This is a genomic window from Nonomuraea bangladeshensis (assembly GCF_039529455.1).
GTDB lineage: Bacteria > Actinomycetota > Actinomycetes > Streptosporangiales > Streptosporangiaceae > Nonomuraea > Nonomuraea bangladeshensis.
The window spans coordinates 55,754-110,168 of the sequence record NZ_BAAAMV010000012.1 but is presented as its reverse complement, the minus strand read 5'-3'; the positions used below and the strand labels follow the sequence as shown (position 1 = coordinate 110,168).

Below are 54,415 nucleotides of genomic sequence, written 5' to 3'. Positions count from 1 at the left end.
GAAATCCCCATGACGGGCGGCGAAGGTAACGTGCGGGTGTGCTCTCAGCCGCGTCCCAGCCCGAGCGCGGCGGCGGCCTCCTCCAGGGCTTCCAGGTGTCCCTCGACCGGGCCGAGGCCCGCCCCCATCGTGTTGATCGAGAGGTGCGTCGCGCCCGCCTCCCGCCAACGCCCGGCGAGGTCGACCAGCGCCTCGGCGTCGCCCGTCCACCCCGCCCGGCCCTCCATGCCGAGCCCGGACGGGTCGCGGCCGGCCTGCGTGGCGGCCTCCTCGACCATGGCCTTGGCCTGGTCGAGCTCCGGCCCCGGGGACATCTGGGGGAACCAGCCGTCGGCCAGCCGCCCGGCCCGCCGGTAGGCCGGGGGCGACTGCGCGCCGAACCAGACGGGGATCGGCCGCTGCACCGGCAGCGGCGCGAGCCCGGCGGCGCTCACCCGGTGGTGCTCGCCCTCGAAGGTGACCGTCTGCTCGCACCAGAGCCTGCGCATCAGCGCGACCTGCTCCTCGATCCGCTTGCCGCGGGTGCCGAAGTCCGCGCCGAGCGCTTCGTACTCGACGTGGTTCCAGCCCAGCCCCACGCCCATGCGGAAGCGTCCGCCGGTCAGCAGGTCGACCTCGGCGGCCTGCTTGGCGGCCAGCACCGCCTGCCGCTGCGGCAGGATGATGATGCCGGTGACCAGCTCCAGCGACGTCAGCGCGGCCAGGTAGCCGAACATCACCATCGGCTCGTGGAAGGTCGTGTGCACGTCATAGGGGCCGCTCCAGCCCTGGTGCACGGCCGGGTCGGCGCCCACGACGTGGTCGTAGGCGAGCACGTGGCGAAAGCCCAGCTCCTCGACGCGCCGGCCGTAGGCGCGTACGGCGCCCGGGTCCGCGCCGATCTCGGACTGCGGGAAGACGACACCGATCTGCATGTGTGGCTCCTGTCATCGTGATCTTCCCTCCCATCATCGCGGGCCCGCCGCGCCCGGCCCGCGACCGCCGCGCTGCCCGGCGCGCCCGGTTTGGACGTGAGGGCCCCGGGCAGCGGAGCCGGATGCACCTGCCCGCCGCCCGCGGCCCCCTCACCGCCGAGCTCTTCGAACGCCTCGCCGGGCCGCCCGCCGACCTGGACCCGCCGCCGGCGACCCCCGGCCCCTGCGCCACGGCCCTGGCGGACGGCGACCTGCAGCTCGCCCTGTTCGCCTGCTACGAGCTGCACTACCGAGGCTTCGCCGGGGTGGACGACCGCTGGGAGTGGCAGCCGTCGCTCCTGGGCTTCCGGCGCGAGCTCGAACGCCGCCTGGAGGACGCGCTCGCGGACGCCGTGCCACGTCCCGAGCCGGTGCCGCCCCAGCAGGTACGCCGCGCGCTCAAGGAACTGGTCGCCCACGACGAGCAGCAGGGGCCGGGCCTGGCGGCGTACCTCCAGCGCGAGGCCGACCTCGACCGGTTCCGCGAGTTCGTCGTCCACCGCTCGATCTACCACCTGAAGGAGGCCGACCCGCACACCTGGGGCATCCCGCGCCTGCACGGCCGGCCCAAGGCCGCGCTGGTCGAGGTCCAGTCCGACGAGTACGGCGGCGGCAGGGCCGAGCGCATGCACGCCGAGCTGTTCCGCACCACGATGACCGCCCTGGGCCTGGACGCCTCCTACGGCGCCTACCTGGGCCGGGTGCCGGGCGTCACGCTGGCCGTCTCCAACGTCATGTCGCTGTTCGGGCTGCACCGCCGGCTGCGCGGCGCGCTGGCCGGGCACCTCGCCGCCATGGAGATGACCTCGTCGCTGCCCAACCGCCGCTACGCCACGGCCCTGCGCAGGCTCGGCGGGGACGCCGAGGCCACCCGCTTCTACGACGAGCACGTCCAGGCCGACGCCGTGCACGAGCAGATCGCCGCGCACGACCTGTGCACGGGCCTGGCGACGCAGGAGCCGTCGCTGACCGGCGACATCCTGTACGGCGCGGCGTGCGCCCTGGCCGTCGAGCGGCTGTGGGCGGAGCACGTGCTGGGCCGCTGGGAGCAGGGCGCGACCTCGCTGGAGGACGAGACGGTCGCGGCCTGAGATCTCCTGGTTAACCTACTAAATCAGTAGGTCTTGACGGGTTTAGTACTCCGTGGTGTCCTGAAATCGGCCGACCGCCGGAGAGGGGCACCCCCATGAGCACCCGAGAAGAACCTCCTGAGAGCCGTAGCGCGTTCAACGAGGACTGGGCGGCGACCCTCCTCGGCCTGGCGCTGCTCGTCCTCGTCCTCGCCGGCGTCATCCCGCCCGGCCTGGTGCCGTGATGACCGCCGGGACCGCCGTCACGACCCGCACGTGGCAGTGGAGCGCGCTCGGCGTGCTCGCCGTCCTGCTGCTCGGGGCCGCCACCCGCTTCCTGGAGCAGAACGTCCCGTCCTGGTTCGCCGGCTCGGGCCTGGCCAAGGCCGTCGAGTTCCCCGTGTACGCCATCGTCCTCGGCCTGCTCGGCAACGCGGTGCTCACCGCGGCCGGGCTGCGGGAGCGGCTGTCGGGCGGGTTCCGCACCGAGTTCTTCATCAAGACCGGGCTCGTGCTGCTCGGCGCGTCGATCAACCTCAAGGTGATCGTGACCGCGGCCGGGCCGGCGATCGTGCAGGCCCTGGTGCTGATCAGCACGGTGTTCCTGTTCACCTGGTGGCTGGGCGGCAGGCTGGGGCTGGACGACCGGCTGCGGGCGCTGCTGTCGTCCGCCGTGTCGATCTGCGGAGTCAGCGCCGCCATCGCCGCGGCCGGTGCCGTGCAGGCCAAGCGTGAGCAGCTCGCCTACAGCGCCAGCCTGGTGATCGCCTTCGCGCTGCCGTCGATCTTCGTCCTGCCCGCGCTGGCCACCCTGCTCGGGCTGAGCCCGGAGGTCGCGGGCGCGTGGATCGGCGGCAACATCGACACCACGGCCGCGGTGACCGCCGCGGGCGCGCTCGCCGGTGAGGACGCGCTGGCCATCGCCACCATCGTCAAGGTCACCCAGAACGCGCTCATCGGCGTCGTCGTGGTGGCGCTGACGGCCTGGTTCGCCTTCCGCGTGGAGCGGCGGCCGGACGCGCCCCGGCCCGGCGCGGGGGAGCTGTGGCGGCGCTTCCCGAAGTTCGTGCTCGGCTTCGTGGCCGCCTCCGTGCTGGCCACGTGGTACCTCACCGCGGTCACCGCCGCCCACGGCAAGGAGGTGATCGGGGTGGCGAACGACCTGCGCACCTGGTTCCTCATCCTCGCCTTCGTGAGCATCGGCCTGGAGTTCCGGGTCGCCTCGCTGCGGGAGGCGGGCTGGCGGCCGGTCGTGGTGTTCGCGGCGGCGACCGTGGTCAACGTGGTGGTCGCGCTGGCGCTCGCCCTGGCGCTGTTCTCGGGCTTCGCCGTGTCCTGAAGGCGGTGAAGCCGCAGCTTGCGCGGCACGGGCCGGATCCTCTACCGTATTCCCCACTAAACCAGTCGCTTATAGGGAATAGGGGTTGGGCCGGTGTTCCGTGGCGTCGGGCTCCGGGTCGCGAGCGTGATCCTGCTCGGGGCGATCTGGTGGGCGGTCGCGGCCGCCCACCTCTGGCCGGAGGTGTTCGTGCCGTCGCCCGGCTCGGTGTGGCAGCAGTTCCTGCTCACCTCCTCCACCCACGACGGGCAGCGCGGCTACGGCGGCTACCTGCTCTCGGAGCATCTGCTGACCAGCCTGCGCAGGATCGCGCTCGGCAGCCTCTACGGCATCGCGGGCGGCGTCGCGCTCGGCCTGGTCGTCGGGCTCGTGCCCACGGTGCGGGCGCTGCTCAACCCGCTCATCACGTTCGTGCGGACGCTGCCGCCGCTGGCCTACTTCAGCCTGCTCATCATCTGGCTCGGCATCGACGAGCCGCCGAAGGTCGCGCTGCTGTTCGTGGCCGCGCTGCCGCCCGTGGCCGTGGCCACCGCCGACGCCGTACGCGGCGTGCACGCCGACTACCTGTACGCGGCCCGCTCGCTCGGCGCCCGCCGCTGGCAGCTCCCGTACCGGGTGGTGCTCCCCAGCGCGCTCCCCGAGGTGATCACCGGCGTCCGGGTGGCCGTCGGGGTCGCCTACACCACGGTCGTGGCCGCCGAGACCGTCAACGGCGTCCCCGGCATCGGCGGCATGATCCGCGACGCGCAGCGCTACAACCAGACCGACGTCGTCGTGCTCGGCCTGCTCGTCATCGGCGCCTCCGGGCTGCTCATCGACACGCTCCTGCAATCCACCGAGCGCCTGCTCGTGCCCTGGCGCGGCAAGGCCTGAAACCCCCGGAGGCACCAGCCCATGAAACTCCGCCTCGTCCCCGCCCTGGCGCTCGCCCTCTGCCTGGCCGCCTGCTCGACCGGCACCGGCGCGAGCCCTGCCGCCGACGCCGCCGCCAACGCCGACGGCAGCCCCAAGGAGCTGCGCATCGGCTACCAGCTCATCCCGAACGGCGACCTCATCGTCAAGGACCAGCGCTGGCTGGAGAACGAGCTGCCGGGCACCAAGGTGACCTGGATCAAGTTCGACTCCGGCGGCGACGTCAACACCGCGATGGTGGCGGGGAGCATCGACATCGGCCTGGCCGGCAGCAGCCCGGTCACCCGCGGGCTGTCCGCGCCGCTGAACATCCCGTACCAGGTGCCGTGGATCTTCGACGTCATCGGCGAGAACGAGGCGCTGGTCGCCCGCGAGGCGACCTCCGTCGACGGGCTGAAGGGCAAGAAGATCGCCACCCCGTTCGCCTCGACCGCCCACTACAGCCTGCTCGCCGCGCTCCAGCGGGGCGGGCTCGCCGAGTCCGACGTCACCGTCGTCGACCTGGAGCCGCCGGACATCCAGGCCGCCTGGACGCGCGGCGACATCGACGCCGCCTACGTCTGGACGCCGGTGCTCGGCGAGCTCCGCAAGACCGGGAAGACGCTGGTGACCAGCAAGGAGCTGGCCGCGGAAGGCAAGCTGACCGCCGACCTCGCCGTGGTGCGCACCCAGTTCGCGACCTCCTACCCCGAGACCCTGCGGACCTGGCTGCGCCAGCAGGACCGGGCCGTCAAACTGGTGCGCTCCGACAAGCAGGCCGCGGCCGCCGCGGTCGGCCGCCAGCTCAACCTCGCCCCGGACGAGGCCGCCGCGCAGCTCGACGAGCTGGTCCTGCTCGACGGCAAGGAGCAGGCCGGGCCCGACTACCTCGGCACGCCGGACGCGCCGGGCAAGCTCGCCGAGAACCTGCGCGACGCGGCCACGTTCCTCAAGGCGCAGAACAAGCTGCCGGCGGTGCCCGAGCTCACGGTCTTCCAGAAGGGCCTGGCCACAAAGGACCTGCGCGATGCGTTCAGCGGATGAGCTGACCGGCGGGTCGCGTACCGCGGCCGGCGTGCGGCTCGACGGCGTCTCGCTCACCTACCGCCCGCGCTCCCGCTGGTCGCGCGCCCAGCCCGTCGAGGCGCTGCGCGACATCACGGCCGGGTTCGACGCGGGCGAGTTCGTGGCCGTCGTCGGGCCGTCCGGCTGCGGCAAGAGCACGCTGCTGCGGCTGGTCGCCGGGTTCGCGGCCCCGACCGCCGGGCGGATCGAGGTGGGCGGCACGCCGGTGACCGGCCCTGGCCCCGACCGGGGCGTGGTGTTCCAGCAGCCGCGCCTGTTCCCCTGGCTGAACGTGCGGCGCAACGTCGAGTTCGGGCTGCGGACGGCGGGCGTGCCGGGGCCGGAGCGGCGGGCGCGGGCGGCCGGGCTGCTGGAGCTCGTCGGGCTCGGCGACGTGGCGGAGCGGCGGCCGTACGAGCTGTCGGGCGGCATGCAGCAGCGGGCCGCCATCGCCCGCGCGCTGGCCCCCGGCCCGGCGATCCTGCTCATGGACGAGCCGTTCGCCGCGCTGGACGCGCTCACCAGGGAACGCCTCCAGGAGGAGCTGCGCCGGCTCTGGCAGGCCACGGGCACGACCGTGCTGTTCGTCACGCACAGCGTGGACGAGGCCGTCTACCTGGGCACCCGCCTGATCGTGATGAGCAGGCGGCCCGGCCGCGTCCTGCTCGACCAGCGCTCGGCCCTTCCCCACGCGCCCGACCCGCACACCCACCCGGACTTCCCGGCGGTGCGCGAGAGCGTGGCGCTGGCCGTGCGCCGGGCCGCGGCCGATGATGACGGCGACGACATGAAACAGGCGAGGTAGTCCGATGCTCCGTTTCCACTGGTTCCTGCCGACGACCGGCGACGGCCACGACGTCCGCTCGGCCATCACCACGACCGACGCCTTCCGCCCCGCCGACCGCGCGGCGAGCCTCGCGTACCTCACGCAGGTGGGCCGGGCCGCCGAGCAGGCCGGGTTCGAGGCCGCGCTCACCCCCGTCGGCGCGGGCTGCCCCGACCCGTGGATCGTCTGCGCCGCGCTCGCCCAGCACACCGAACGGCTGAAGCTGCTCGTCGCCTTCCGCACCGGGTACGCGCTGCCGACGCTGCTCGCCCAGCAGGCGCAGTCGTTCCAGGAGATCTCCGGCGGGCGGCTGCTGCTCAACGTCGTCACCGGCGGCGACCCCGTCGAGCAGCGCGCCTACGGCGACTTCCTCGACCACGACGCCCGGTACGCGAGGACCGGCGAGTTCCTGCACGTGCTGCGCCGCTCCTGGGCGGGCACGCCCTTCGACCACCACGGCGAGCACTACCAGGTCGAGCGCGGCGGGCTGGCCCGGCCGCTCGACCCGGCCCCCACGCTCTACTTCGGCGGCGCCTCGCCGGCGGCCGAGCAGGTCGCCGCCCGGCACGCCGACGTCGTGCTCATGTGGGGCGAGCCCCCGTACGCCGTCGCCGAGCGGGTCGCCCGGCTGCGGGCGCTGGCCGGGCCGCTCGGCCGCGAGCTCCGCTACGGGCTGCGCGTGCACGTCATCGCCCGTGACACCGCCGCCGAGGCGTGGACGGTGGCCGACCGGCTGCTCGCCGGCATGGACCCGGCCCGCGTCGAGGCGGCCCAGCGCCGCTTCGCCCGCTACGACTCCGTCGGGCAGCGCCGGATGGTGGACCTGCACGCGGGCTCCACCCGCGACCTGGAGATCCATCCCGGGCTGTGGGCCGGGGTGGGGCTGGTCCGTGAGGGGGCGGGCACGGCGCTGGTCGGCTCCTACGCCGAGGTCGCCGCGCTGCTGGGGGAGTACGCCGAGGCGGGGGTGTCGGAGTTCGTGCTGTCGGGCTGGCCGCATCTGGAGGAGGCCTACCGGGTGGGCGAGTACGTGCTCCCACGCCTCGCCCCGGTCCCGTCGCCGTGACCTGCTACCTCACGCCGCCCGCCACCAGTACGACGGCCGCCGCAACGTGCCCTGCACCCGCCCGTCGCCCTTGAGCAGGTCCAGCAGCGCCTGGCTGAACTCCGTACGAACGGCGCACGCGCAGCCGCGCCCGGCGAGCACGGCCGCCGCCAGGTCGCGCGTGCGCAGCTCCCGCCCGTCGGCGAGCGCGGCCAGCACCTCCGGCATCGTCGCCGCGGCGGGCGCACCGCCCTCGCCGCAGTCGTGCGCGCCGGGCTGTTCCGACAGGTACGCGTCCAGGCGTGTCAGGAACTCCTCGGACGAGGACGTCACGTCCTCCGCGCCCGTCCGCGGCGGTGTTCGCGACGGCTCGTGCTGGTCGAGCCGCCTGCGCTGACGTCTGATGCGATTACCCTTTCCCATGATCCAGGGACAGTAGCCGCTCGCCGCCGGCCGGAGCGCGCGGCAACGCCCGGCCGATCGGCAAGTTTGCGTCAAACGCCGGCTCACGCCGCCGTGCGCCGGCTCGCCTCGTGGGTGTCGCGGGTCAGGTCGACCAGCACGTCCACGTCGGCGACGATCACGACCGCGTAGGAGATCGCGGGGGACAGGACGGCGGGCCCGGCCAGCTCCTCCAGCGACAGCGCCTGGTGCCGCTGGGCGGGCACGACCGTGCGGTACGGTCCGAGCGGCGGCCGGCCCTCCGCGCAGAAGGTCAGCTCGACGCCGGCGTGGCGCGGCCCGACGTTGAACAGGTGCAGCCGGTCCCCGGGCGCCCAGCCCTCGGTGACCGCCATCCGCTCGGCTCCGACTAACGTCCTCATGCGCGACTCCCGTGTCTGGTGACTCCGTTTGCCGCTACCCAGACAGACCGGTCTCTATCAGGCGTCCTTGTGGGGCAGGGGACAGACATGGACACCGAACCGGGACGGGGGCGCGACGACGGCGGCTCCCCGCTCGGGCGCATCATCCGGAGCGGGGCGGCGGCGCTCGCCAGCATCCACCGGCAGGGACTCGGGCGCTGGCTGCAGCTGGAGCGCGAGGAGCTCATCCAGACGATCAAGGTGACGGTCGCGTGCATGTTCGGCTGGTGGCTGGCCGCGTACGTGCTGAAGGTCGATCTGCCGGTGCTCGTGCCCATCGGCGTGCTGCTGACGATCTCCGCCACCGCGTACGACACCGTGGTACGCGGCGTGCAGCAGGTCGGCGCGGTCTTCGTCGGCATGGCGGCGGCCTCGGCGCTGATCTGGCTGATGGGCGTCAACGCCCTCACCCTGGGCGTGCTCGTGCTGGCGGGCCTCGTGCTGACCCGCCTGCTCAACCTGCCGGAACGCAACGTGCAGATCCCGATCACGGCGCTGCTGGTGCTCGCGCTGGGCAAGACCTACGGCTTCGCCCGGCTCGGCGACGTGCTGCTCGGCGCGGCCATCGGCATCGCCGCGAACCTGCTGATCCTGCCGCCGCGCTTCGTCGACAACGCGATGCGCGAGCTCGGCGACCTGTCCGGCGAGCTGTCGGAGCTGGCCCAGGACATGGCCGACGGCCTGCGCTCCGACTGGGGCAAGGACGCGGCCGACGACTGGCTGGAGCGGGCCAGGGACCTGTCGCGGCGCCTGGAGCAGGCCGAGGAGGCGAGCGACCAGGCCGAGGAGTCGGTACGCCTGTCGCTGCGCCGCCGCCGCTACGACCGCAGGCTGCGGCAGGTGGCCGAGGCCGCGACCTGCCTGGACCACGCCTGCCACCAGTTGAGAGGCGTGGCCAGGGGGCTGGCGGACCTCGTGTCGGGCGTGCGCGGGCTGCCGGCGCAGGAGGCGGCCGAGGTTCCCCGCCCCCTGGCCGAGGAGCTGGACGCGCTGTCACGGCTGTTCGGCACGTTCGGGCGGCTGCAGCTCGGCCGCGGACGCGAGGAGGACCTGCGGGAGCTGCGCGCCGCCCTGCGCGAGGGCGAGCGGCAGCAGCACGTGTCGCAGTCGATGTTCGGCCGGACGCGCGACGACCGGCTGCGGACGCTGCAGGGAGCGCTGCTGGAGGACTGCGCCCGCATCCGGCACGAGTTCGACCCCGACCACGGCCCGCACCGCGACGCCTTCCCCTGGCCGGCGGCGAAGGCGTCCGGCGACGGCTCAGCCTAGGTCGGGGTGGGGGACGTACCTGTCGGGGCGCAGCCGGGCGAGCGCGGCCTCGTCGGCCATGAAGGTGTCGTGGTCGGCGATGTGCCAGCCCGCGCCCAGCAGCAGCGGCACGAGGGGATGCGGGCCGGGGACGGCGATCCGCCCGGTCCGCGCGCCGGTGGCGGCCAGGGCGCCGAGCACCGCGTCCGCGCAGTCGCCTGAGGTGTCGCCGCCCGCCGGGCCGATCAGGGTGTCGTCGCCCGAGCGGCGCGCGAAGGCGTAGCCGTCACCGTCGGTGACGTGCAGGGTGACGTTGGGCTGGGCCGCGTACCAGGAGAGGGTGCCGGGGCGGGCGCCCCCGGAGGCGCGGGCGTCGGCGTCGGCGACCTCCGCCGGCAGGGCCGCGCGGACGGGCGGCGCGGGCAGCGGCGCGGCGGGCCCGGTCAGGTAGAGCAGCGGGGTCCAGGGACGCAACCCGTGCCGGACGTAGAGGGCCAGGGCGCGGGGGTCGGAGCTGGCGAAGGTGACCTTCGGCCCGTCGCCGGCCAGCAACTCGGCCAGCAGGGCCCGGCCGACGCCGCCGGACTGCCGGTCGGGCAGCACGAACAGGTCGCCGAGGTGGGTGAGATCCGCCCGGCGTAGCGTCCCGCCGAACCCGGCGGCGTCCTCGGCGGGAGTGCGCGCGATCAGGAGGGCGCCGAACGCGCGCTCGGCGTCCAGGAAGTCGGCCCCCTGCGGCCAGCCGGTCAGCAGCCCGAACCGGCGGGCGATGCGCCGCACGGCGGGCATGTCGGCGTCCGTGGCGGCACGCACGGCGTTCACCGGCGGGCGCCGGGGGAGAGGGCCACGTCCGCGCCGCTCGTCACGGGCGCGGCCGGGACGTCGTCGCGCACCTGCGCGGCGGTGATGGCGACGGTGGTGACGATGTCGGCGACCGTCGCGCCTCTGGACAGGTCGTTGACCGGTTTGCGGAGGTTCTGCAGCACCGGGCCCACCGCGACCGCGCCGGCGCTGCGCTGCACCGCCTTGTAGAGGTTGTTGCCGGTGTTGAGGTCGGGCACCACGAAGACGGTGGCGCGGCCGGCCACCTCGCTGCCGGGCATCTTGGCGTGGGCGACGGCGGGATCGACGGCGGCGTCGTACTGGATGGGGCCCTCCACCGGCAGGTCGGGGCGGCTCCTGCGGACCAGCTCGGTCGCCTCCCGCACCTTGTCGACGTCCGCGCCCGCGCCCGAGGCGCCCGTCGAGTACGACAGCATCGCGATCCGCGGCTCCACGCCGAACTGCGCGGCCGTACGGGCCGAGGCGATCGCGATGTCGGCGAGCTGGGCCGCGTCAGGGTCGGGGTTGACCGCGCAGTCGCCGTACACCAGCACCCGGTCGGCCAGGCACATGAAGAACACGCTGGAGACCAGCCCGAGGCGCAGCAGCTCGAACGCCGGCCGGATGGTGTGCGCGGTGGTGTGCGCGGCCCCCGACACCATGCCGTCGGCCAGGCCGAGGTGCACCATGAGCGTGCCGAAGTAGGACACGTCGGTGACGGTGTCGCGGGCCAGCTCGACGGTGACGCCCTTGTGGGCGCGGAGCGCGGCGTACTCGCGGGCGAAGCGCTCGCGCAGCTCGGGGTCGAACGGGCTGATCACGGTCGCCCCGTCCAGGTCCAGTCCGAGCTGGGCGGCCTGCGCCGCGATGCGCTCGCGGTCGCCGAGCAGGGTCAGCTCGGCCACGCCGCGGCGCAGCAGCACCTCGGCGGCGCGCAGGATGCGCGGCTCCTCGCCCTCGGGCAGCACGATGCGGCGGCGGCGGGCCCGCGCCCGGTCCAGCAGCTCGTACTCGAACATGAGCGGCGTGACGACGTCGGTCCTGGCGATGGCCAGCCGGTCCAGCAGCACCTGGCCGTCGACGTGCTCGGCGAACAGCCGCAGCGCCGTGTCGATCTTCCCCTCGGCGGCGGGCGTGAAGCGGCCCTCCACGGCCGACAGGCGGGTCGCGGTGTCGAAGGTGTCGCGGTCGGTCGCGATCACCGGCAGGGGGATGACCATGCCGCGCAGCAGCCGCTCGACCGGCGCGGGCAGCTCCGTGCCCCCCGTCATGATCACCGCGGACAGCGAGGGGAAGCCCGGCGAGGTGTGGGCGGCGATCAGGCCGGGCAGCAGCGCGGCGGCCCGGTCGGACGGGATGATCAGCGCGGTGCCCTCGGTGTAGCGGTCGAGGATGTTGGGCAGCGACATCGCGCCCACCGTGAGCCCGCTCGCCTCGCGGCCGAGCCCTTCGCGGTCACCGAGGAAGAACGCGCCGTCGCACGCCTGCAGCAGGTCGGCGACGGTGGGGGCGCGCAGGGACGGGGCCTCCGGCAGCACGAACACGGGCGTCGGATGCTCCAGCGCGGCCCGCAGCCCCGCCGGCTCCGAGGCGCGCGTGACGACGACGGCGAGCTCGTGGGCGTGGTGGTGGACGAGCTGCCGCGTCGACAGCTCCACGGCGGCGGCCACCTCGGCGGCCGTACGGTTCCTCGCGCTGACCACGTTGAGCACGGGCGTGCCCAGGTCGGCGGCCAGCCGGGCGTTGAACTCGAACTCGGTCGGCGCGCCCACGTCGGTGTAGTCGGTGCCGACGACCACCACGGCCTCGCAGCGCCCGGCCAGCTCGCGGTAGCGGGCCACGATGTCGCCGGCGGCGCGGTCGGCGTCGGCGTGCACGTCGTCGTAGGTGACGCCGGCGCAGGCGTCGTAGGGGAGGCCGAGCTGGAAGCGGCTGCGGACGGTGTTGATGAGGTTGTCCTCGCGGCCGGCCCGCACCACCGGCCGGAACACGCCCACCGCCCCCACCTGCCGGGACAGCAGCTCGACCATGCCGAGGGCGACCGTGCCCTTGTTGCTCTCCGCCTCGCCCGCCGCGACGTACACCGCACGTGTCATGCGCCCATTCTGTCCCGCCGCCTGACCGGACGTTTAACCGGTGGCGTCCGTCCGGCTCCGTGCCTAGGGTCGCGGCATGAACGAGGAGTTCGAGGACCCGCGGCTGGCCGCCGTGTACGACCCGCTCGACCCCGACCGCTCCGACCTCGACGTCTACGCGGCGATCGCGGCCGAGCTGGGCGCTCGCAGTGTGCTGGACGTCGGCTGCGGCACCGGGACGTTCGCGCTGATGCTGGCCGCGCGCGGCCTGGAGGTGACCGGCGTCGATCCGGCGGCGGCGTCGCTGGCCGTCGCCCGCGCCAAGCCGGGCGCCGAGCGGGTGCGCTGGATCCACGGCGACGCCCGCGCGCTGCCGCCGATGGCCGCGGACCTGGCCACGATGACCGCGAACGTCGCCCAGGCCATCGTCGAGCCGGACGACTGGGCCGCCACCCTCGACGGTGCGCGCCGGGCGTTGCGGCCGGGCGGGCGGCTGGTGTTCGAGACGCGGGTGCCGGCCCGCCGGGCGTGGCTGGCGTGGAACCGCGCGGAGTCGTACCGGGTGACCGACGTCGAGGGCGTGGGCCGGGTCGAGCAGTGGTTCGACCTGCTCGACGTCAGCGGACCGCTGGTCACCTTCCGTGGGACGTGGGTGTTCGCCGCCGACGGCGCGGTGCTGACGTCGGAGGCCACGCTGCGGTTCCGGGAGCGGGAGGAGGTCGAACAGGACCTGGACGCCCACGGGTACGTCGTGGAGGAGGTCCGCGACGCCCCGGACCGGCCGGGCCGCGAGTACGTGTTCCTGGCCCGCGTCCGGTGACCGATCGTGACGGCGGAGGTGACAGAAACCTGCCTTGACGTCACTCTGCGTGACGAGCGAGGGTGGGAGGTGTCAACGCCCGCCCGCAGGGGCCTGCCGGGTCTCTTCCCTGGTGCTCAACCCGGCCGGCCCCTGCCCTCGCCGCCGCGTCAGCTCGCCTGACCGGTCGGCATGATGGTGACCTGCTGGAGGTTCGCCCGGGGCGGCAGGCTCGCGAGGAACCCGATCGTACGCGCGACGTCCTGCGGCGTCAGCCACTCCATCGCCTGCTTCGACCCCTCCAGCCAGGCCAGCGCCCCTTCGTCGGTGACGTGGTCCTGCAGCTCGGTGCCGACGATGCCGGGCTCGATCGCCGACACCCGCACGTTCTTCGGCCCGAGCTCGGTGCGCAGGTGCCGGGACAGGTGGGTGACGTACGCCTTGGTCGCCGAGTACACGGCGAAGTTCGGGAAGATGTTCTGCGCCGCGATCGACGAGGTGTTGACCAGGTCGGCCACGCCGCGTTCCGCGGCCGCCTTGACCAGTTGCGGGACGAACGCCCCGATGACGTTCATCAGTCCCGTGATGTTGAGGTCGATCTGGTGCCGCCACTGGTCGGTCGCCAGCTCCTCGACGGGCGCGGGCAGCATGACGCCCGCGTTGTTGAACAGCAGGTCGGCGCCGCCGAGCTCGTCGGCGACGCGGTCGGCGGCGGCGCGCACCGCCGCCTCGTCGGTGACGTCGGCGGCGAGGGCCAGGGCTCGGCCGCCGGCCTGGGTGACGCGGGCGACCAGGGCGTCCAGGCGCTCCGCGCGCCGGGCCAGGACGACGACGTGCGCGCCGAGCTCGGCCAGGTGCTCGGCGGTGGCCTCGCCGATGCCGCTGGAGGCTCCGGTGACGACCGCGACGCGGCCCGCGAGGGGACGGGCGGAAGTGTGCGTGGTCATGAGGTGGTCCTTTCCGGGTTCCGTTGCGGAGTTCCGCCCCTTCAGCACATCACCCCGCGACCCCTCGACAGGGGGTCCGGACACGCCCTGACCAGGCAGGTTCTCAAAAGGCTGGTACTGACAGGGCCACCCTCGCCGCGGGCCGCCGGGTCCCGTCCGGCCACAATGGAAGGCATGGACCGTAGCCGCGAGCTCGCCGACTTCCTGCGTTCCCGGCGTGCCAGGATCACTCCCGACCGTACGGGGCTGCCCGCCGACGGGCGTGCCCGCCGGGTGCCCGGGTTGCGCCGCGACGAGGTCGCCCGGCTGGCCGGGGTCAGCACCGAGTACTACACGCGCCTCGAACAGGGCCGCGCCGGCAACCCGTCGCCCGAGGTCGTCGAGGCGCTCGCGCGGGCGCTCGAACTCGACCTCGCCGAGCGCGAGCACCTCACCGACCTGCTCGCCCGGCCCGCCCGGCGGGCGCCGGTCAGCCCGCAGCGCGTCCGGCCGGGGCTCCACCTGATGTTGCGGACGCTCGACCACGTGCCCGCGTTCGTCGTCGGGCGGCGTACGGACATCCTGGCCGCCAACCGCCTGGCCCGGACCGTCCTGACGGACTTCGACGCCCTGCCCGTTCCGCAGCGTAATCTCGCCCGTTACTACCTGCTGGATCCCGCCGCCAGGGAGCGCACGGGGGACTGGGAGCAGATCGCCGCCGAGACCGTGGCCATGCTGCGGCTCGAAGCCGGCCGTTACCCCGGTGACCGCCGGCTCGCCGACCTGGTGGGGGAGTTGACGTTGCGCTGCCCGGAGTTCAGCACGTGGTGGAACGACCATCGGGTGCTGCGGCGCACGCACGGCTCCAAGCGCTACCACCACCCGCTGGTCGGTGAGCTGCACTTCTCGTACGAGTCCCTGCAGCCTCCGGGGGACCCCGACCAGACGTTGTGCGTGTACAACGTGGAGCCGGGGTCCCCGACCGAGGAGGCCCTGCGCCTGCTCGCCGACTGGACGGCCCCGTCCGTGACCGGCAGTTATGAATCTACATTGTAAAGGCGTCGGGGCTGCACAAAACCCTCAAGATCAACAATGGAACGGGCTTCGCCCGTACACCTTCAATGACAAAAAGCGGCTTCACCGTCGTGTCACTGGCTGCCTGAGCAGGGTCTTGGGCTCGGGGTCGGTGAAGTCGGTCAGGTAGATCTCGTGGTGCAGGCCGTTGCGCACCAGGCCGTGCTCGGCCATGAAGGCGTCCATCACGTCGAGCGACACCTTCTCCTCGCTGTAGGGGCCCTCGTGGAGCAGCTCCACGCACTCGCCCTCGGTGAAGACGACCACCTGGACGCGGTCGACGGCGGCGCCGGACGCGCGGGCCTGCTCGCGGGCCGTCTCGACCGTCCCCGGCTCGGGTACGCCGGGCAGCGGCAGCAGCAGGTGCCACCGCCACTGGTCGCGGGGCACGTCCAGGGGCGGCAGGGTGGTGTCCTCCACCCACCAGCGGCCTTCGAGGGGGCCGGCGGGGCCGCCCATGGCGGCGGCCACGGCGTGCAGGGCGCTGATGGCGGAGAGGTGTTCGGTGCCGCCGGGTTCGCCCATGCCGGTGACGTTGAGGCAGGTGGTGGGGCCGTGGTGGACCAGTTGCGGTGTCATGGGGTGCCTCCTGGGGCTTCGTGGGGTGGCCGGGCGGGGTGGTTGCCCGGGTCGGAGCCCTCAGCATGGGGTCTCCCGGTGTGGGAGAGTCCAGTCGTTCAGGGGGCTGGGTCGCGGCGGCGTGTCGTGCGCAGGATCAGGGTCGTCAGGGCGAGCAGGAGGCCGAGTGCGAGGGCGAGCGGTCCTGGGCCGAGTTCGGCTATCCAGCCGGCGATGGTGGTCTGTGCTGCGGTCGCCGCGTTCACGATCGGGTCGTCGGTGTTCTGGCCTGCGAAGACGCGTAGTTCGTACCAGCCGTAGTAGAGGACGTACAGGCCTGCGAGGGTGAGTAGGGCGCCGCTGGCTCTGGAGACGTAGGGGAGCAGTCGTCGCAGCCGGGTCACGAGGGTGGCGCGGGCGAGTGCGACCGTCAGCGACAGGATGGCGATGATCAGGCCCATGCCGAGCGCGTAGGCGGTGAAGGCCGCGGCTCCGCCGCCTATGCCTTGTCCGGACAGTGCGGCGGAGGTGACGGCGAGGAACGGTCCGGCTGTGCATGACAGGGAGGCGAGGGCGTACGACAGGCCGTAGCCGTAGAGCGACAGGGGTGCGGTGGTGGGGCGGCCGGTGGCGAGCCCTGGGAGGCGGAGCACGAGTTCGCGGCCGGAGAGCAGCCATAGGCCCAGTCCGGCCAGAATCGCGCCGATGGCCAGGGTCGCCCATGGCAGGTGGCTGCCCACTGATACCGCCAGTATGGTCACGACCAGTCCGAACAGGCCGAAGACGGTGACGAATCCGGCGGTCATCGCGGTGGCCAGGATGAGGGCGCGGCGGATGGGGCGGGTTTCTTGGTCGTTGATCAGGAGGGTGAGGTAGGCCGGGAGCATGGCGAAGCCGCATGGGTTGAAGGCGGCCACCATGCCGGCGGTGAGTGCCAGGGCGAGTGGTGTCTGGGTGGGGGAGGTCATGGCGGCTACTGGGCGGTCAGTGTGCGGAGGTGCTTCTCCAGTCCGTTCTGGCCGAGTGGTCCGGATGCTTTTTCGAGTGTGCCGTCCGGTTTCATGAATACGAAGGTGGACTGTTCGGTGACTCCGAGTTTCGTCCATACGGCGCCTTTGGCGTCGGACAGGTGGACGAGGTCGCTGGTGCCTGTGCGCTGGACGAACTCTTTCATCGCGGCTTCGGTGTCCAGGCCGGCGATTCCGATGAATGTGACGTCTTTGTGCTGGGTGGCCGCCGCTTTGACGGCGGGGGCGTCGGAGAGGCATTTGGGGCACCATGGGGCCCAGAACCAGAAGGCGATGGGTTTGCCCGCGAGGCTTTCCCCTTGGAAGGTTTTGCCGTCGAGTGTCCGGGTGGTGAAGCGGAGTGCGGCGGGTGCCGTGGCCTTGCGTGTCTCCTCGTTGCTGCCGGTGGGTGCGGCCGGCGCGGATGCTGAGGTGTCGGTGGCCTGGTGTTCCGGCTGGTCGGGGGGCGTGGTGCCGCATGCGGCGGTCAGCAGGGTGAGCGTGGTCATCGCGGCGGCGGCGCTTCGCAGGGTGCTCATGGCGACCACCGTAGATGTGCTGGGCTGGGTCACTTCTTACGAGATGGTGATGGTCGCGGTGGTTCAGGTGGGTTGCGGGTCGCCGGCCCTGCCGAGAGCCTGGCTCTGGCCGCCGCCGGGGCGTACCCGTGGAGGTCGCGACTTGGATTCGGCGGGTCCTGTCACGGCCTGCTCATCCATGTCGACAGGACCTCGGTGTCCTGGTCGCGGGTGGCGGGTACGCCGGTTGCAAACCTTTCCGTGGGGGTGCGGGTTGCGCTCCTACGCTGTGGGACATGGTGATGATCGATGGTCTGGCGTGCGAGGAGGCCGGTGAGGGGCCGGCGCTGGTGCTGATTCACGCGGGCATCGCTGACCGGCGCATGTGGAGGCATCAGCGTGAGGTGTTGTCCGCTGGTCATCGGGTGATCAGTTATGACTGGCGGGGGTACGGCGAGTCGGCTGATCCGGTGGGTGGGGTCGTTCATCACGAGGATCTGCTGCGGGTGATGGACGGGCTCGGCGTGGAGCGGGCGGTGCTGGTGGGTGACTCGATGGGCGGTTCCTACGCGGTGGAGGCGGCGTTGGTGGCGCCGGGCCGGGTGGCGGGGCTGGTGCTGATCGCTTCGGGGTTGTCGGGTCATGTGTGGCCGGAGGAGATGGTGGCGCAGGCGCGGGAGCGGGTGCACAGCACGGTTCCTGCTGATCGGCTGGCTCGTTACTGGGACGGCACGGCGGAGAAGGTGCTTCCTGAGGATCTGGACGCCTTCGCCCGGGCGCATGCGCTGTGGCAGGTCGCGGGGCCGGATCGGGGGGCGGATGATCTGGATCCGCGGGTGTGGGAGCTGGCGCTGGCGATGATGCGCCGGGTGTTCGAGCGTTCCTGGAGTTGTCCGCCGGTGCCGGAGCGGCATCTGTCGGCGAAGGACCGGCTGGGTGAGGTCGGCTGTCCCGCTCTGGTGATCAACGGGTTGGAGGATGTGCCGGGGATTCAGGCGGTGTCGGGGTTGCTGGCGGAGGGGATCAGGGGTGCGGGGCGGCTCGATCTGCCGGGGACGGGGCATCTGCCGCCGTTGGAGCGGCCTGCGGAGGTCAATGCCGCGCTGATCGGTTTTCTGGCGGGTCTGGGGTGGTGACGGGTCAGTGGCGGTCGCGAAGCGATGGGGTCAGGTCAGGACGCAGCGGGTGCCGGTGTAGATCGTGGGCATGCACTTGTTGCAGTGGACGCACAGGGAGCGGGTCGCGGGGTCGGTTCGGAGGCGGTTGACGAGGTCGGGTTCGCGCAGCAGGGCGCGGGCCATGGCGACGAACGGGAAGCCCTCGGCCATGGCCAGGTTCATGGTGGCGCGCTGGCTGATGCCGCCCAGGAGGATCAGGGGTGTTTTGAGTGCGGCGCGGAAGTGGCGGGCGGAGTCGAGCAGGTAGGCCTCCTGGTAGGGGTAGGCGCGGATGAAGCGTTCGCCGGCGAGTTTGATGGCGAGGCGGGCGGGTTGTTTGAAGGTGGCGGCGAACTCGTGGATGGGGGCGTCGCCGCGGAAGAGGTACATGGGGTTGAGCAGGGAGCTGCCTGCGGTGAGTTCGAGGGCGTCGAGGCTGCCGTCGCGTTCGAGCCATTGGGCGACCTGGAGGCTTTCGTCGATGCCGAGGCCGCCGCGTACGCCGTCGTCCATGTTGAGTTTGGCGAGGATGGCGATGCGGTCGCCGACGGCGTCGCGGACGGCGCGGGCGGCTCCGAGGGCGACTTTGGCGCGGTTGGCCAGCGGGCCGCCGTACTCGTCGTCGCGCTTGTTGAGTCTGGGGGAGAGGAAGGCGCTGGCGAAGTAGTTGTGGCCGAGGTGGATCTCGACGGCGTCGAAGCCGGCTTCGGCGGCGAGCCGGGCGGCGGTGGCGTGGGCGGCGGTGATGCGTTCGATGTCGGCGGTGGTGGCGCGTCTGGTCATGGCGATGGCCTGCGGGTTGAACGCCGCGGACGGGGCGAGGGCGGGCAGGCGGTTGGATTTGCTGTTGGCGACGGGGCCGGCGTGGCCGATCTGGGCGGAGGCGGCGGCGCCTTCGGCGTGTACGGCGTCGGTGAGGCGGCGCAGGCCGGGCAGGGCGTCGGGGCGCATCCAGATCTGGCGGCGTTCGGTGCGGCCTTCGGGGGCGACGGCGCAGTAGGCGACGGTGGTCATGGCGGCGCCGCCGGCGGCGTGGGCGCGGTGGAAGGCGATGAGGTCGTCGCTGACCAGGGCGTTTCTGGTCATGCCTTCGAAGGTGGCGGCCTTGATGATGCGGTTGCGCAGGGTGAGCGGGCCGAGTTTGGCCGGTTCGAACACGTCCATGCGGGTCTCCGGGTGTCGGGGCCGCCTTCAGTCAAGCACTGACGGGGCTTTGCCTCGACCCCTATGGGGACGGCTTGTGGTGTCCTTCGAGTCGGCCGCCGAGCCGGGCGCGGAGGTCGGTCAGGAGGTCGGGGGCGGCGACGACGGTCCATCGGTCGCCGACGAGGTAGGTCCCGCCGTACGGTTGGGCTTCGTCGAGCCAGGCGCGGGCGCCGGCCTGGGTGGCGAAGGTCAGGAGGGTGTAGCGGCCCGCGGGGGTGTGGCAGCTGACTTCGCGTAGTTCGGTGGCGTCGACCTGGAGTTTGGGGTCGGTGCAGGCGACGGCTCGCTGGAGTTGTTCGAGGTCGGCGGCGGGGAGGGGTTGGTCGTCGGGAGGGGGTGGCTGTGTCGCGTGCCGGTGGGCGGTCGCGGCGTGGGCGGTGGTGGTGAGGGCCGGGTCGGGGGTGAGGAAGGTGGACACGGCCAGGCTCACGCCGATGAGGATGAGGCAGGACGCCGCGATGGACCGTACACGGTGCAGCATGTCGCCAGGTACGCAGGGGGCGGGGTCGCGGTTCAATTGCCGTGCGAGTTTTTATCGCTTGTGGCGGATCGGGAAGTGACAGCCGGCTCGGAGTTGGCGCCGTGTCAGGTGGTGAGCTGGGGGAGGACTTTTTCGCCGAACAGGCGGATCGCGCCGAGCACTTCGTCCTGGGGGAGCCCGCCGATGTCGATCAGCAGCAGGTGTGTGTCGAGGCCGAGCAGTTTCTGCTGGGCGTTGAGGCGGTCGGCGACCTCGCTGGGGTCGCCGCAGATCGCCGCTCCGGCCATGAGCTTGTCGAGGTCGATCGCGGCGCCGTCGCCGCGCCAGCGGCCGGCGAAGGAGGCGTAGGCCCGTAGGTGGGGCCGCCAGCGTTCCCGGGCGTCGTGTTCGGCGACGAACACGTGACTGGGCAGTCCGACGCGGCCGGGGGCGCGGCGCCGGTAGTGGGTGACGAGGTCGAGGTGGACGGCGGGGTCGCGCAGGGTGCTGGGCAGCATGAGCGGCAGTCCCAGGGTGGCGGCGAGGTCCGCCGAGGCGTGCGATCCGCTGCCGATCCAGACCGTGGGGTGGGGCCGCTGTACGGGTCGTGGGGCGGTGGTGACGTTCTCCAGCGGGCCGCGGTAGGTGCCGTGCCAGGTGACGTTTTCTTCGCGCAGCAGGGTGAGCAGCAGCCGGAGGTTCTCGTGGAAGCGTGGCCGTAACTCGGCGGGGGTGATGCCGAAGGCGGCGTCGGTCTCCCTGGAGACGCCGCGGGCCGCGATGAGCTCGGCTCGTCCGTCCGACAGCGCGTCGAGGGTGGCGAGCTCTTCGGCGACGCGTACGGGGTCGTGGTGGGCGAGCAGGGTGACGCCGGTGGACAGGCGCAGGGTGGTGGTGCGGGCGGCGATCGCGGCGAGCAGGAGTTGCGGCGCGGAGACGATGTAGCGGGTGAAGTGGTGCTCGCCGATGGCGATGCCGGTGAATCCGGCCTGTTCGGCGGCGACGGCCTGTTCGATCACGGCGCGCAGGCGTTCCCGCTCGGGTGGTGAGACGCCGGTGCGCGGGTCGGGCAGGTGGTCGCCGAGAACCAGCAGGTAGACCGATGCGGTCATGGAAGCCCCCGTCAGCGTGGGCGGTCGTCTGGCACCGGGACCGATCTGTGCGGTTCGGTCCCGGTGGGCCGCTGATTGTGACTATAAGAGCCGACGGGGGCGGTGCGCGGGTGTGACGGGTCAGGCGTCGTTGGGACGGGGCGTCTCGGCCGGTTTGGCGGGCGTGGCCGGGGTGTCGGGCGTGTACAGGGCGCTGCCTGCTCGCCATTCCTCCCAGGACTTGGCCCACGGGGTCGGCCCGTTGCCGAACTGGAGTTTGTGCTTGGTCCCGACGATTTTGATGATGTCGCCGCGCTGGGTGAAGTTGTAGAACCAGCGGGCGTGGGAGGTGCTGGCGTTGACGCAGCCGTGGCTGACGTTGCGGTGGCCCTGGTCGCCGACCGACCAGGGGGCGGCGTGGAAGAACATGCCGCTGTAGGTCATGCGGATGTTCCATTTGGTGCGAGTCCGGTAGAGGCCGGGCAGGCCGATGGTGGCGGAGTCCATGATGATGTCGGGGGCCTTCTCCTGGGCGATCATGGTGCCGGACCAGCTTTCGAAGCCGGGTTTGCCGAGGCTGATGGGGATGGTCCTGACGACCTTGCCGTTGTTGCGGACGACGGCGCGGTGGGTGCCGTTGCGGATCTTGGTGATGTGCTCGGCGCCGACGGTGAAGGTCACCCGCCGGTCCTTGACGCCCCAGGTGCCGCGGCCGACGCGCAGCCCGGCCAGGTGCGCGACCACGGTGACCTCCTGGCCGGAGGGCCAGTACGTGCGCGGCCGGTACTGCACCTCCCGGTCGCTCACCCAGCTCCAGGAGCCCTCGACGGGTTTGGACATCTCCACCGTCAGCGCGCGCTCGACCGCCGCGCGGTCCTCCCGTGCCGGCACCGGTTTCGACAGGGTGAGCTGGATGGGCATCCCGACGCCGACGCGCTCGCCGTCCATCGGCGACATGCCGCCGTCGATCACCCGCGCCGGTTTGAGGGTGGTGAACGTGGCCCGCTCGGTGACCTGCCGGCCGTCGGTGCCGACGGCGCGTGCCCGCACGGTGTACGTGGTGGAGGGTTTGAGCGGCCACTGGGGCCGCCAGGTGCCGTCGGCGCCGGCGCTGCCGCTGATCTGGCGCCCGTCGGCGTCGGTGACGGCCACTGCGGTGATCTGGCCGTCGGCGACCTTGACGGTGATGCCGGCGTCCGGGGCCACCTTCCGCGTGCCGTCGGCGGGCGTGATGAGCAGCCTGGCCGGGGCGCCTTGCGGCTGCCGCGCCGGGGCGCCGGGCTCGCCGGGGGCGCATGCCGCGGTCAGGAGCAGCACCGCGGTGCAGGCGCTGAGGAGTAGGGTGCCGCCGGTCCGCATCGTGTGTGCCTCCAGTTCCCCGCAAGTAGGCATAAGTGGGGCTAGTAGCCTCTTAGTGATACGGATAGCGGCATTCCCACTACTGACAGTAATCATGCCGAGATGTCGCAATCGGCCGGTGATCACGCCATATCAGCGGGCTTCTTCTAGCGGACGCGGTCGTAGACCAGGGCGAGCTCGCCCAGATCGCCGCCGCGCTGGTGGGTGAGCCGCCACTTCGAGGCCGGCAGGCCGTCGTCGAACAGCCGCTGCCCGCCCCCGGCGATCTCGGGGGTGATGAGGAGGTGGAGCCGGTCGAGCAGGTCGGCCGCCAGGAGCGGCTTGATGACGCTGGCGCTGCTGTTGACGAGGATGTCGCCGCCGCCGGCGGCCTTCAGCTCGGTGACGACGTCGGCGGCGGGGGCGTTCACCACGCGGGTGCGTTCCCACGGGGCCTCGGTCAGGGTGGTGGACAGGACCACCTTCTCGGTGCCGACCAGCCACTGGGCGTATCCGCGGTCGCGCGGGTCGGCGTCGCCGTCGTCGGCGACCGAGGGCCAGTAGCCCATGAACCCCTCGGCGTTGACCCGGCCGAGCAGCGCCGTGGTCGCGTTCTCCCAGATGCGGTTCATGTGGTCGCGCGCGACCGCGCTGGTGACGTAGGGGGCGAAGGCGGCGAAGTCGCCCGGCCCGCCGGGGCCGTGGTAACGCCCGTCGAGGGTGAGGCTCAGGTTCGCGGTCACTTTGCGGCCGGTCGGCTGGTTCATGTCGTGCTCCTGGTGGTGGGGAGGTCGGTGAGGATCGCGGCGAGCTTGTCGAGGCTCTGGCCGAAGCCGATCTCGATGCCCGCGACGAAGTCCGCGGACTCGACCGCGCTGTCGGTGATGCGGAAGCGGACGTCGAGGTCGGTGCCGGCGGCGGCGGGCCGGAGGGCGAGGTCGAGGTGGGCGGTGAAGGCGGGGGTGCCGTCGGGGAGCTCGGGGGAGAGCCGGTAGGCCAGGTGCTCGCCGGGCCGTACGTCGTCGACCACGCCCCGCGCCCGCCCGACGACCAGGTCGGAGCCGTCGGCGTCCTCGGCGTCGCGGTACTCGTGGACGATCCGGCCGCCCTGGCGCGCCTCGAAGACGAGCTCGGAGACGCGCAGGTCCTGCGGCGTCCACCAGCGGGCGAGCAGGCCGGCCTCGGTCAGGTGCCGCCAGACCTCCTCCGGGCTCCCCGTCAGGGACCGGTGGAAGGTGAAGGAGCGGCCGTCGGCCCACCCCGGCTCCCGGGCGGCGAGCCGTTCGGCCTGGAGGGTGAGTCCGTAGCGGTCGTAGGTCTCGCGGGAGCCGCCGGCCCGGTCGGCGGTGTCGGCGAGCCGGGTGAGCGCGGCCGCCAGCTCCCGCAGCGGCCCGGCCCGCAGCGCGTAGACGCGGCGCTGGCCGGAGCGCTGGGAGGTGACGAGGCCGGCGCGTTCGAGGTTTTGCAGGTGCTTGGTCGTCTGGGGCTGGCGGGCTCCGGCGAGCTGGGCGAGCACCCCGACGGGCCGGGGCCGCTCGGCCAGCAGCTCCACGAGCCGCAGGCGGGCCGGGTCGGCCAGTGCGGTGAGGATCGCGTCCATGCCGAGAAGTATTCACCACAAAGAATATTCTTGTCAACGAATACTTTCGGGGGTGGCGCCCCGGGGGCGGGCTGCGGTAGGGAGAGATCATGACGTACGAGATCCGGGTGATCGGCGCGGTCGAGTCGCCCCTGGCGGATCGCGCGAGCGCGCCGAAGCAGGGCCATGAGGGCGCACCCGAAGCCTGGCTGGCGTTCGACCCGGCGATGGCGGAGGGGATCGGCGATCTCGCGGCCGGTGACGAGGTGTTCGTCCTGACCTGGCTGCACCTCGCCGACCGGACCGTGACGGCCGTGCGCCCGCGCGACGACCCGCGCAACCCGCTGACGGGGGTCTTCAGCACCCGCTCCGCCGACCGGCCCAACCCGATCGGGCTGCACCGGGTGCGGGTGCTCGCGGTGGACGGGCTCCGGGTGCGGGTGGCCGGGCTGGAGGCCGTGGACGGCACGCCGGTCATCGACGTGAAACCGGTCCTGGACGCGGCGCGCTAGGCGCCCGCGTCCAGGACCGAAGCGAAGGGCGAGGAAAGCGGGAAGGCTGGAGATTCTTTACGAAGAAAGAAGAAGGAAGCCCACCCATGGCCTCGCGATCCGCACCCTATCAGGCGGGGATCAGCTCGTGCAGCGTCGCCGGCGTGTAGACCCGCGCCCCCTCCGGCGCGTCGGCGGGGGCCTGCAGCCCGAGGTAGGTGGTGTGGTCGCCGGTCCCGCCCCTGCGGGCCAGCAGGGCGGCCAGGTGGCGGACCGTGAGGTACTCGCGTTCGACGATCGAGCGCACCAGCAGGGCCGTGCTCAGCCGGTTGCCCTCGACCTGGTTGAAGGCGGGGCTGCCCTTCAGGTAGAGGTGCAGCCACTTGGCCCGCCAGCGGCCGTCGCCGCCGCGCAGGAAGACCAGCGGCAGCGCGACGCTGCCCGCGCCGCGCAGGTCGGACTTCATCCGCACCGTACGCGGCTCGAACGGCAGGCCCTGCTGCACGAGGTCCCTGGTCATGAACCCGAAGAACGCCTCCGCCGCCTGGTCGAAGGGCTCACCGTCGTAGACGTTGACCTGGGGGATGACGACCGGGCGGGTCGCGCGGGCGAGGACGACGTCGATGAACTCGCTCGCGCCCTGGGCGGCCGTGGTCAGGTCGCCGGAGTAGGTGGCGAAGTCGTTGGTGTAGTTCGTCCACGAGATGTACTCGGGGTCGCCGTAGGCGTCGTCCAGCATGAGCGCCGACAGGTCGTAGTCGGTGCGGCGCGCGGTCTGGCGCCAGTGGACGAAGAAGCGCAGCAGCTCCCCCTCGACCGGCGCCGTCGAGCCGCGCGGCAGCATGCCGAGGCCGGGGGCGGCCGCCTTGCCCGACAGCGGCAGCGCGACGTCGAGCATGGCGGGCTCGACGACGAGCGTGCCGAGGTCGGGCAGCCGCCGCGTGATCTCCTCGTCCAGGAGGCCGGCCGCCTGCGCCAGCACGCCGGCGGAGAGCGGGGGGCGGGTGTCGGCGCTCGTCCAGGCGCGGCCGTGCCGGTTGACGAAGACGCGCCCGGCGGCCGGGGCGAGCCGGTTGTGCAGGTGCTCGCGCAGCGACAGCAGCACCCGGCCGGACGCGGCCCGCGCCGCCTGGGCGGCCGCCGCCAGCACCCGCTCCGGGTCGGTGCCGGTGCGCAGCAGGTGGTCCAGCCGGCGCAGCAGCGCGCCTGGGGAACGTTCCAGCAGCTCGACCGCCTCGTCGGTGCGCCCGGCGGCCAGCGCCGTCTCCACGCGGCCGCCGAGCCCGCGCGCTGGGCGCTCGCCGCGGGCGACGTCGAAGACGTGCGCCGCGCGCGGCAGGTGCGGGTACTCGTGCGGGTGCAGGCGTTCGCCGAGCCGTTTCCACGGCTCGCGCAGGCGGGGCACGTCGCCGAGGGCGGCGTCCGTGGCGACGGCGTCCAGGGCCTTGAGCAGGGCGCGGCGCTCGGCGCGGCGGAAGGAGCGGAACCGGGTGGCGGTGGCGAGCGTGACGTCGCCGCCGGAGGCGCCGCAGGCCAGGCGGAGCACGTCGGTCACGGTGTCCACGAGCAGCGGCAGGCCGGCGGCCAGGCGCGCCGCGTTGACGACGGCGCGGTTCTCCCGCACGGGGATGTGCTCCGGGGCCTCGCCGGCGGCCGGCTCGGGCAGGTGCTCGGCGCAGTACACGGCCAGCTCGCGCAGCGCCGCCAGGTCCTCGGCCGGCAGCGGCACCCGCGAGCCGGCGAGCGACAGGTACAGCTCACGCGCCTCCGAACGCAGGTCGCCGCCCAGGTCCAGCACGGTGACGCGGTCGCCGGCCAGCGGGATCAGCTCGGCGTGCGCGGCCAGCAGGTCGGCGTAGGCGTGCGGGTAGCTGCCGTAGTCGGGCAGGGTGAGCAGGTTCAGCGTCCGCGGCGTGACCGCCTGGTCGGAGGCGTCCGGGCCGAGCAGCGAACGCCACATCAGGCTGGTCCAGAACTCGGCCGTGCCGGGGACGTTGCGCGGGAAGTCGATGAAGTAGGCGTTGTGGCGGACGTGGTCGCCGGCCAGCTCGCGGACGGCGGCCAGGATCCGCAGGCCGAGGTCGATCACGTGCTCCACGCTCAGCCCCGACAGCCGCTCCAGCAGCGCCGGCGAGCAGGCGAAGCCGGCGGTCAGCAGCGCGGCGTCGAGCTGGCGGGCGGCCACCTCGCCCCGGCCCGGCCGGCCGCCGTCGGAGGCGCCGTCGGAGGCGCCGCCGGAGGCGCCGCCGGGGCCGGCGTCCAGGGGCACGCGTAACCTGCGGGTGATGACGAGGCTTTCCAGGTTGTCCACCGGCGTACTTTATCGCCGTTGCCGCAGGGCAGATGATCGCGCTGAGCGGCGAAAACCCGTTGCCGGGGAATGCTCCGCGATCGTATGGTTTTGCGCTCGTGATCACAGTGGTGGAGCGAGTCCTGCCCGCGCGGCTCGGGACAGGATTTCGATGGTTGCTGGCCTCGAGCTGGCTGACGAATCTCGGGGACGGTGTCGCCGCCGCGGCGGGCCCCCTGCTGATCGCGACGCTGACCCGCGACCCGCTGATGATCTCGCTGTCGGCCCTGGTGGCGTGGGCGCCGCCGCTGGTGTTCAGCCTGTACGCGGGCGTGCTGTCGGACCGCCACGACCGGCGCGTGATCGTGCTGGTCGCCAACGCGGCACGGGCCGTGGTGCTGGCGGCGCTCGTCGTGCTCATGATGACCGGCGCCCTGACCGTGGCGACGGCGCTGATCGCGCTCACGCTGCGCTCGGTCGCCGAGGTCTTCGCCGACAACGCGACCGCCACGCTGACCCCGATGCTGGTCGACCGGGACGACCTCGTCGTCGCCAACGCCCGCCTGGGCACCGGGTTCATCACGCTCAACCAGCTCGCCGGGCCGCCGGTCGGCGCGGCGCTGTTCGGGCTGGGCCTGGCCTGGCCGTTCGCCGGGCAGCTGCTTCTGGTGGCGGCGGGGATCGTGCTGGTCTCGCGGGTGAGGCTGCCGCCGCGCGAGCTGCCGGCCGCGGGCCGCAGGCCGAACGCCTGGCGTGAGCTGGTGGAGGGCTTCGGCTGGACCGTGAGGCACGCGGCGGTCCGCACGCTGGCGCTCACCATCCTGATCTTCAACTTCACGTTCGGCGCGGCCTGGTCGGTCCTCGTCCTCTACACCCAGGAGCAGCTCGGCCTCGGCGCGCTCGGCTTCGGGCTGATGACCACCATCGGCGGGATCGGCGGCCTGCTCGGCACCAGCGTCTACGGGGCCGTCACCCGCAGGCTCAGCCTCGGCGCGCTGATGCGGATCGGGCTCATCATCGAGACGTTCACCCATCTGGGCCTGGCCCTGACCCATTCGCCGTGGGTCGCCGGAGCCATCTTCCTGGCCTTCGGCGCCCACGCCTTCATCTGGGGCACCACCTCGGTCACCGTGCGCCAGCGCGCGGTCCCGCACGAGCTGCAGGGCCGGGTGGGCAGCGTCAACACCGTCTCCACCTACGCCGGTCTCGTGGTCGGCTCGCTGATCGGCGGCATGCTCGCCACCCGGTTCGGCGTCGCGGCGCCCTTCTGGTTCGCCTTCGCCGGGTCGGCGGTGTTCGTGGTCCTGCTGTGGCGGCAGCTCATGCACATCGCCCACGAGGAGTGATCGGGCGGGCGCGCAGGTGCCGGCCGCGCGGCTCGGGGTCGGTGAGCACGCCGTCGTGGACCACGACCCGGCCGCCGACCAGCACCGTACGCGGCCGTCCCGTCACCGCCCTGCCCTCGTAGGGCGTGTAGTCCGTCGCCATGTGGAGCGCGCCCGAGGTGATCGTCCAGCGGGCGGCCGGGTCCCAGACGGCGACGTCGGCGTCGGCGCCCGGCATGAGGGTGCCCTTGCGCGGATACAGGCCGTTGGCGCGCGCCGGATTGGCGGCGGTCAGCTCCACGAACCGGGTGGCGGGCAGGGCGCCGCCCGCCACGAACTCCGAGAAGATCACCGGCAGCCGGGTCTCGACGCCCGGCAGGCCGTTCGGCATGGCGCGCACGTCGGCGCGGCGCGACTGCTTCTGCGCCACGTCGTAGCAGCAGTGGTCGCTGCCGATCGTGCTGATCTCGCCGGTGGCCAGGTGGCGGGCCAGCCCGTCGACGACGGGGCGCGGGCGCAGCGGCGGGCAGCACACGAACCGCTCGGGGTCGGGCCCGGCGTACAGGCCGTCGTCCAGCACCAGGTGGTGGGCGACGGACTCGGTCCAGGCGGCCAGGCCGCGCCGGCGGGCCGCGGCGACCAGCTCGACGGCCTCGGGCGTGGACTGGTGGACGAAGTAGACCGGCGCCTTCAGCGACTCGGCGATGGCCAGCACCTCGGCGACCGACGCGGTCTCGGCCAGCTCGGGACGGGTGGCCGCCATGTGCTCGGCGCCGATCCTGCCGTCGTGGGAGCAGCGCGCCTGGGTGTCCTCGATGATGTGGTTGGCCTCGCAGTGGATCACCACCATGCCGCCCAGGTCGCGCAGCGTCGACATGGTCTTCAGGATGGTGTCCTCGTCGGCCATCGTCTCGCCGCGGTAGGTGGTGAACATCTTCACCGTCGGCATGCCGTCGGCGACCAGCGAGCGCAGCTGCTCGGGCACCGTGTCGTCCCATGCGACGACGCAGGCGTGCAGGGCGCTGTCGCACAGGCCGCCGGCCGCCTTGGCGCGCTGGGCGTGGGCGGCGTCGGCGGGTGACTGGCCGGGGCGCGGGATGGCGAAGTCCACGATGGTGGTGGTGCCGCCGAAGACCGCGGCCGTCGTGCACTGGCGGTAGTCGTCGAGCGAGGTGAAGTCGCCGGAGGTGAAGCCGACGTGGCAGTGCGGGTCGACGCCGCCGGGCAGCACCAGCATGCCGGCGGCGTCGATCTCGGCCGTGCCGGGCGGGGCGGGCGTGCCGGGCTCGGCCAGCGCCGTGACCTTGCCGCCGGCGATGAACACGTCCGCCGGGGCGCTCCAGGCGGCCTCGGCGACCGTGCCGCCGCGGATCACCACCGGCTCGTGCGAGGACCCGCTCATCGGCCCGCTCCGGCCAGGTGCGCCCGCCAGCCGCCGGCCTCGCTGATGTCGGTGACGCCCGGCGCGCCCAGCGCCTCGGCGCGCATCCGCATCGACAGCGAGCCGCTGCCGTCGGCCAGCTCGATCACGCCCAGCTCCAGCTCGGGCGGTTCGCCCGGCAGCAGGTGCTCGCGCAGGATCTCGTAGGTGACCTCGTACAGCTCGCCGGGCACCGCGTGGCCGCCCGCGCCGACGGGGTGGAGGCCGGGGAACTCCTCGCGTACGGAGTAGAACCGGTAGAGGGGCGCGGTCGTCGCCGGGCCGAGGAAGCGCGCGCCGGCCAGCGCGGTGTTCAGGCTGCCGCCTGACATGGCCTGGCCGTTGACGAACATGCGCAGATTCTCCATGGGTGCTCCTTCTCAGAGGCCGGAGGGACGCTGCCGGGCGAGCGCCGGGTCGGGGACGGGCACGGCGTCGAGCAGCGAGCGGGTGTAGGGGTGCGCGGCGTCGCCGTAGATCTGCTCGCGGGTGCCGATCTCGGCGAGCCCGCCGTCGAGCATGACGGCCACCCGGTCGCACAGGTAGTAGACGACCGCGAGGTCGTGGGCGATGAACAGGATCGACAGACCCAGCCGTTCGCGCAGGTCGCGCAGCAGGTTCAGCACCTGGGCCTGGACCGAGACGTCGAGTGAGGAGACCGGCTCGTCGCAGATGAGCAGCCGCGGCTCCACGGCGAGCGCGCGGGCGATGGAGATGCGCTGGCGCTGCCCGCCGGAGAACGAGCGCGGATGGCGGTCCAGGTGCTCGGCCGACATGCCGACCGTCTCCAGCAGCTCGGCGGCCCGCGCGCGGCGGCGCCGCCGGTCCGGCTCCAGCCCGTGCACGAGCAGCGGCTCGCCGATGAGCTCGGCCACGGTCATGCGCGGATTCAGCGACGAGTACGGGTCCTGGAAGACCATCTGCATGTCGGCGCGCAGCGCCCGCAGCTCGCGCCGCCCGGCGGCCAGCACGTCGCGGCCGCCGAGCAGGATCTGCCCGCTGTCGGGGCGGGTGAGGCGGGTGATGCAGCGCGCGGTGGTGGACTTGCCGGAACCGGACTCGCCGACCAGGCCGAGCACCTCGCCCGGCGCCACGTCGAAGGAGACGCCGTCCAGGACGCGCCGCCCACCGAAGGTCTTGACCAGGTCGCGGACCTGGAGCAGCGGCTCGCTCACGATCCCTCCTCCTCGTGGCCGGGGGCGCCGATGACGGCGAGCGGCCGGGTGACGTCGCCGCCGATGCGGGGGACGGCGGCCAGCAGCGCCTTGGTGTACGGGTCGCGGGGCGCGGCGTAGATCTGCTCGACGGTGCCGGTCTCGACCGGCCGGCCGTGGCGCATCACGACCGCCCGCTGGGCGAACCCGGCGACGATGCCCAGGTCGTGGGTGATGAGCAGGATGGACATGCCGCGCTCGTCGGCCAGTTCGCGCAGCAGCTCCAGCACCCGGGCCTGGACGCGTACGTCGAGCGCCGTGGTGGGCTCGTCGGCGATGAGCAGCGCGGGCTCGGCGATGACCGCGATGGCGATCACCACGCGCTGCCGCATGCCGCCGGAGAACTGGTGCGGGTAGTCGTCGGCGCGGTGCTCGGCGTCGCGCACGCCCAGCCGTTCCAGCAGGTCGACGGCGCGGCGGCGGGCGACCTTCCTGGGCACGCCGCGGATGACGAGCGGCTGCATGACCTGGCGGCCGATCGTCATGACCGGGTTGAGCGAGGCCAGCGGGTCCTGGAAGACGAGGCCGACGCGGCCGCCGCGGATCTCGCGCATCCTGCGCGGCGGCAGCGTCAGCAGGTCGACGCCCTCCAGCTCGATGCGGCCGGACAGGCGCGCGTCGGGGTCGAGGCGGAGCACGGCGCGCGCCGTGACGGACTTGCCGGACCCGGACTCGCCGACCAGGGCGACCCGCTCGCCGGGGGCGAGGTCGAGGTCCACGCCGTGGACGACCTGCGCGGGACCGGCCGGCGACGGGTAGGAGATCCGCAGGTCGCGGACGCGCAGCAGGGGTCCGGCGCTCAGGGGTCCGGCGCTCAGGGGTCCGGTGCTCATCGTGCCTCCCGGCGGATCGTCGGGTCGTTGCGCACCCGCAGCCAGTCGCCCACCAGGTTGAAGGCCAGGGCGGTCAGCAGCAGGGCCAGGCCCGGGAAGGCCACGGCCCACCAGGCGTTGGTGAGGTTGTTGGCCTCGCCGGCGATCATCGCGCCCCACTCGGCGGAGGGCACCTGGGCGCCGACGCCGATGAAGGACAGGCCGGAGATCACCAGCATGACCGCGCCGACGTCCACGGTCGTCTGCACGTAGAGGGTGTTGAGCGCGTTGAGCAGGATGTGGCGGAAGATCAGCCGGCCCTGAGGGACGCCCAGGACGCGGGCCGCGTCGACGTACTCGGCGTCCTTGACCTCGCGCACCAGCGTGCGGGCCAGGCGGGCGTAGCCGGGCCACCAGGTCACCGACAGGGCGATGACGGCGGAGGACAGGCCGGGCCCGAGCGCGGCCGACAGGCCGAGGGCCAGGATGATCGCCGGCAGCGACAGGCCGATGTCGGTGATGCGCATCAGCACCTCGTCGACGACCTTGCCGCCGAGCGCGGCCACGGTGCCGATCAGGACGCCGATCACGGTGGAGGCGGCGATGACGACCAGCGTGGCGGGCAGGGTGACGCGGGCGCCGAAAAGGACGCGGCTCAGCACGTCCCGGCCGTTGGCGTCGGTGCCGAACCAGTGCTCGGCCGAGGGCGGAAGCAGCGCGTCGGTCAGGTTCACCGCGTACGGGTCGTGCGGCGCGAGGAGCGGCCCGACGGCCGCCATCGCGACCACGACGACGACCACCGCCAGGGCGGCGCCCTCCACGAACGGCACCCGGTGCCGGATCCGGGCCGCCACGGCGGCTGTGGCCCCGGTCGTGGCTGCGCTCATGCGGGCACCTCCGTCCTGGCCGCCTCGGCGGTGGCGGCCGGACGGCGGGCGCGGCCGCCGGTGTGGCGCAGCCGCGGGTTGAGCCAGAGCTGGACGAGGTCGACGGCGATGTTCGCCAGCACGAAGACCACTCCGATCACGAGTACGGTGCCGATCACGGCGTACAGGTCGTTCTGCAGGACCGCGGTCACCGCGTAGGCGCCGATGCCGGTCCTGCCGAAGACGGACTCGACCAGGACGGTGGAGCCGAGCATCCAGCCGAGCTGCATGCCGAGGATGGTGCTGGCCGGCACCAGCGCGTTGCGCAGCCCGTGCAGCACCACCACGCGCAGCTCCGAGGCGCCGGTGGCGCGGGCGAGCTGGACGTAGTCGGAGCTGAGCGCGGTGAGCATCGAGGAGCGCACCGTCCTCGCCACCACCGCCACGAACGACGCGGCGAGCGTGATCGCCGGCAGCACCAGGTGCGCGGCGGCGTCGGCGAAGGCCGCCAGGTCGCCGCCGAGCAGCGCGTCCACCGACGTCATGCCGGTGATCGCGGGCACCTGCCGGCCGAAGGACAGCTGCCCGGTGAGGGGCAGCGCCCTGAGCTGGGCGGCGAAGACGAGCTGGAGCATCAGGCCGAGCCAGAAGACCGGCATGGCCGCGCCCAGCAGGGTGATCAGCCGGGCGGCAGCGTCCGCCGCCCGGCCGCTGCGCCAGGCGGCGTAGGCGCCCAGGGGCACCGCCACCACGATGTTGATCACCATGGCGGCGAGGACCAGCTCCACCGAGGAGGGCAGCATGGCCGCGACATCCTCCAGCACCGGCCGCTGGGTGAACACCGACGTCCCGAGATCCCCCTGCAGCAGCCGCCCCATGTAGGCCAGGAACTGGTCCCACAGCGGCCGGTCCAGGCCCAGGCGGGCGGCGACGGCAGCGACCTGCTCGGCCGTCGCGTTGCGCCCGGCGGCCGCGCGGGCGGGGTCGCCGGGCAGCACCTGGGTCATCAGGAACGTGACGACGGCGAGGCCGAGCAGCACGACGACGCTCGTGACGAGCCGCCGGAGCAGCAGACGGGCCATGCGGAGTCCCTCCTCGTGCCGGTGGGTCAGCCGACCTGGACCTTGTAGACGTCCACGGTCTGGTGGTGGGCGGGCTGGTAGGTGTAGCCGGTCAGGCCCTTGCGCAGGACCGTCACGTACTGCGAGTTGGCCATGTTGATGGCGTAGTGGTCGGCGGCGATGAGCTGCTGGGCCTTGCCGTAGGCGGCGCACCGCTCGCTCTCGTCGGTGGCGCGCTGGCCCTGCTCGACGAGCTTGTCGACCTCGGGGTTGTCGTAGCCGCCGCTGTTCTGGCCGTTGTTGATGAAGGTGGAGTGGAACTGCACGTACAGGACCGCGTCCGGGTCCGGGTAGGCCGGGAAGCCGTAGATCATGCCGAGGTCGGGCGTGGTCTCGTTGGTCTTCATGCGGTCCACGTACTGCGGGTAGGTGATCGCTTCGAGGTTGAGGGTGACGCCGATCTCGGCCAGGTTGGACTGCAGCAGCGTGGCGGCCTGCTCCATCTCGGCGGTGGCCTTCAGGTACGTCATGGTGAGCTTGACGTCGCTCAGCCCGGCGTCGGCGAGGATCTGCTTGGCCTTGGCCACGTCGCGGGCCGGCTGCGGGGCGGAGGAGTCGAAGCAGGTCATGCCGCTCGGCAGCACGCCGACGGCTTTCTTGCCGGCGCCCTTGAGGATGGCGCTGATGTGCTGGTCGTAGTCGTAGGCGTGGCTGAGGGCCTCACGCAGCTTCGGGTTCGACAGCGGCGAGTCCTTCATCTTGGCGAACACGTACAGCTGCACGTTGGTGTCGGCCTTGTCGACGGTGAACCCGGAGCTTTCCATGCCCGCCCAGTCGGTGGGCGCGATGTCCATGGCGATGTCGATGTCGCCCGAGGTCAGCGCCGTCTTCTGGGTGGCGGCCTGCGGCAGGTAGCGGAACACCACGTCCTTGGCCTGGTTGGTGAAGCCGCCCCAGTAGCCGTCGTGGCGGGTGAAGCGGGCCTCCTGGTTGGCGGTGTAGCCGGTCAGCTTGTACGGCCCCGACCCGGCGTCGTTGGAGGCGAGCCACTTCTGGCCGTCGTCGCCGCCGGCGTTGGCGGTGACGAGCTTGGAGTTGAGCAGGTAGACGCGGGTGAGGGCGGAGGCGAACGGCGCGTACGGCTGCTTGAGCCTGATCGTGGCGTGGGTGTCGTCGGTGACCTCGGTGGAGTCGTAGGCCTTGACCAGGGAGGCGACGCCGATGCCGAGCCGGGCGATGCGGTCCAGGGTGTACTTCACGTCGGCGGCGGTCAGCTTGGCGCCGTCGTGGAAGGTCACGTCGTCGCGGAGGGTGACGTCGAGCGCGGTGCCGTCGTCGTTGAACTTCCACGCGGTGGCGACCGACGGCGCGAGCTCGCTGCCCTCGTAGCGCAGCAGCGTGTCGTAGGCGGGCACGGCCACCTCGTCCACGGTGGAGTTGTCCGCCTGGACGGGGTCGAAGGTCGCCGGCGGCTCGTTCTCGGCGATGATCAGCGTCTGCTTGCGGGCGTCCGCGCCGCCGCCGGCGGCGGAGCCGCCGCCTCCGCACGCCGCGAGGGCGAGGGAGGCGGCCACGGCTGCCGCGACCAGGCGCAAGGGACGGACCCGGCGGGACCGGCCCGCCGTCGGGGGGATGGGGTGGGACATGGATCTTCTACCCTTCATGAGTACGCCGTCGCGGCGGTCAGCCGTGCCCGGACGGTGGGCCCGGCGATGGGTCCGGCGGTGGGCCCGGGCGGTCAGGAACCCGAGGCGGCCGATCGTGACGCCCTGGCGGGCGTGGGCTCCCAGCCGCCGGAGGGGTCCACGACGACGCCGTAGATCCGCTCCGCCGCCTGCGCGCTGACGTAGCCGTCGAGCACGTCGGCGACCACGGCGGCCGGGTCGCGGTCGAGCGGGTCGCCGTAGCCGCCGCCGCCCGCGGTGCGGTTGACGAAGCGGTCCCCCGCCCGCATCGTCGCCCGGTACATGCCGACCCGCTTGGCCCGGTCGGTGCCCGGCCAGAGCACCATCTCGCTCGGCTCGGGCTCCTGGCCGCCGTCCAGCGCCCAGGGGCGGGTCTTGCTCTTCTTCTTCATCGACAGCACCTCGCCGTCGGCGAGGTAGCGGACCTGCCGCAGCACGCCGACGCCGCCGCGGTGCCGGCCGGCCCCGCCGGAGTCGGGGATGAGTTCGAGCCGCTCGTGGAAGACGGTCGACTTGTGCTCCAGGACCTCGATCGGGGTGTTGCGCACGACGCTCTGCGACGGGTGCTGCTGGGCGTTGGCGCCGTCGTGGTCCTTGTGCGCGCCCCAGCCGATGCCCTCGTTGTTGCTGATGACGAAGTCCGACCCGGTACGCGGGTCGTGGCCGAGCGCCATGAAGCCCGGCTCGTCGCCGCCCGAGGACGCCGGGATGTCGTCGAGCACCTGCGCCAGCGCCTTGTGCAGCAGCTCGAAGGCGACGATGCCGCTCCACTGCGTGAACGTCGCCACCGGGTACTGGGCGTTGAAGAAGTTGCCCGGGTCGGCCTTGACGGTCAGCGCCCGGTAGTGGCCGGCGTTGGACGGCTCGCGCGCCGTCGTCAGCTCCTTGAACGTGGCCTTGGCCAGGCTCTCGGTCGCGCCGATCGGCAGGTTGACCGGGCCGAGCACGGCCCCGTCGGAGCCGTTGAAGTCGACCTCCATGCGGTCGCCGTCGATGGTGACCTTGACCTCCATGCGGATGAGGTCGTCGGTGATGCCGTCGTCGTCGCAGTAGTCCGCGGCCGTCCACGTGCCGTCGGGCAGGGCGGCCACGGCCTTGCGGGCGACCCGCTCGCCGTGCTCGATGATCTGCCTGATGGCCTGGTCCACGGTGTCGCCGCCGAACTTCTCCCACACCTGGGCCAGCCGGTTCTCGCCGGTGCGCAGCGCCGCGAGCTGGGCGTGGAAGTCGCCGATGGTCAGGTCGGGCAGGCGCGAGTTGAAGCGGATCAGCTCGATGATGTCCCGTACGACCTCGCCCCGGCTGACGATCTTCGTGCCCGGGAAGATGAGGCCTTCCTGGTGCATGTCGGTCGAGTCCAGGACGTAGCCGGGGGCCTTGGCGCCCAGGTCCATCCAGTGCGCGCGGACCGCCAGGTAGGCCGCAGGGCCGTCGTGGCCGTCGCGGAACACCGGCGCGAACAGCATCGCGTCGTAGGAGTGGGCGCCGCTCCAGTACGGGTAGTTCAGCAGGTAGACGTCGCCGGGCGCGAGGTTGTCGCGGCCGACGTACTCCACGCCCTTGACGATGGCGTAGTCGTTGGCGCCCAGGAAGGACGTGATGCCGGCCGCCTCGGCGGTCAGGTCGAGGTCGGCGTTGTAGATGGAGATGCCGAAGTCGAGCACCTCGTAGATGACCGGGTTGAACGCCGCCCGCACCAGGGTGCGGCGCATCTGCTCGCCCACCGAGACCAGGTAGTTCCTGATCACCTCGACGGTGGCGCCGTCCAGCCGCTCGCCCGTGCTCATGCCTGGCCTCCCGTGATCACCAGTTGCCCGTATCGGTCGACGGTGAGCTGCTGGTCTCCGAAGATGACCGTGGTGGAGGTGCCTTCCTCCACGATGGCCGGCCCGCTCACCTCGTGGCCGGCGCCCAGGGTGGCCCGCGCGTACACCGGGAAGGCGACCGTCTCGCCCGAGGCGACGTCGAACGCCGGTCGCTCGCCGATCGGTTCCGGGACGGCGCTGCCCGCCGGCGGCAGCTCGCGCAGGCCCGGCTTGGACAGCCGGCCGACCGCGCGCACCCGCAGCGTCAGGATCTGGCCCGGCTCCGGCATCGCGTGGCCGTAGCGGGCCTCGTGCTGCGCGCTGAAACGGGCCAGCACGGCGGCCGCGGTGTCGCCGGGCACCAGGTCGATGCCGAGGCTGTGCTCCTGGCCGTGGTAGCGCACGTCCAGGCGGCGGATCAGGGTGCGGTCCTCGGGCTTGACGCCCTGCGCGGACAGCACCTCCTCGCCCTGGCCCTCCAGCTCGGCGAACGCCTCCTCCAGCCCGGCCAGCGTCTCGTCGGTCAGCGGGCGCAGGACGGTGGTGGCGAACTCGTACTCCAGGTCCGACATCAGCATGCCGAAGGCCGAGAACGCGGCCGGCACCTGCGGCACGATCGTGGTCGCGATGCCCATCTCGCGGGCCAGCATCGGCGCGAGCAGCGGCCCGGCCCCGCCGAAGGCCAGCAGCGCGAACTCGCGCGGGTCCAGCGCCCGCTCCACGGTGATCTCGCGCAGCGCGCCCACCGTGCGGGCCAGCAGCACCTGGAAGACGCTGGCCGCGGCCCTGGTGACGTCCACGCCGAGCGGTTCGGCGAGCTTGGCCGCTACGGCGTCGCGGGCGGCGTCGGCGTCGATCGTCATGTCGCCGTCCAGGAACCCCGACGGGTCGAGGTAGCCGAGGACGAGCGCCACGTCGGTCACGGTCGGCTCGGTGCCGCCCGCCCGGTAGGCGACCGGTCCCGGCACCGCGCCGGCGCTGTGCGGGCCGACCTTCAGCAGGCCCTCGTCGATCCAGGCGATCGAGCCGCCGCCGGCGCCGACGGTGCGGATGTCGAAGATCGGGATGAGCAGCGGGAAGCCGTCGATGCCGGCCTCGTGCACCTCGCCGGGCTCGCCGTCCTCGATCACGCAGCAGTCGAGGCTGGTGCCGCCCACGTCGAACGTGATGACCTTGGCCAGGCTCTGCTCGCGGGCCAGGAAGGAGGCGCCGACGACGCCGCCCGCAGGGCCGGACAGCACCGTCATCAGGGGCGCCTGGCGGGCCAGCTCGGAGGTCATCGCGCCGCCGCCCGAGCGCATGATGTGCAGCGGGTGGGTCAGCCCGGCGTCGTTCAGCCGCGACTCCAGGGTGGCGATGTAGTCGTTGAGCACCGGCCGGATGTAGGCGTCGAGGGTGACGGTGCTGGTGCGCTCGTACTCGCGGTACTCGCGGGTGATGTCGGTCGAGGTCGAGACCGACACCTCGGGGTAGGTTTCGCGCAGGATGCGGGCGGCCAGCCGCTCGTGCTCGGGGTTGGCGTAGGAGTGCAGGAAGCAGACGGCCAGCGAGCGCAGGCCGTGCTCCTCCACCAGCAGCCGCCCGGCCTCGCGGACCGCGTCCTCGTCCAGCGGCTCGATCACGGTGCCCTGGGCGTCGATGCGGCCCGGCACGCCGGTGCGGTGGCGGCGGGGGACGAGGGGCGGCGGCGGGGCGTAGGAGAAGTCGTACATGTGCTGGGCGGGCACGTTGGCGCGGGCGATCTCCAGCAGGTCGCGGAAGCCCTCGTTGGTGATGATCCCGACGTCGGCGCCGCGCCGCTGCAGGATCGCGTTGAGGCCGAGCGTGGTGCCGTGGACGAACGCCTCCACGTCGTCCAGCCGGCCGGCGAGCCCGCCGACGGCGTCGAGCACGCCGCGCGCGGGGGCGTCGGGGGTGGTGGAGGCCTTGTGCAGCCGCAGCTCGCCGGTGGTGTCGTCGTAGGAGATCGCGTCGACGAACGTGCCGCCGATGTCGACGGCGAAGCGGGTGCGGCCGGGGTCCTGGCTCACTGGGCGCCCTCCGTGGGGTGGATGTCGGGAACGGCGGGAACGGCGGGCAGGTCGTCGCGGACGATCCGCCCGGCCTGCATGACGAAGGAGATCCGGCGCAGCGCGGACAGGTCGCTCAGCGGGTCGCGCTCGGTGACGATCAGGTCGGCGAGGTGGCCCTCCTCGACGGCGCCGGCCTGCCCCCGCAGGCCGACGAGCCGGGCCGCTTCGAGGGTGCCGGAGCGCAGCGCCTGCTCGGTGCTGAGCCCGGCCTCGGCCAGGAACTCCATCTCCCGGACCGCGACGACGGTGTCCTCGATGGGCTCGCCGGGCGGGTAGTCGGTGCCGGCCAGGAACGTGATGCCGGGCTTGTCCGGGTCGTCGGGGTCGGCGACGCCGGCCGCGATGGCGGTGCGGATGCTGGCCAGGTGGCCGGGGCCGACCTCCAGGGCCCGCTCGATCTGCCAGGGGGTGAAGGAGTGCTCGGCCATCCACTCGGGGCAGCGGGTCACGCACAGCGTCGGCGTCAGGTACACCCGCTGGGCGGCCATCTGGCGGGCGGTGTCGGCGTCGAGCTCGTAGGCGTGCTCGTAGCCGCGCACGCCCGCGCTGAGCGCCTCGCGGATGGCCGAGCCGGCGCCGGCGTGGGCGGTGACGTACGTGTTGTGCTCCTCGGCGGCGCGGACCACGGCGCGCATCTCGTCGATCGTCATCTGCGCGCCGGTGAACGACTCGCCCTGGTGGGCGATGCCGCCGGTGATGAAGATCTTGATGAGGTCGGCGCCGGCGGCCAGCTCGGCGCGGGCGGCCCGCAGGAAGGAGTCGTAGCCGTCGGCGTAGACGCAGGCGCTGCCGTGGCCGTGGCCGCCGGTCGTGGAGATGGCGCGGCCGGCGCCCACGATCCGCGGCGCCTCCACCCATCCCTGGCCGGCGGCGGTGCGGACGAGGAGGTCGGCGCGGTTCTGCTCGTGCACGGAGCGGATGGTGGTGACGCCCGCGTACAGCGCGTCACGGGCCCGGGACAGGGCGCGCAGCGCCGTGATGCCGGAGTCCTCCGCCTCGTCGGTGGCCGAGAACGGGTAGACCACCGACAGGTGCGTGTGCACCGAGATCAGCCCGGGCAGCAGGTAGCGTCCGTCCAGCCGCACGGTGCGCGCCCCGGGAGGCGGCGCGTCGGCGGTGAGGCGGTCGATCCGCCCGCCCCGCACGACGACGTTGGTGTCCCGCCGGACCTTGCCCGACCGCACGTCCACGACATGCCCGCCGGACAGCCACACCGGCTCGTTCGCGGGCGCTCGCCCGTCTGTCGCTGTCACCTGTCTCCTCATCTCTTCTTCTCGGGGAGGTCTTGCATGAGCCGCTCCGGTCCCAGGTCGGAGATGTCCACGGGCGGCTCGGCGCCGGCCACGAGGCGGCGCAGGGTCTCCGCCCACAGGGGGGCGAAGGTGAACGCGTACGTGCCGCCCGCGACGAGGAACCCCGGGCTGCCCGGCACCTCGCCGATCACCGGCATCTCGTCGGGGGTGGCGGCGAGCGGCCCCGCCCACGCCCGCAGCAGGCGCAGCCCCCGCACGAACGGCAGGATCCGCACGGCCAGCGCCATGTTGCCCACCATGCTGTCCACGCCGGCGTCGCTGCGGCCGTCGAGGTTGAGCCGGCGGGCCGGCCAGCCGCCGCCGACCAGCAGGTTGCCCGCGCTGACCTGTTTGACCGACAGGCCCTCACCGATGTGCTGGACCAGGTGCGGCAGCCCGGCGGGGGAGCGGACGGTGGCGTGCATCTGGATCGCCACCGGGGCCAGGTCGAGCGTGATCCCCGCGAGCGCGGCGATCCGGTGCAGCCACGGCCCGGCCACGTCGATCACGACCGGCGCCGCGACCTGCCGCGGGCCGGCCGTCACCCGCCAGCCGCCGCCGTCGCGGGCGACGCCGGTGACCGGCGCGAACGGCACCACCTCGGCGCCGTGCCGCACCGCGTCGTCCAGGTAGGCCGGGGTGACCTTCAGCGGGTTGGCGTAGCCGTCGAGCGGGCACCAGGTGGCGGCGGCGACGCTCGGCCCGAGCTGGGGCAGCGCCGCGCGGGCCGCGTCGCCGTCGAGGATCTCGGTGGTGATGCCCGCCGCGTTCTCCCAGGCCTGCTTGTCGTGCAGCTCGCGGACCTGGGCGGGGGTCTCGGCGACGGTGAAGCCGCCGCTGCGGCGCAGCTCGACCGAGGCGTCCAGGTCGTCCTCCACGTCCTGCCACAGGTCGCTCGCGGCGCGTTGCAGGGGCGTGAAGCGGGCGCTGTCGAGGGGGACGGCCTGGCCGGGGCGGCGGGTGTGGACCGCCTGCACGTGCAGGTTGCCCGCGGTGGTGCCCGAGCCCTCGCGGCCGGGGGCGCCGCGTTCCAGCACCACGACCCGGTGGCCGTCGCGGGCGAGCCGGCTGGCGGCCGCCGCGCCGAGCACGCCGGCGCCGATGATCACCACGTCGGCGGTCGTCATGCGGCCTCCCCTTCGCCGGCCGGCTCAGGCCGGGCCATCTCTGTGCGGGCCGACTCAGATCGGGCCGGCCCAGGCCGGGCCAGCTCGGATCGGGCCTGGTCAGATCGGGCCTGGTCAGATCCGGCCGGCTCGGATGCGGCCATCTCCAGGAGGGTCGTCACCGGGACGGGGCGGACCGGGAGGCGGGACGGGAAGACGTCCGGGGACGTCCTGGCCACGGCCGAGACGGCGAAGCCGCACTCGCGGCCCTGGCAGGGGCCCATGCCCGCGCGGGTCCACGCCTTGGTGGCGTTCACGTCGCCGGCCGTGGTCCCGGCGACTCTGCGGACCTCGCCCGCGGGGACGGCCTCGCAGCGGCACAGCGTGGCGGTGTCCGGCAGCGCGCCCGGCAGCAGCCTCGCCAGCTCGGCAGGAGCCGGGTAGAGCGCGTCGGTCAGCTTCTTGAAACGTTCCAGGCGGCGGCCGGTCCTGGCCAGGCCGTGGAGTTCGGCGGCGGGGACGTCGTGTCCCTCGCGGGCGAGGATGTCGAGGGCGGCCGCGAGGCCCCGGGCCGCTGCGGTGGGCGCGCCGCCGATGCCCGCCGCCTCGCCGATGACGTACACGTCGTCGCGGGTGGCGCGGCCGGAGGCGGTGAGGACCGGAGTCGCGTCGCCGGTCGCCGGGTCCGTACGCACGGCGCAGCCCAGCATCCTGGCCAGGTCGGACTGCGGGCGGAAGCCGTAGCCGACGCAGAGCGCGTCCACGGCGACCGTGCGCACCGCCCGCGTGGGAGCGGCCGTGGCGGCCAGCGTCACGGACGTGACCCGGTCGCCGCCGTCGGCGCGCACGACCACGGTGTCCTGCCAGAGCGGCACGCGGGCGCGGGCCAGGCGGGCGGCGTACCCGGCCAGCTCGCGCAGCCGCGCGGGGTGGCGTACGGCGCCGAGCGCCCGCAGGCCGGGCCGGTAGGGGTGGCCGGCCTCGGCGATCCCGGCGACGGTCACGCCGAGGGCCAGCAGCGAGCAGGCGACGGGAAGAAGGAACGGTCCAGAGCCGGCCAGCAGCACGCGCTCGCCGATCGGCGTGTGGTCGGCGGCGGCCAGGTGCTGGGCGAAACCGGGCGTGGTCACGCCGGGCAGCTGCCAGCCGGGGAAGGGGAAGGGGCGCTCGTAGGCGCCGGTGGCGACGATCACGTACCGGCCGCGCAGGCGCACCGGGTGCTCGGCGGGGTCGGAGACCAGCAGCGTGCGGCCGTCGTCGTCGACGCCCCAGACCAGGTGGCCGGTGCGGCACTCGACGCCCGCCGCGCGTACGGCCTCGACCAGGCGGCGGCCCTCGGGACGGTGCTCGCCCCAGACACGGGCGACCTCGGGGGCCGGCCGGCGGAAGTACTGGCCGCCCAGCTCGGGCTGCTCGTCCAGGACGGTCACGCTCAGCCCGGCGGCCGCCAGCCGGCGGGCCGCGGCGAGCCCGGCGGGGCCGCCGCCGACGATCACGACGTCCCGCTCCTCGTGGCGGCTCATGCCAGCTCCTCCGCGCCGGCCGTCTCGACGCGCATGCCGGGACGCACCGGGGTCAGGCAGGCCCGCACGCCGGGACGCCCGTCCACGGTCACCTCGCACTCCAGGCAGATCCCCATGCCGCAGAACGGGCCGCGCGGCTCGTCGCTGACCGGGTTGCGGCGAAAGGCCCAGATGCGGTCGCCGACGAGCGCGGCGGCCAGGCTGACGCCCTTGACGGCGTTCACGGGCCGGCCGTTGACCTCGATCGTGACGGTGCTCGGGGTGGCCGGCGCCTTCGCGCTCATCCCCGGGCTCCGAGCGCGGCCTTCAGGCCCGACTCGGTGAGCACGGCGTCGATCGCCCGCAGCCGCGTCTCGTCCTCGATCGGCAGCAGCGGCGGCCGTACGTGGCCGCCCGGCTGGCCGAGCAGCCGCATGGCGGCCTTGAGCTGGGCGATGGGCGAGCCGAACACGCCGCTGTAGTCGGGGTTGATCAGCCGCGAGGACAGCGCCGTGTAGCGGTCGGCCCAGGCGCGGGCGGCGGCGGCGTCGCGGGCGGCGACCGCCTCGTAGTAGGGGACGGAGAACGGGGCGCCCATGCCGCCGCCGTCGATGTTGCCGTCGCCGCCGAGTTCCATGAGCACGGCCAGGCCGCGCCGGTGCAGGAAGCTGCCGAACACCCGGACCCGGTCGCTGACCGCCTCGACCGTGCCGAGCATGCGCAGCCAGTCGCCGGTGCTGTCCTTGATGGCGACGACGTTGTCCAGGTCCGCCAGCCGCGCGGCCAGCCCCGGATGGGCGGAGATGTCCACGGCGACGCCGCGCGGCCAGTTGTAGACCATGAACGGCAGGGCGGTGGCCGAGCTGAGGCGGTCGTAGAAGTGCACGATCTCGTCCGGCCCCGGGTGGACGTACGGCGGGGGCGTGGCGAGCAGCCCGTCGGCGCCGGCCTCGGCGGCGTGGCGGGCCAGGGCGATCGCCTCGTCCGGGGTGTAGGCGGTGACGCCGGCGATCACGGGGAAGCGGCCGGCGACCTCGTCCACCGCGATCTCGACGACCCGGCGGCGCTCGCCGGTGCTCTGGCTGAACCACTCGCCGGTGCTGCCGTTGACCAGGACCCCGTGCACTCCCTGCGCGGCGTACAGACGCAGGAGCGCGCGCCAGGACTCCTCGTCGAGGAGCCCGTCGGCGGTGAAGGGTGTGGGGGCGGCCGGCCAGTAGCCGTGCCAGGTGACGTCGTCGCGGTCCATGCGGTTCTCGACCTCGCGGGGTTGGTTTGGGATCGATTGCACAAGGTTGTAGCAACGCGCTGATTCCGGTCAAGGGGCAATTTGGGTTTTTACTCGGCGAAATATCGTCGTTACATCGACGCATTGACGATCTTCTGGCAGGATCCACGTGCATAATGGGATCGATCCCAAAGATCCACACCAGACAGGGGAGACGATGCGCATCGGACTGAAGGAGGTCGCCGCGGAGGCCGGGGTGTCCCGCAGCACCGCCTCGCGCGCCCTCAGCGGATCCCCGCTGATCTCCGCGGAGACCCGCGCGGCCGTCGAGCAGGCCGCGGCCCGGCTCAACTACCAGCCCAACCGGCTGGCCGGCGCCCTGCGCTCGCGGCAGTCCCACCTGGTGGGCCTGGTGCTCAACAACCTCATCAACGCCTCCTTCCACACGATCGCCGAGGTGGTCCAGCGCCGCGCCGCCGACGAGGGCTACCAGGTCATGCTCGGCATCACCGACGCCGATCCCGCGCGGGAGAAGGAGTTCCTGCGCACCCTCGCCTCACACGGCGTGGACGGCCTCATCGTGATCGGCACCGGCAAGAACGGCGCCACCACCAACGCCCTGCTCGCCGAGGGCACCGGCGTGGTCAACGTGATACGCCGCCCGGCCGACAGCGCCGCGCCGTCCGTGCTGGCCGCCGACCGCGAGGGCGCCCACGCGGCCACCTCCCACCTGCTCGACCTCGGCCACGAACGCATCGGCTTCATCGGCGGCGAGCTCACCGCCGACTCGGGCCGCGAGCGTTTCGCCGGCTACGAGCAGGCCCTGCGCGAACGCGGTCTCGCCGTGGACGAGTCCCTGGTCGAACGCGGCCCCTTCGCCCCCGGCTTCGGCACCGAGGCCGTCACCCGGCTGCTGCGGCGCACCCCCCGGATGACCGCGCTGTTCGCGGCCAACCACGAGGCGGTGTTCGGCATCCTGCCCACGCTGGCCAGCACCGGCGTCTCCGTGCCCGGCGACCTGTCGCTGGTCTGCTACGAGGACATCTCCTGGCTGCGCTACTGGTCGCCCGCCATCACCGTGGTCGACAACGGCGCCGCCGAGCTGGGCGAGCTGGCCATGAACCTCTTACTGCACCAGATGAAGCACGCCGACGGCGCGCGCGACGGCGTCCAGGAGGCCCGCAACGGGCGGGCGTACCGGGTGGGCGCGCAGCTCATCGTCCGCGACTCCACCGCGCCCCCGGCCCGTTCCGGGGGCTGAACGCCAGGGCGGCCGCCAGGCAGGCGACCGGGACCACGGGCAGGACGTAGCGGTGGTCGAAGTCCAGGACGGCGACCGGGCCGATCAGCAGGCCCGCCGCGACCGTCCACGGCAGCAGCGCCACGCCGGGCCGCCGCACCGCGGCCACCCCGCCGAGCAGCAGGATCGCGCCCAGCAGCGGGCCCCGCAGGTAGGCGGCGTACTGGTAGGCGACGAGGAGGTCCGCGTACGGCGACACCGACTCCGCGCCGCGCAGGTCCGGGTCGTACTCCCGCTGGACCTTGCCCGCCAGCGGCTGGTCCGGCAGCGGCCACCGGCCTTGGGTGAAGCCGAAGGCGGGCGTCGTACGGGCGGGATGAGCGATCGGGGTCCAGGAGAAGGCGATGGCGGTGTCCCGCGCGACCTCGCCCAGGTAGTCGAGCGGCTGGGCGGCGATCGCGCGCAGCGCGAACGAACGGGCCAGGTCGTTGTAGCCGAAACGGTCGCCGGGCAGCAGGTTGAGCGAGGACCCCGGGGCCCACACGTACTCGGAGGCGGCGTCCACCTTCGTGCCGTTGGGGCACAGCCGGGCCTCGGCGGGCGGCGGCTGGACGCGGGCGCAGTCGGCGAAGGTCATCGTACGCGCCCACAGCGCCACGCCGTCCGCGCCGCTGAGCGCGAACCGGCCGTGGTGCTGGGCGTACCAGGCGGCGTACGCGGCCAGGGGCAGCGTCCCGGCCAGGGCCAGCGCGGCCAGGCGGCGCCACCCCCCACGCTGTACGGCCAGCACCAGCACCACGAGCAGGAGCAGCGGGAGCGCGATCGTGCGCGTGAGCGCGGCCAGCGCGAACAGCAGCCCCGCCCCGGTCGCCGCCCGCACGGACAGGTGCGGCGACCACATCAGCACGGCCAGCCCCGCCACGACGAGGAAGATGAACAGGGTGTCGGACAGGACGGCGTGCTCCAGCCGCAGGAACGAGGCGTCGAACAGCGGCGGCACGGTCGCCGCCGCCGCCGCCCAGCCGGGCGCCGACCTGCGCCGCAGCACGGCGTACACCAGCACGGCGATGACCAGGCCGAGCGCGTGCTGCACGGCCGCGACCAGCTCGACGCTGTGGAACGGCAGCAGCGCCCGCAGCAGCAGCGGGTAGCCGATCGGGTGAAAGGCCGCCGACGGGGCGAGGTGCGCGGCGGTGTCGAGGTAGGTGTAGGAGTCGTACCAGTAGAGGGTGGCCGGGCGGTAGCCGAGCATCGTGACCACGCGCAGCGCGGCCGCCAGGGCCAGCAGCACGGCGAAGGCGCGGTGACCGGCGAGGAGGCCGCGCCGCGAGGGCAGCACGGCAGGAGGAGCGTCGACGAGCACGAGAGATCCGATCGGCGGGGAACGCGGGGAGGTCCGCGCACGCGGCAGCGGCACGCGTGGCGGTGAAAGGAGCCGGCGCGGCGTTTCCGGCCGCCGCGCCGGTAGGAGGAGCCCCGTCCGCGAGGCTTGCGGGGGTCGCTCAGCAGCGGGGCTTCGGCGCGTGCTGGTCCACGGCGCGCGGCTCGGGGGCGACCAGCAGGAGCGCCTCGCCGTCGGCGCTCATGACGCCGTCGTGCACGTACCAGTCGGCGGGGGCCGAGGGCTGCGCCCGCTGCCAGTTGGCGACGTACGTCGGGGTCACGCCGCGCTCGCGCAGCAGCGCCCCGACCTCGGCCACGGACTTGTTGACGTAGGGCACGCAGTGCAGGGGCTCGCCGGGCCTGGCGACGCCGGGCGGCATGCGGTACTTCTCGCCGGGCCTGGCCGGCCTGCCGAGCGTGATCTGGGCCTTCTTGTCGAAGTCGGCCGGCACCTTGACGCCGATCGGGCAGCCGTGGGGTCGTGCGCAGGACCCGGGGGCGTCGATGGTGGTGATCGGGCCCTCGGCGGAGACCGCCTGGCCGGCCCGCAGCCGGTCCAGGTCGTGCAGCACGAAGATCTGCCCGACCTGGCTCGCGGAGGTCGCCACCACTTCGAGCGTGATGTCCAGGCCCCGGGCCTTCAGCTCACGCTGGTACACCTCGGGCTCGGCCATCAGGTCCTTGACCGTGATCACGTAGGCGCCGTCCACGAGCCGGATGTCGAGCGCCGCGGAGGCGGGCGCCTGGGCGACGCCGAAGGACAGCAGGGTCGCCAGCGCGGCCAGCGCCGGCACGGTCAGCCACGCCCGGCGGCGGCGGGGCGCACGGCCCTGGGCGGGGGCCGTGCTCGCGGTGGCGCCGGGCGCGGCGACCGAGTGCGCGGTGACCGGGCTCGCCGTGATCTCCTCCAGCAGCTCCCTGGCGATCGGCGTCATGCCGGGGCCGGCGTCGGGGGCGAGGCTCGCCACCAGGCGGTCGAGGCCGTGCATCAGATCGCTCCCTTCGCCAGCTCCAGGGCACGCAGCCCGATGGCGGCGACGTCGATGCCCGCCGCGCGCAACTCCCTCGCCAGGCGTTTACGGGCCCGGTGCAGCCGCAGCCGGGCGGCGCCGCGCGAGCACCCCAGCACCATGGCGACCTCGTCCGAGCCCAGCCCCTCCCAGCCGACCAGCGAGAGGATCTCGCGATCGTCGGGGCTCAGCCGCGCGAACGCCTCCCGCACGCCGGGGAGCACGCTGCCCGACCGGCCCGGCTCCGCCCATGCGGCCAGCTCCCTGCCGAGCCGTTCCACCAGCTCACCGCGGCGCGACTCGGCTCGGCGGCCGTTGGCCAGCACCCGGCGGGCCACGCCGAACAGCCACAGCCGCGCGTCCCGCCCCTCGGGGACGTCGTCGAGGCGGCGCCAGGCCGTGGTGAACGTCTCGGCGAGCGCGTCGGCGGCGTCCTCCGGCGAGCCGGTACGCCGCGCGACATAGGCGAGGATGTCGGCATAGTTGGCAACGTAGATCACCTCGAAACGCCGCTTGCGGTCAGGGGGAGTCACGCTGCCTTCTCTCGTCCGGGGTCCCGACACCCTGTACCTGTCCGGACCGTCCGGATCGTTTCACCCCGATTTCTGTCGGCATCGGATGCGAGACTCCGCGCCATGGATTCCCTACTTCCGGGCAGGCGAGAAGAGGCGAGGATCGTTCGCGGGGAGCTCCGTGACCAGCGGTTCCCGCTGCCCGCCGGGGTGACCGATGTGACCTTCGACGGGGCGCGGCTGGTGAACGTGGACTTCACGGGGACGCGATTCCGGTTCTTCATCGCCTTCGGCAGCGCGTTCGACGGCTGCGACTTCTCGGGCACCGCCTTCGAGCAGTTGGTGATGGGCGGCACCTACGCCGCTGCTCATGGAAAGGAGCGGGACGGCGCGACGTGGCCGCAGACCGTCTTCCGTGACTGTGCGTTCCGCCGCACCCGGTTCCCGGATCTCACCGCGTTCGGCAACGTCCGGTTCGAGAGATGCACCTTCGACCGGTCCCGGCTGCGGCTGCAGACGAACACGGGGAGGCCGAATTCGTCGACTGCGCCTTCATCGGCCGCGTACGCGAGATGAACTTCTGGGGCCGCCCGCACGACCACGACCGGGCCGCGCTCGGCAGAGACCGCAACGCCTTCACCGGCAACGACTTCACCGCCGCCGAACTCGACGGCGTCTCCTTCCGCCACATCGACCTGCGGGCCCAGCGTTTCCCCGGCCTCCTCGGGTACGCGCTCCTCGACCGGATCGCCGAGCGGGTGAGTGCGGTGCTGCCGCTGGTGGACGGCTGGCCGGACGACGAGCACCGCCAGGAGGCCCGTTCCGCGCTGGAGTTCCTCGCGGACTCGGCGTACGCGTGGAACGACGATCAGGCTCTGGTGAGCCCGGCGCGCATGGGCCGCAAGCTGCCGCCCGCCCTCCGGGAGGAGCTGTTCGCCGCGTTCAGACACACATCCAGCGATACATTTCGTGGCTGAGCCGCACCGCCTCGCGGGCCAGATCCCGCAGGGCGGTGACGCGTTCGATCTCGTGGTCGTCGAGCAGCTCGTCCTCGGCGTACTCACGCAGCCGCGCGTCCTCCACGGCGGCGAGCGCGGCGACCGTCTCCGGCGTCACCCGGTCCACGCCCGCCCCCTCCTCGTCGTCGGCCACGACCGCGCTGTCGCCGAACTCGCTGACATCGTGCCCGCTCAGCTCGGCCACCAGGTCGCCGAGCTCGGCGATCCAGCCCTTGCAGTCGACGAACGGCAGCTGCACCTGGCCCGGCCCGCCGGCCATGGCCAGCTCGGCCGATTCGTCGGAGTCCGCCACGAAATAGTCCACCAAGACGCCCATGGCCGGACACCTTATCGGGGGGACAACCTCGACCCCCTTCACGCTCCGGCCGCTGCCTACGATGGGAGAGGTGGACAACCGAGACGAGATCCGCGACTTCCTCGCCACCCGCCGCGCCAAGATCACCCCGCAGCAGGCCGGGCTGGCGCCCGGGACCCGCCGCCGGGTGCCCGGCCTGCGGCGTGAGGAAGTCGCGGTCCTGGCCGGGGTCAGCACCGACTGGTACACCCGGCTGGAGAAGGGCCACATCAGCGGCGTGTCGGAAGAGGTGCTGAACGCCGTCGCGCGGGCGCTCCAGCTCGACGCCGCCGAGCGCGCCCACCTGTTCGACCTGGCTCGCGCCGCGAGCGCCCGGCCCCGGTCCCGGTCCCGCCGGCCCGTGCAGAAGGTCCGTACGGGACTGCAACGCATGCTGGACGCCATGAGCGACGCGCCGGCCATCATCCGCAACGGCCGCATGGACATCGTGGCCGCCAACCTGCTCGGCCGCGCCATGTACTGGCCAGTCTTCCAGAGCCGGCGGACCGGCCCGCCCAACATCGCGCGCTTCCAGTTCCTCGACCCCGCCGGCCGGGACTTCTTCCCGCAGTGGGACACCGCCGCCGACACCATCGTCGCCCTCCTGCGCACCGAGGCCGGCCGCGACCCCTACAACAAGGACCTCACCGACCTGGTCGGCGAGCTGTGCACGCGCAGCGACGACTTCCGCGGCCGATGGGCCCAGCACGACGTCCGCCTGCACCACACCGGCACCAAGACCTTCCACCACCCGGCGGTCGGCGAGCTGATCCTGGACTACGAGTCCATGGACCTGCACGCCGACCCCGGTCTCAACCTGACCGTCTACACGGCCGCCCCCGGCACTCCCGCGCACGACGCGTTGCGCCTGCTCGCCAGCTGGGCCGCCACCCAGGAGAACGCCGTACGCTCCCCGCGGGACGATCGATCGCCCCGCTGATCAGCCGGCACGCGTGCCCGCGCCCCGGCCACGCCGGGTGCCGCCCGCCGGGGTAATTGGAGCGGCGGGTCAGACGCCGAACGCCGCCGCGTACCTGATGACGCCGCTCGGGACCGGCCGCGCCGGATCGAGGGCGAGCGCCATCATGTATTTGTCCTCGACCTCGAAGGGCGGGCGGATGCCGTACCCGGAGGCCGGGGTGAAGCCGAAACGCGGGTAGTACTCGGCGTGGCCGAGCACCACCACCAGGTTCTCGCCCTGCTCGGCGGCGGCGCGCAGGGCGGCGCGGATGGCGGCCGAACCCGCGCCCCGCCGCTGGTGTTCGGGCCTGACGGCGCACGGGCCCAGGGCGAGGGCGGGCGTGTCGCCGACGTGGCAGCGGGTGAGCAGCGCGTACCCGGCGAGGTCGCCGCCGGGGGTCTCGGCCAGCCAGGACAGGCCGGGCAGCCACGCCTGGGGGTCGGCCCGCAGCGCCTCGACGAGGTCGGCCTCGTGCGGGCTGGGGAAGGCGGCGAGGTTGACGGCGCGGATGGCGGCGACGTCGCCGGCGCTCTCGGGACGGGTGGTGAAGGAAGAGGTCATGGTCGGGTTCGTCTCCTCGTTCTTCTGCGCATGCAGGGCATGGCTGGTCATTGCTGCTGGTCCCGGAACCTGTAGGTGGCGCGCAGGTGACTGGTGATGGCCTTCTTCTGGCTGACGCGCTCGTCGCGCAGCCGGGCATCGGTACGTGAGGCGGCCCAGGCGGCCTCCCGTTGCAGCTTCCGGTAGCTGTGCAGACGGCGTTCGGGCAGTTCGCCCGCCACGATGGCGGCCTGGACCGCGCATCCCGGCTCGCTGTCGTGGCCGCAGTCGCCGAAGCGGCACTGCTCGGCGAGGTCCTCGATCTCGGCGAAGACCTGCTCCAGGCCGTCGGCGGCGTCGTGCAGGCTGATCCCGCGCAGACCGGGCGTGTCGATGAGGACTCCGCCGCCGGGCAGGGGGAGCAGCTCGCGGCGGACGGTGGTGTGGCGGCCCTTGCCGTCCTGCTCGCGTACCGTGCCGGTGGCCAGCAGCTCCTCGCCGAGCAGCGTGTTGCCGAGGCTGGACTTGCCCGCGCCCGAGGGGCCGAGCAGCACGGTGGTGCCGCGCAGCAGCGCGGCCAGCGCGTCGATGTTGTGACCGGTCGCGACGCTGGTGACGAGGACGTCGGCGCCGGGCGCCAGCGCCTCGGCCTCGCCGCGGACGGCCTCGGCGTCGTCGGCCAGGTCCGCCTTGGTCAGGGCGACCACCGGCTGCGCCCCGCTCTCCCAGGCCAAGGCGAGCAGCCGCTCCAGTTTGGCCGCGTCCAGGGGCGTGGCCAGGGACAGGGCGATGACGACCGTGTCGACGTTGGCGGCGAGGACCTGTCCGTGGGAGGACCTGGAGGCCGACGAGCGTACGATCGCGCTGCTCCGCGGCAGCAGCGCCACCAGGTGCGGCTCGGCGCCGGGGCGCAGCGCGGCCCAGTCGCCGGTGCAGGGGGTCAGGAGCGGGTCGGGCGGGTGCGGCGCGGCGAACGTGGCCCGCGTCGGGCCCGACGCGGTGATCGCCGTGCACAGGCCGCGGTCGACCCGGGAGATCCGGGCCGGGACGAGACCCGCTTCGTAGTGGTCGGTGAAGGTTCGCTCGAGTGCGCCGGTCCACCCGTACCGGGACAGGCCGGATGGATCCGTGTAGGTATGTGGCAACGTGAGACCCTTGCGGAGAAGGGGCCCCGACGAGACGCGGACATCACCCCGCCCGGCTCAGGGCAGGGGGAGAAAGTGGGTCAGACCGGGGCCCGGGACGTGAGGTCGGTCCGGGCGCTGCGCGGGGCAGCGGTCTTCACCGCGGTCATCGAACCTCACCTCCCTTCCACACTGATCCAACACCGAACGGACGGTAGCGTAGCACCCCCGTCAGGATCGGTCGTACCGCGCTCCGCATCGTTGTAAGCTCCGACCTTCATCACGATGTCGATCTTCGTGCTGTGCGACCACCGGACCGGAAGAGGTCCTCCGTCCCCCCAGGAGGCGAACCCGTGGGCTCTGGCAAGAAAGCGCTGATGGCGACGGCGCTGGCCACCGTCGTGCTGTCGACCACCGTGGCGTGCGGCGGCGACGGCGGCAGAACCGAACTGCGGTTCTTCTACTGGGGCAGCGAGGCGCGGCACAAGATGACGGAAGAGGCGATCAGGAAGTTCGAGGAGAAGCACCCGGACATCGACGTCGTGGGCGAGTTCTCCGGTTTCGGGGACTACTACGAGACGTTGGCCACCAAGGTCGCCGCCGACCAGGCGCCGGACGTCATCACGCTGGAGATCCGCGGCCTGCGCGAGTACGTCGAGCGCGGCACGCTGGCCGACCTGTCCGACAGCGTCGACACCGCCGACATCGACGCGAAGGTGCTGGCCACCGGCACCATCGGCGGCAAGCGGTACGCCATCCCCACCGGCGTCAACGCCTGGTCCCTCGTCGTGGACCCGGAGGCGTTCCGCAAGGCGGGGCAGAAACTGCCGGACGACACGAAATGGACGTGGGACGAGTACGCGACCCTGGCGGCGGCGATCACCGCCGGCACCGGCGGCCGGATCTACGGCGCGCAGCAGGCGTTCAACCCCGCCTTCCTGCAGATCTTCGCCGCCCAGCGCGGCGAGCGCTTCTACGACGGCAGCCGGATCGGCGTCTCGCCCAGGACGTTGAAGGCGTGGTGGGCCCTGCAACGCAGGCTGGTCGCCACCAAGGGCTCTCCCGGCGTCGCCAAGACCGTGGAGCTGGCCGCCCAGAACGTGGACCGTTCGCTGTTCGCCACCGGCAACGGCGCGATGGGCATGTGGTGGAGCAACGAGCTCGGCGCGATCAGCAAGGCGGCGGGCGGCAAGCAGGTCGGCCTGCTGCGCATGCCGAAGGCGGGCGACGCCGCGTCGGGCGGCATGTTCCTGCAGCCCGCGATGTTCTACACGGCCTCGGCGAAGTCCCCGCACCGGGCGGCGGCGGCCGCGTTCATCGACTTCATGGTCAACGATCCGGACGCGGGCGGGATCGTCCTCAGCGACCGCGGGTTGCCGGCCAACGCCAAGGTGCTGGCGGCGGTCACCGACAAACTGCCCGAGGTGGACAAGAGGACCGTGGCGTTCCTGAAGGAGATCGCGGGCGAGCTCACGGACCCGCCCGCCGCGCCGCCGAAGCTCGCCAGCGCCATGGAGGACATCCTCCGGCGGTACACGCACGAGGTGCTGTTCGGCCGGATGACGCCGGACGCGGCCGCCCAGAAGTTCGTCACCGAGGCCAACGCCTCGATCGCCGGCTGAGGGACAAGAAGCCTGCGCCGGCGCGAACAGCGCCGGGCCGTCAGTCCGCGACTCTGCCGAACAGGTGGTTGGCGGGGGCCTCCGGGTCGTCGCCGTAGAAATACTCCGCGAGCGCCTGGTGGAACTCGGCGCGATCCAGCGTGCCTGAACCGTTCAGGTCCAGGGCTGCGAAAACCTCGGCACAGTGCTCGAAGGAGATGTTGCCGGCCAGGCCGAAGATCTGCTGGAACTCCTCTTGGCCGATCCTGTCGTTGCCATCGAGATCGATGAGGTCGAAATAGCAGTCGGCCACCAGCTGGATCTGCTGCGGGTACAGGCCTGGGTCGGTCAGGGCCCGCCGGAACCCTTCGGTCATCTCTCGCAGGTCGATCTTCCCGTCGCCGTCCTGGTCCATCGGGGCGATCACCTGAGTCCAGAACGCCTCCAGCTCCTGGGTGAGGCGATGGGCGGTCGGGGACTGCGCGGCGGCACGAGCGGCGATGTAGCGCTCGGCCATCAGCAGGACGTCCTGCCGGGTGATGACCCCGTCGCCGTCGACGTCGGCGCCTTCGAACCACTGGCGGTACTTGCGATCTCGAAGAGTGGTCATGT

The 54,415-nt window shown here is 73.0% G+C and carries 55 protein-coding genes; 18 read left to right on the top strand and 37 right to left on the bottom strand.

All coding sequences use genetic code 11. From position 1 onward, the window contains the following. Nucleotides 1-44 precede the first annotated feature (44 nt). A complete protein-coding gene (locus tag ABD292_RS37780) occupies nucleotides 45-914 on the bottom strand; it encodes an LLM class F420-dependent oxidoreductase (protein WP_344216121.1) in 870 nt (289 codons plus the stop codon). A 17-nt stretch (nucleotides 915-931) separates the two neighbouring features. On the opposite strand from ABD292_RS37780, the gene ABD292_RS37775 reads away from it, so the two are divergent. The 7 genes from ABD292_RS37775 (at nucleotide 932) to ABD292_RS37745 (ending at nucleotide 7,210) form a co-directional block, all read left to right on the top strand. Continuing rightward, nucleotides 932-2,044 (top strand): iron-containing redox enzyme family protein, encoded by a 1,113-nt coding sequence (locus ABD292_RS37775; protein ID WP_344216119.1) that lies wholly within the window; start codon nucleotides 932-934, stop codon nucleotides 2,042-2,044. A 95-nt stretch (nucleotides 2,045-2,139) separates the two neighbouring features. Next, on the top strand, nucleotides 2,140-2,268 hold the full coding sequence (locus ABD292_RS37770; protein ID WP_344216117.1) for a hypothetical protein: 129 nt from the start codon (nucleotides 2,140-2,142) through the stop codon (nucleotides 2,266-2,268). Continuing rightward, nucleotides 2,268-3,362 (top strand): YeiH family protein, encoded by a 1,095-nt coding sequence (locus tag ABD292_RS37765; RefSeq protein WP_344216115.1) that lies wholly within the window; start codon nucleotides 2,268-2,270, stop codon nucleotides 3,360-3,362. Before ABD292_RS37770 ends, ABD292_RS37765 begins: the two co-directional genes overlap by 1 nt. Nucleotides 3,363-3,455: 93 nt before the next feature. Further along, entirely contained in the window at nucleotides 3,456-4,235 is a 780-nt protein-coding gene (locus ABD292_RS37760; RefSeq protein ID WP_344216113.1) for an ABC transporter permease, read from the top strand. Between the two features lie 21 nt (nucleotides 4,236-4,256). Next, nucleotides 4,257-5,297, top strand: coding sequence for a taurine ABC transporter substrate-binding protein (locus ABD292_RS37755; protein WP_344216111.1), 1,041 nt, complete (start codon nucleotides 4,257-4,259; stop codon nucleotides 5,295-5,297). Continuing rightward, complete coding sequence (locus ABD292_RS37750; RefSeq protein WP_344216109.1) at nucleotides 5,281-6,123, top strand: ABC transporter ATP-binding protein; 843 nt, start codon at nucleotides 5,281-5,283, stop codon at nucleotides 6,121-6,123. The genes ABD292_RS37755 and ABD292_RS37750 overlap by 17 nt, the downstream gene beginning before the upstream one ends. A gap of 4 nt (nucleotides 6,124-6,127) precedes the next feature. Then, on the top strand, nucleotides 6,128-7,210 hold the full coding sequence (locus ABD292_RS37745; RefSeq protein WP_344216108.1) for an LLM class flavin-dependent oxidoreductase: 1,083 nt from the start codon (nucleotides 6,128-6,130) through the stop codon (nucleotides 7,208-7,210). A 9-nt stretch (nucleotides 7,211-7,219) separates the two neighbouring features. Here ABD292_RS37745 and ABD292_RS37740 read toward each other — a convergent pair whose 3' ends face one another. Together ABD292_RS37740 and ABD292_RS37735 are read right to left on the bottom strand one after the other, a co-directional pair. Then, nucleotides 7,220-7,612, bottom strand: coding sequence for a hypothetical protein (locus tag ABD292_RS37740; protein WP_344216106.1), 393 nt, complete (start codon nucleotides 7,610-7,612; stop codon nucleotides 7,220-7,222). Nucleotides 7,613-7,695: 83 nt separating this feature from the next. After that, complete coding sequence (locus tag ABD292_RS37735) at nucleotides 7,696-8,013, bottom strand: sensory rhodopsin transducer (protein ID WP_344216104.1); 318 nt, start codon at nucleotides 8,011-8,013, stop codon at nucleotides 7,696-7,698. 87 nt (nucleotides 8,014-8,100) lie between these two features. On the opposite strand from ABD292_RS37735, the gene ABD292_RS37730 reads away from it, so the two are divergent. Beyond that, on the top strand, nucleotides 8,101-9,321 hold the full coding sequence (locus ABD292_RS37730) for an FUSC family protein (RefSeq protein WP_344216102.1): 1,221 nt from the start codon (nucleotides 8,101-8,103) through the stop codon (nucleotides 9,319-9,321). On the opposite strand, the gene ABD292_RS37725 is transcribed toward ABD292_RS37730, so the two are convergent. Both ABD292_RS37725 and pta read right to left on the bottom strand, forming a co-directional pair. Then, the gene (locus ABD292_RS37725; RefSeq protein WP_344216100.1) at nucleotides 9,313-10,113 is read right to left on the bottom strand and encodes a GNAT family N-acetyltransferase; all 801 of its coding nucleotides are present in this window, start codon (nucleotides 10,111-10,113) and stop codon (nucleotides 9,313-9,315) included. The genes ABD292_RS37730 and ABD292_RS37725 overlap by 9 nt on opposite strands. A gap of 5 nt (nucleotides 10,114-10,118) precedes the next feature. Continuing rightward, nucleotides 10,119-12,218 (bottom strand): phosphate acetyltransferase, encoded by a 2,100-nt coding sequence (gene pta / locus ABD292_RS37720; RefSeq protein WP_344216098.1) that lies wholly within the window; start codon nucleotides 12,216-12,218, stop codon nucleotides 10,119-10,121. 76 nt (nucleotides 12,219-12,294) lie between these two features. Between pta and ABD292_RS37715 the strand changes: the two genes are divergently transcribed. After that, nucleotides 12,295-13,017 (top strand): class I SAM-dependent methyltransferase, encoded by a 723-nt coding sequence (locus ABD292_RS37715; protein WP_344216096.1) that lies wholly within the window; start codon nucleotides 12,295-12,297, stop codon nucleotides 13,015-13,017. 149 nt (nucleotides 13,018-13,166) lie between these two features. Here ABD292_RS37715 and ABD292_RS37710 read toward each other — a convergent pair whose 3' ends face one another. Further along, a complete protein-coding gene (locus ABD292_RS37710; RefSeq protein WP_344216094.1) occupies nucleotides 13,167-13,943 on the bottom strand; it encodes an SDR family oxidoreductase in 777 nt (258 codons plus the stop codon). A gap of 174 nt (nucleotides 13,944-14,117) precedes the next feature. On the opposite strand from ABD292_RS37710, the gene ABD292_RS37705 reads away from it, so the two are divergent. Continuing rightward, entirely contained in the window at nucleotides 14,118-14,978 is an 861-nt protein-coding gene (locus ABD292_RS37705; protein WP_344216092.1) for a helix-turn-helix transcriptional regulator, read from the top strand. Between the two features lie 81 nt (nucleotides 14,979-15,059). On the opposite strand, the gene ABD292_RS37700 is transcribed toward ABD292_RS37705, so the two are convergent. From ABD292_RS37700 to ABD292_RS37690, 3 genes are all read right to left on the bottom strand, one after another. Further along, a complete protein-coding gene (locus ABD292_RS37700; protein WP_344216090.1) occupies nucleotides 15,060-15,575 on the bottom strand; it encodes a GyrI-like domain-containing protein in 516 nt (171 codons plus the stop codon). A 98-nt stretch (nucleotides 15,576-15,673) separates the two neighbouring features. Continuing rightward, the gene (locus ABD292_RS37695) at nucleotides 15,674-16,522 is read right to left on the bottom strand and encodes a cytochrome c biogenesis CcdA family protein (RefSeq protein ID WP_344216088.1); all 849 of its coding nucleotides are present in this window, start codon (nucleotides 16,520-16,522) and stop codon (nucleotides 15,674-15,676) included. A 5-nt stretch (nucleotides 16,523-16,527) separates the two neighbouring features. Beyond that, a complete protein-coding gene (locus ABD292_RS37690; RefSeq protein ID WP_344216086.1) occupies nucleotides 16,528-17,100 on the bottom strand; it encodes a TlpA family protein disulfide reductase in 573 nt (190 codons plus the stop codon). Nucleotides 17,101-17,375: 275 nt separating this feature from the next. On the opposite strand from ABD292_RS37690, the gene ABD292_RS37685 reads away from it, so the two are divergent. Further along, the gene (locus ABD292_RS37685; protein WP_344216084.1) at nucleotides 17,376-18,215 is read left to right on the top strand and encodes an alpha/beta fold hydrolase; all 840 of its coding nucleotides are present in this window, start codon (nucleotides 17,376-17,378) and stop codon (nucleotides 18,213-18,215) included. Nucleotides 18,216-18,245: 30 nt separating this feature from the next. On the opposite strand, the gene ABD292_RS37680 is transcribed toward ABD292_RS37685, so the two are convergent. The 6 genes from ABD292_RS37680 to ABD292_RS37655 form a co-directional block, all read right to left on the bottom strand. Then, nucleotides 18,246-19,400, bottom strand: a complete 1,155-nt coding sequence (locus tag ABD292_RS37680; RefSeq protein ID WP_344216082.1) for an NADH:flavin oxidoreductase — start codon at nucleotides 19,398-19,400, stop codon at nucleotides 18,246-18,248. 61 nt (nucleotides 19,401-19,461) lie between these two features. Then, complete coding sequence (locus tag ABD292_RS37675) at nucleotides 19,462-19,923, bottom strand: hypothetical protein (protein WP_344216080.1); 462 nt, start codon at nucleotides 19,921-19,923, stop codon at nucleotides 19,462-19,464. A gap of 104 nt (nucleotides 19,924-20,027) precedes the next feature. Continuing rightward, a complete protein-coding gene (locus tag ABD292_RS37670; RefSeq protein ID WP_344216078.1) occupies nucleotides 20,028-21,014 on the bottom strand; it encodes an LLM class flavin-dependent oxidoreductase in 987 nt (328 codons plus the stop codon). 120 nt (nucleotides 21,015-21,134) lie between these two features. Beyond that, nucleotides 21,135-22,352: a L,D-transpeptidase gene (locus tag ABD292_RS37665; RefSeq protein ID WP_344216076.1), complete on the bottom strand. Its 1,218-nt coding sequence runs from the start codon at nucleotides 22,350-22,352 to the stop codon at nucleotides 21,135-21,137. A gap of 146 nt (nucleotides 22,353-22,498) precedes the next feature. Next, a complete protein-coding gene (locus tag ABD292_RS37660; protein ID WP_344216074.1) occupies nucleotides 22,499-23,098 on the bottom strand; it encodes a dihydrofolate reductase family protein in 600 nt (199 codons plus the stop codon). Continuing rightward, the gene (locus tag ABD292_RS37655; RefSeq protein ID WP_344216072.1) at nucleotides 23,095-23,931 is read right to left on the bottom strand and encodes a metalloregulator ArsR/SmtB family transcription factor; all 837 of its coding nucleotides are present in this window, start codon (nucleotides 23,929-23,931) and stop codon (nucleotides 23,095-23,097) included. Before ABD292_RS37655 ends, ABD292_RS37660 begins: the two co-directional genes overlap by 4 nt. Nucleotides 23,932-24,020: 89 nt before the next feature. On the opposite strand from ABD292_RS37655, the gene tsaA reads away from it, so the two are divergent. Then, nucleotides 24,021-24,422 carry a tRNA (N6-threonylcarbamoyladenosine(37)-N6)-methyltransferase TrmO gene (gene tsaA, locus ABD292_RS37650; protein ID WP_344216070.1) on the top strand — a complete coding sequence of 134 codons (402 nt, stop codon included), beginning with the start codon at nucleotides 24,021-24,023 and terminating at the stop codon, nucleotides 24,420-24,422. A 109-nt stretch (nucleotides 24,423-24,531) separates the two neighbouring features. Here the strand turns inward: tsaA and ABD292_RS37645 are convergent, their stop codons facing one another. After that, the gene (locus tag ABD292_RS37645; RefSeq protein ID WP_344216068.1) at nucleotides 24,532-26,712 is read right to left on the bottom strand and encodes a TerD family protein; all 2,181 of its coding nucleotides are present in this window, start codon (nucleotides 26,710-26,712) and stop codon (nucleotides 24,532-24,534) included. A gap of 155 nt (nucleotides 26,713-26,867) precedes the next feature. On the opposite strand from ABD292_RS37645, the gene ABD292_RS37640 reads away from it, so the two are divergent. Then, the gene (locus ABD292_RS37640) at nucleotides 26,868-28,037 is read left to right on the top strand and encodes an MFS transporter (protein WP_344216067.1); all 1,170 of its coding nucleotides are present in this window, start codon (nucleotides 26,868-26,870) and stop codon (nucleotides 28,035-28,037) included. On the opposite strand, the gene hydA is transcribed toward ABD292_RS37640, so the two are convergent. The 14 genes from hydA to ABD292_RS37570 form a co-directional block, all read right to left on the bottom strand. Further along, nucleotides 28,012-29,418 carry a dihydropyrimidinase gene (gene hydA, locus ABD292_RS37635; protein WP_344216065.1) on the bottom strand — a complete coding sequence of 469 codons (1,407 nt, stop codon included), beginning with the start codon at nucleotides 29,416-29,418 and terminating at the stop codon, nucleotides 28,012-28,014. The two genes, ABD292_RS37640 and hydA, sit on opposite strands and share 26 nt — an antisense overlap. After that, the gene (locus ABD292_RS37630; RefSeq protein ID WP_344216063.1) at nucleotides 29,415-29,804 is read right to left on the bottom strand and encodes an allophanate hydrolase-related protein; all 390 of its coding nucleotides are present in this window, start codon (nucleotides 29,802-29,804) and stop codon (nucleotides 29,415-29,417) included. Before ABD292_RS37630 ends, hydA begins: the two co-directional genes overlap by 4 nt. Before the next feature lie 12 nt (nucleotides 29,805-29,816). After that, nucleotides 29,817-30,611 (bottom strand): ATP-binding cassette domain-containing protein, encoded by a 795-nt coding sequence (locus ABD292_RS37625; protein WP_344216061.1) that lies wholly within the window; start codon nucleotides 30,609-30,611, stop codon nucleotides 29,817-29,819. Beyond that, complete coding sequence (locus ABD292_RS37620) at nucleotides 30,608-31,483, bottom strand: ABC transporter ATP-binding protein (RefSeq protein WP_344216058.1); 876 nt, start codon at nucleotides 31,481-31,483, stop codon at nucleotides 30,608-30,610. Before ABD292_RS37620 ends, ABD292_RS37625 begins: the two co-directional genes overlap by 4 nt. Continuing rightward, nucleotides 31,480-32,349 carry an ABC transporter permease gene (locus ABD292_RS37615; RefSeq protein ID WP_344216056.1) on the bottom strand — a complete coding sequence of 290 codons (870 nt, stop codon included), beginning with the start codon at nucleotides 32,347-32,349 and terminating at the stop codon, nucleotides 31,480-31,482. The genes ABD292_RS37620 and ABD292_RS37615 overlap by 4 nt, the downstream gene beginning before the upstream one ends. After that, complete coding sequence (locus tag ABD292_RS37610; RefSeq protein WP_344216054.1) at nucleotides 32,346-33,410, bottom strand: ABC transporter permease; 1,065 nt, start codon at nucleotides 33,408-33,410, stop codon at nucleotides 32,346-32,348. Before ABD292_RS37610 ends, ABD292_RS37615 begins: the two co-directional genes overlap by 4 nt. Nucleotides 33,411-33,436: 26 nt before the next feature. After that, nucleotides 33,437-35,035 carry an ABC transporter substrate-binding protein gene (locus ABD292_RS37605; RefSeq protein WP_344216052.1) on the bottom strand — a complete coding sequence of 533 codons (1,599 nt, stop codon included), beginning with the start codon at nucleotides 35,033-35,035 and terminating at the stop codon, nucleotides 33,437-33,439. Between the two features lie 92 nt (nucleotides 35,036-35,127). Next, entirely contained in the window at nucleotides 35,128-36,861 is a 1,734-nt protein-coding gene (locus ABD292_RS37600; RefSeq protein WP_344216050.1) for a hydantoinase B/oxoprolinase family protein, read from the bottom strand. Further along, entirely contained in the window at nucleotides 36,858-38,909 is a 2,052-nt protein-coding gene (locus ABD292_RS37595; RefSeq protein WP_344216048.1) for a hydantoinase/oxoprolinase family protein, read from the bottom strand. Before ABD292_RS37595 ends, ABD292_RS37600 begins: the two co-directional genes overlap by 4 nt. Further along, complete coding sequence (locus tag ABD292_RS37590; RefSeq protein WP_344216046.1) at nucleotides 38,906-40,204, bottom strand: amidohydrolase family protein; 1,299 nt, start codon at nucleotides 40,202-40,204, stop codon at nucleotides 38,906-38,908. Before ABD292_RS37590 ends, ABD292_RS37595 begins: the two co-directional genes overlap by 4 nt. Before the next feature lie 8 nt (nucleotides 40,205-40,212). Then, a complete protein-coding gene (locus ABD292_RS37585) occupies nucleotides 40,213-41,370 on the bottom strand; it encodes an NAD(P)/FAD-dependent oxidoreductase (protein ID WP_344216044.1) in 1,158 nt (385 codons plus the stop codon). After that, the gene (locus ABD292_RS37580; protein WP_344216042.1) at nucleotides 41,367-42,872 is read right to left on the bottom strand and encodes an FAD/NAD(P)-dependent oxidoreductase; all 1,506 of its coding nucleotides are present in this window, start codon (nucleotides 42,870-42,872) and stop codon (nucleotides 41,367-41,369) included. The genes ABD292_RS37585 and ABD292_RS37580 overlap by 4 nt, the downstream gene beginning before the upstream one ends. Continuing rightward, entirely contained in the window at nucleotides 42,869-43,156 is a 288-nt protein-coding gene (locus ABD292_RS37575; RefSeq protein WP_344216040.1) for a (2Fe-2S)-binding protein, read from the bottom strand. Before ABD292_RS37575 ends, ABD292_RS37580 begins: the two co-directional genes overlap by 4 nt. Continuing rightward, complete coding sequence (locus ABD292_RS37570; RefSeq protein ID WP_344216038.1) at nucleotides 43,153-44,100, bottom strand: dihydrodipicolinate synthase family protein; 948 nt, start codon at nucleotides 44,098-44,100, stop codon at nucleotides 43,153-43,155. The genes ABD292_RS37575 and ABD292_RS37570 overlap by 4 nt, the downstream gene beginning before the upstream one ends. 196 nt (nucleotides 44,101-44,296) lie before the next feature. Here ABD292_RS37570 and ABD292_RS37565 point away from each other — a divergent pair, with 196 nt between their 5' ends. Further along, the gene (locus ABD292_RS37565; protein ID WP_344216036.1) at nucleotides 44,297-45,340 is read left to right on the top strand and encodes a LacI family DNA-binding transcriptional regulator; all 1,044 of its coding nucleotides are present in this window, start codon (nucleotides 44,297-44,299) and stop codon (nucleotides 45,338-45,340) included. Here ABD292_RS37565 and ABD292_RS37560 read toward each other — a convergent pair. From ABD292_RS37560 to ABD292_RS37550, 3 genes are all read right to left on the bottom strand, one after another. Continuing rightward, the gene (locus ABD292_RS37560) at nucleotides 45,294-46,682 is read right to left on the bottom strand and encodes a hypothetical protein (protein ID WP_344216034.1); all 1,389 of its coding nucleotides are present in this window, start codon (nucleotides 46,680-46,682) and stop codon (nucleotides 45,294-45,296) included. The two genes, ABD292_RS37565 and ABD292_RS37560, sit on opposite strands and share 47 nt — an antisense overlap. A gap of 139 nt (nucleotides 46,683-46,821) precedes the next feature. Next, nucleotides 46,822-47,691 (bottom strand): hypothetical protein, encoded by an 870-nt coding sequence (locus tag ABD292_RS37555; protein ID WP_344216032.1) that lies wholly within the window; start codon nucleotides 47,689-47,691, stop codon nucleotides 46,822-46,824. After that, the gene (locus tag ABD292_RS37550; RefSeq protein ID WP_344216030.1) at nucleotides 47,691-48,245 is read right to left on the bottom strand and encodes an RNA polymerase sigma factor; all 555 of its coding nucleotides are present in this window, start codon (nucleotides 48,243-48,245) and stop codon (nucleotides 47,691-47,693) included. Before ABD292_RS37550 ends, ABD292_RS37555 begins: the two co-directional genes overlap by 1 nt. A 102-nt stretch (nucleotides 48,246-48,347) precedes the next feature. Here ABD292_RS37550 and ABD292_RS37545 point away from each other — a divergent pair, with 102 nt between their 5' ends. Together ABD292_RS37545 and ABD292_RS37540 are read left to right on the top strand one after the other, a co-directional pair. Then, nucleotides 48,348-48,800: a hypothetical protein gene (locus tag ABD292_RS37545; RefSeq protein ID WP_344216028.1), complete on the top strand. Its 453-nt coding sequence runs from the start codon at nucleotides 48,348-48,350 to the stop codon at nucleotides 48,798-48,800. After that, nucleotides 48,797-49,201, top strand: coding sequence for a hypothetical protein (locus ABD292_RS37540; protein ID WP_344216026.1), 405 nt, complete (start codon nucleotides 48,797-48,799; stop codon nucleotides 49,199-49,201). The genes ABD292_RS37545 and ABD292_RS37540 overlap by 4 nt, the downstream gene beginning before the upstream one ends. On the opposite strand, the gene ABD292_RS37535 is transcribed toward ABD292_RS37540, so the two are convergent. Beyond that, nucleotides 49,167-49,559, bottom strand: a complete 393-nt coding sequence (locus ABD292_RS37535; protein WP_344216024.1) for a hypothetical protein — start codon at nucleotides 49,557-49,559, stop codon at nucleotides 49,167-49,169. The genes ABD292_RS37540 and ABD292_RS37535 overlap by 35 nt on opposite strands. A gap of 70 nt (nucleotides 49,560-49,629) precedes the next feature. Here ABD292_RS37535 and ABD292_RS37530 point away from each other — a divergent pair, with 70 nt between their 5' ends. Continuing rightward, on the top strand, nucleotides 49,630-50,517 hold the full coding sequence (locus tag ABD292_RS37530) for a helix-turn-helix transcriptional regulator (RefSeq protein ID WP_344216022.1): 888 nt from the start codon (nucleotides 49,630-49,632) through the stop codon (nucleotides 50,515-50,517). A 69-nt stretch (nucleotides 50,518-50,586) separates the two neighbouring features. Here the strand turns inward: ABD292_RS37530 and ABD292_RS37525 are convergent, their stop codons facing one another. After that, entirely contained in the window at nucleotides 50,587-51,099 is a 513-nt protein-coding gene (locus ABD292_RS37525; RefSeq protein ID WP_344216020.1) for a GNAT family N-acetyltransferase, read from the bottom strand. Between the two features lie 47 nt (nucleotides 51,100-51,146). Further along, the gene (gene rsgA, locus ABD292_RS37520) at nucleotides 51,147-52,223 is read right to left on the bottom strand and encodes a ribosome small subunit-dependent GTPase A (protein ID WP_344216018.1); all 1,077 of its coding nucleotides are present in this window, start codon (nucleotides 52,221-52,223) and stop codon (nucleotides 51,147-51,149) included. Nucleotides 52,224-52,555: 332 nt separating this feature from the next. On the opposite strand from rsgA, the gene ABD292_RS37515 reads away from it, so the two are divergent. Continuing rightward, on the top strand, nucleotides 52,556-53,824 hold the full coding sequence (locus ABD292_RS37515) for an ABC transporter substrate-binding protein (protein ID WP_344216016.1): 1,269 nt from the start codon (nucleotides 52,556-52,558) through the stop codon (nucleotides 53,822-53,824). Nucleotides 53,825-53,864: 40 nt separating this feature from the next. Here ABD292_RS37515 and ABD292_RS37510 read toward each other — a convergent pair whose 3' ends face one another. Further along, nucleotides 53,865-54,413 (bottom strand): EF-hand domain-containing protein, encoded by a 549-nt coding sequence (locus ABD292_RS37510; protein WP_344216014.1) that lies wholly within the window; start codon nucleotides 54,411-54,413, stop codon nucleotides 53,865-53,867. Nucleotides 54,414-54,415: the final 2 nt, after the last annotated feature.

Bases quoted from the DNA above. Each gene is read 5' to 3' on its own strand.
- ABD292_RS37780 (WP_344216121.1), bottom strand. From the start codon at position 914: ATGCAGATCGGTGTCGTCTTCCCGCAGTCCGAGATCGGCGCGGACCCG.
- ABD292_RS37770 (WP_344216117.1), top strand. From the start codon at position 2,140: ATGAGCACCCGAGAAGAACCTCCTGAGAGCCGTAGCGCGTTCAACGAG.
- ABD292_RS37765 (WP_344216115.1), top strand. From the start codon at position 2,268: ATGACCGCCGGGACCGCCGTCACGACCCGCACGTGGCAGTGGAGCGCG.
- ABD292_RS37755 (WP_344216111.1), top strand. From the start codon at position 4,257: ATGAAACTCCGCCTCGTCCCCGCCCTGGCGCTCGCCCTCTGCCTGGCC.
- ABD292_RS37750 (WP_344216109.1), top strand. From the start codon at position 5,281: ATGCGTTCAGCGGATGAGCTGACCGGCGGGTCGCGTACCGCGGCCGGC.
- ABD292_RS37745 (WP_344216108.1), top strand. From the start codon at position 6,128: ATGCTCCGTTTCCACTGGTTCCTGCCGACGACCGGCGACGGCCACGAC.
- ABD292_RS37740 (WP_344216106.1), bottom strand. From the start codon at position 7,612: ATGGGAAAGGGTAATCGCATCAGACGTCAGCGCAGGCGGCTCGACCAG.
- ABD292_RS37735 (WP_344216104.1), bottom strand. From the start codon at position 8,013: ATGAGGACGTTAGTCGGAGCCGAGCGGATGGCGGTCACCGAGGGCTGG.
- ABD292_RS37730 (WP_344216102.1), top strand. From the start codon at position 8,101: ATGGACACCGAACCGGGACGGGGGCGCGACGACGGCGGCTCCCCGCTC.
- pta (WP_344216098.1), bottom strand. From the start codon at position 12,218: ATGACACGTGCGGTGTACGTCGCGGCGGGCGAGGCGGAGAGCAACAAG.
- ABD292_RS37715 (WP_344216096.1), top strand. From the start codon at position 12,295: ATGAACGAGGAGTTCGAGGACCCGCGGCTGGCCGCCGTGTACGACCCG.
- ABD292_RS37710 (WP_344216094.1), bottom strand. From the start codon at position 13,943: ATGACCACGCACACTTCCGCCCGTCCCCTCGCGGGCCGCGTCGCGGTC.
- ABD292_RS37705 (WP_344216092.1), top strand. From the start codon at position 14,118: ATGGACCGTAGCCGCGAGCTCGCCGACTTCCTGCGTTCCCGGCGTGCC.
- ABD292_RS37700 (WP_344216090.1), bottom strand. From the start codon at position 15,575: ATGACACCGCAACTGGTCCACCACGGCCCCACCACCTGCCTCAACGTC.
- ABD292_RS37695 (WP_344216088.1), bottom strand. From the start codon at position 16,522: ATGACCTCCCCCACCCAGACACCACTCGCCCTGGCACTCACCGCCGGC.
- ABD292_RS37690 (WP_344216086.1), bottom strand. From the start codon at position 17,100: ATGAGCACCCTGCGAAGCGCCGCCGCCGCGATGACCACGCTCACCCTG.
- ABD292_RS37685 (WP_344216084.1), top strand. From the start codon at position 17,376: ATGGTGATGATCGATGGTCTGGCGTGCGAGGAGGCCGGTGAGGGGCCG.
- ABD292_RS37680 (WP_344216082.1), bottom strand. From the start codon at position 19,400: ATGGACGTGTTCGAACCGGCCAAACTCGGCCCGCTCACCCTGCGCAAC.
- ABD292_RS37675 (WP_344216080.1), bottom strand. From the start codon at position 19,923: ATGCTGCACCGTGTACGGTCCATCGCGGCGTCCTGCCTCATCCTCATC.
- ABD292_RS37670 (WP_344216078.1), bottom strand. From the start codon at position 21,014: ATGACCGCATCGGTCTACCTGCTGGTTCTCGGCGACCACCTGCCCGAC.
- ABD292_RS37665 (WP_344216076.1), bottom strand. From the start codon at position 22,352: ATGCGGACCGGCGGCACCCTACTCCTCAGCGCCTGCACCGCGGTGCTG.
- ABD292_RS37660 (WP_344216074.1), bottom strand. From the start codon at position 23,098: ATGAACCAGCCGACCGGCCGCAAAGTGACCGCGAACCTGAGCCTCACC.
- ABD292_RS37655 (WP_344216072.1), bottom strand. From the start codon at position 23,931: ATGGACGCGATCCTCACCGCACTGGCCGACCCGGCCCGCCTGCGGCTC.
- tsaA (WP_344216070.1), top strand. From the start codon at position 24,021: ATGACGTACGAGATCCGGGTGATCGGCGCGGTCGAGTCGCCCCTGGCG.
- hydA (WP_344216065.1), bottom strand. From the start codon at position 29,418: ATGAGCGGGTCCTCGCACGAGCCGGTGGTGATCCGCGGCGGCACGGTC.
- ABD292_RS37630 (WP_344216063.1), bottom strand. From the start codon at position 29,804: ATGGAGAATCTGCGCATGTTCGTCAACGGCCAGGCCATGTCAGGCGGC.
- ABD292_RS37620 (WP_344216058.1), bottom strand. From the start codon at position 31,483: ATGAGCACCGGACCCCTGAGCGCCGGACCCCTGAGCGCCGGACCCCTG.
- ABD292_RS37615 (WP_344216056.1), bottom strand. From the start codon at position 32,349: ATGAGCGCAGCCACGACCGGGGCCACAGCCGCCGTGGCGGCCCGGATC.
- ABD292_RS37610 (WP_344216054.1), bottom strand. From the start codon at position 33,410: ATGGCCCGTCTGCTGCTCCGGCGGCTCGTCACGAGCGTCGTCGTGCTG.
- ABD292_RS37605 (WP_344216052.1), bottom strand. From the start codon at position 35,035: ATGTCCCACCCCATCCCCCCGACGGCGGGCCGGTCCCGCCGGGTCCGT.
- ABD292_RS37600 (WP_344216050.1), bottom strand. From the start codon at position 36,861: ATGAGCACGGGCGAGCGGCTGGACGGCGCCACCGTCGAGGTGATCAGG.
- ABD292_RS37585 (WP_344216044.1), bottom strand. From the start codon at position 41,370: ATGACGACCGCCGACGTGGTGATCATCGGCGCCGGCGTGCTCGGCGCG.
- ABD292_RS37580 (WP_344216042.1), bottom strand. From the start codon at position 42,872: ATGAGCCGCCACGAGGAGCGGGACGTCGTGATCGTCGGCGGCGGCCCC.
- ABD292_RS37575 (WP_344216040.1), bottom strand. From the start codon at position 43,156: ATGAGCGCGAAGGCGCCGGCCACCCCGAGCACCGTCACGATCGAGGTC.
- ABD292_RS37570 (WP_344216038.1), bottom strand. From the start codon at position 44,100: ATGGACCGCGACGACGTCACCTGGCACGGCTACTGGCCGGCCGCCCCC.
- ABD292_RS37565 (WP_344216036.1), top strand. From the start codon at position 44,297: ATGCGCATCGGACTGAAGGAGGTCGCCGCGGAGGCCGGGGTGTCCCGC.
- ABD292_RS37555 (WP_344216032.1), bottom strand. From the start codon at position 47,691: ATGCACGGCCTCGACCGCCTGGTGGCGAGCCTCGCCCCCGACGCCGGC.
- ABD292_RS37545 (WP_344216028.1), top strand. From the start codon at position 48,348: ATGGATTCCCTACTTCCGGGCAGGCGAGAAGAGGCGAGGATCGTTCGC.
- ABD292_RS37540 (WP_344216026.1), top strand. From the start codon at position 48,797: ATGAACTTCTGGGGCCGCCCGCACGACCACGACCGGGCCGCGCTCGGC.
- ABD292_RS37535 (WP_344216024.1), bottom strand. From the start codon at position 49,559: ATGGGCGTCTTGGTGGACTATTTCGTGGCGGACTCCGACGAATCGGCC.
- ABD292_RS37525 (WP_344216020.1), bottom strand. From the start codon at position 51,099: ATGACCTCTTCCTTCACCACCCGTCCCGAGAGCGCCGGCGACGTCGCC.
- ABD292_RS37510 (WP_344216014.1), bottom strand. From the start codon at position 54,413: ATGACCACTCTTCGAGATCGCAAGTACCGCCAGTGGTTCGAAGGCGCC.